We start from the raw sequence: 57,671 nt of genomic DNA, 5'->3' as shown, positions 1-57,671 counted from the left end.
GGTGTATGCCAACGCACAGGCCTACATCGGGGTGTACGCGGACGAGCAGCAGGTGCGTGCCGTGGTGCCCGACCTGGCGCAGATGCTGGCGTTGGCGCCACGCGATGTGGCCATTACCGCACCGGGAGCCACGCATGACCTGGTGTCGCGCTATTTCTGGCCGGCCAATGGCGGAGCGGAGGACCCTGTCACCGGTTCGATCCATGCAGCGCTGGCGCCGTTGTGGGCGCGCACGCTTGGAAAGACCGATCTGCGCGCGCTGCAGGCCTCGGCGCGTGGCGGTGAGCTGGCGTGTCGTGTCACACCGGCGCATGTCTACGTACGTGGCAGCGCCGTGCACTATCTGCGTGGGGAGATCACGCTATGAGCGTTGCGGCTGCACCACCGGAGGCGGCGTCGCGCCGCGCAATCTGGCAGCTGCTGTTGGCCGAGGTGTTGATCGGCTCGGTTGGCGTCTTCGTGCATGAAAGCGGCCAGGACCCGGTGACGGCGGTGTTCTACCGCTGCCTGTTTGGCGCACTGTTTCTTACTGTGTGCGGGGTGCTTGGTGGGCACCTGCGCGGGCTATGGCGCGAGCGCCGCCTGCTACGCGATGCGGCCATCAGCGGCGTGCTGCTGGTGTTGAACTGGGTAGCGCTGTTTGCCGGCATGGCGCGCTCGTCGATCGGTGTGGCCACCATGGTGTATCACGTGTTTCCGTTCGTGATGCTGATCCTGGCGGCGGTGGTGCAGGGCGAACGCACGCGTCGCGCCGATCTGGGCTGGACGCTGCTCGCCTTCATCGGCGTGGCGTGTTCGGCAGACCCCTTGCGATTGTGGCAGTCCGCCGACCGCAGCTATCTGCTGGGCATCGGGCTGACGCTGCTGGCGGCACTGCTCTGTGGCGCCTCATTGCTGATGTCCCGACGCATCGGCCGTGAGCGGCCGTTGGCGGTGGTCACCGTGCAGTGCTGGGTCGGGACGCTGCTGCTTATGGGATTTTCCAGCAGCGCTGCGCTGCATCCGGGCCTGCATTGGGCCTGGCTGGTGGGCCTGGGCGTGATCCACAGCGGTATTGTCTACGTGCTGTTCTATTCGTCGTACCGCCATCTGCACGTGGCCACCATCGCGGTGCTGGCCTTCGTGTATCCACTGGTGACGCTGCTGTTGGATTACCTGCTGTACGGTCACGCGCTGGCGCCGGTGCAATGGCTGGGCCTGGGCTTGATCGTCTGCGGTACGCTGGCGGTGAATCTGAAATGGCGCTGGCCACGGTGGGCAACTGGCAAGGCAGTGCTGCAGCGGTAACGCGCGCTACGATGACGAGTAGTCAGTCATTTCGCTCGCATGCTGGAGAGGAGTCAGCGCGGCAGTGTCTTGAAGCCGCACCGGTTTGCGCAACACGATCGTCCGCGCAAACCGGCACGTCATCTGCGCGTCAACGGACGTCGCGCAGTTCCCAGTGATGGCCGGCCAGGGCCTGCATACGCTGCTTGAGCAGGTCGCCGGGGATGCTGGTGGTGGCCACCAGGTCGATGCGCAGGTCGCCCTGCTTGCCGGTCACGGTGGCCGCCGGGTCGGTGACGCCCAGGCTGGGGTCCACCTCGTCCGGGTCGGCCTGCAGCTGGCGCCAGCGGTCGAACCAGGCCGGGTCGCGCAGGGCAGCCTGCAACTGTTCGGCAAAGGCCTCCGCACCATTGGCGCTGAAGCTCACCGCCGGCGCGCTGCCGCGGGCGAGCTTGGGGTCGGGCAGGCTGATCGAATAGCTGACAGGCATGGGCACACACTCGGATGACAGGTGCCGGGCACCTTATGCCAGCGGCGGTGAGCGCGTCGTCGAGGCCTGCTGCCGTGTGCTGGCATGCAGGCGCATGTTTATGCCGAGAAGCTGTGCGGCTCGGCGGCGAAGGCCACCGCCAACGCACCTTTGCCGACGTTGACCATGCCGGTCAGGCTCATCACGCTTTCGAACAGCTCCACGCCCTGCGTCTGGCAGGCGGCCTGCAACGCGGCATAGCCCGGCAACGCGTGCAGTTCGGCAAGTTCGCCGCCATAGCCCACGCATACGGTGGGTGTCATCAGCCCCTCGCGGAGCTTGCGCACGGTGAAGGCGAACAGCTTTTCGGCCGAGGGTTCGAAGCCCTTGAGCTTTGCCACCGGCTCGGTGACGCCACGGTAGGCGCGCAGCACCGGCTTGATGTCCAGCGCGCTGCCCAGCGCGGCGCCGATCAGGCCCACGCTGCGATCGCCCTTGGTGCGCGCACGCGCACGCAGGTAGTAGAGATCGCGCGGAATCATGTAGCCATAGGTGTGCTCGGCCAATTGCTCGAGCCGGGCGCGGATCGGCGCCACGCCCAGGCCTTGCGCACGCAGGCGTACCGCTTCCACCGCGGTGATGCCCTGGCCTGCGAACAGGTTCAGCGTGTCGATCACCCGCAGCGCGAACGGCGAGGTGTGCCCGGCCGCCTGCCGCACCGGCTTGTAGTCGTTGAGGATCGCAAAGCTCGCCTGGGTGGCGTTGTCGAATATCTGGCTGCGCAGCTTGGAGATAGTCAGGCAGAACACGTGGTCGTAATCGATGACCAGCCGCTGCAGGAATAGGTCGCGGATCTGGTTGACCGAAAACGGCGTCGTCTCCGCCTCATGGCCGCGCTCGGCCACGTGCGCGTGCAGGAAGCTCAAGGTGGCTTCCTCGTCGCGATGGTCGGCCAGCACGGCTTCGCCGATACGCACGCTGATCGGCAGCACGATGACGTTGTTGCGTTGGATGAAGTCCTGCGGCAAGTCGCACGCACTGTCCACCACGATTCCGATGCGCATCGTCGCCCCCTCCGGCTGTTGCGTCGTCTCTGGATGTGAACGCTATCGCAAATCGGGCGCGAGGCGAAGGGCATTGGTCGGAAGGCGCGCGGGGACGGGCTTGGCGGCAGCGTCGCCGGGGTCTGCCGGATGGCCCGGGCACGCTGCGCGCAGCACCTATCCAGGCAGGTCACTGCACGGCGCCAGTGCGCCGTCGCGCGATGTGGCAACGCAGCAATCGCGCTCACCAAGGCCGCCGCCACCTGACCGGGATGCAGTGGCGTGGCAGCACGCCGACGACGAACTGAGGACGGGCGCACGCCCCGATTGCCGGGTAGCGCCCGCTATCGTCTGGGCACCTGCAGGCCCCCAGGTTTCGCTATAGCTCCTGGCGACGCGGCGCTGCTAGGGTCCCGCTGCGATCGCTGCCAGGCAGCGGTCCCGACGCCGCAACGGTGGCGTCGCGCGCTGAATCCAAGGGAGACACCACATGCAGCAGACTCAACATCGCATCCTCGACCAGGCCACTGCGCAGGCGCCCACCACACGGCGGCGTGCCTCGCGCTGGTGGAAGGCCGCCCTGACCCTCGGGCTGGTGGCACTCGCGCCGGTCGCGCTGGCCGGGCCGTACAAGATCTTCGGCAACCACTACGCGTGGGTGAACAACTTCAACGATCCCAACAACATCATCCAGGGCACGTTCGGCACCGGCAGCACGCCGGAGCTCACCGTCACCTTCAACTTCGCCGACTACAACCTCTACGGATATCCGGCGATCGTGCGCGGCTGGCATTACGACTGGAACCCCACCAGCGACACGCTGTTTCCGAAGCAGATCTCCTCGATCAGCTCGATCCCGATGAAGTTCAGCTACAGCGCCGGCGGCACCAACCTGGCGGGCGATTTCGCCTACGACATCTTCTTCCGCTGGGATACCGCCAAAGGCAATCCGCAGCTGGAAGTGATGATCTGGGGCGACCACAACTCCTGGCCGATCGGCACGCTGACCGCCAGCAAGGTGATCACCGCTGGCGGGCGCACCTTTGATCTGTGGGAAGGCTTCAACTCCGGTGCGGGCTATTACGTCTACACCTTCATCCCGACCGGAACCGCGGGGCAGGCCACGCTGAAGACCAGCGGCAGCCTCAACGTGGATGCCAAGCCATTCCTCAACTGGTTGCAGACCAACCGCTCGAAGGATGGCCGCTACAACAACAGCATGTATCTGCATGCGGCCGAAGCCGGTTTCGAAGTGGTGCGCGGCAATGGCTGGGCCAAGGTCAGCGCCACGATGGACGCCAAGTAACCGCGGCGATCAGCGCGGCCACGGTTGGCGTTGTCGTTGCTGGCCCCCGGTCGGCCTTGATCACCTCCTAGCCGGCGCGATGATCAAAACGCGTTACACCAGTAAAGGTGTAACGCGTTTCTTCGTGCGCGCACATCTGGTGCTGAGCGCGAAATGCGAAGGGATGCGCGATGTTTTCTCTCGCTGCTGGCTTCGGATATTGCGTAACGGCTTCGTTAACCGGTGTATCGCCCAAGAGCGCATGTGCAGAAGTAGGCAAGTTGTCCGTCCATCACTGGAGTCCACATGCAAACGTCCACACACGCAGTGCGTTTCGCCCCCTCATGGCTTGCAGGCAGTGTCGTTGCCGCACTTCTGCTTACCGCCGGTACTGCCATCGCCTACACCGGGCAGACCAAGGTATACGGCACGCAATACGCCTATAACAACAATTTCAACGACAGCAATAACGCCATCACCGCGACATTCGGTAGCGGCAGCACGCCCAGCATGACGGTGTCCTACAGCCTGCCCAGTGGGCAGCTTTACGGCTACCCAGCCATCTGCCGCGGCTGGCATTACACGATGAACCCGGCCACCGACAGCTTCTTTCCGCATCAGGTATCGGCGATCAAGACATTGAGCGGCGCGGTGGCCTTCACCACCAAGGGCAGTGGGCAAACCGGGGATTTCGCCTATGACTTGTTCTTCCGCAAGGACGCAAGCAAGGGCACGCCGCAGCTGGAAGTGATGATCTGGGGTGCCAACAACTCCTATCCCCTGGGTACGTTGAGCGTGCCCAACGCGATCAGCTCCGGCGGTGTCAGCTACGACCTGTGGCAAGGCAATAACGATGCTGCGGGCTATTACGTCTACACCTTCATTCCGCATGGCACGGCAGGCAACAGTAATCCGCTGCCAACCAGTGGCCACCTCAACGCCAACATCAAGGCGTTTCTCGACAGGTTGCAGACCTTGCGCAGTGGCGATGGCCGCTACAGCAATGCCTTGTATCTGCAAGTGGTGGAGGGTGGCTTCGAGGTGACCGGTGGTACCGGAAGCGTGTCGTTGAGCGGTGGCATCACCGCCAATTGATGCTATGCACCGCACACCACGCGTTCTGCCGTGCGCTATGCGGGCACCCGCACGTGGCGTGATTACGGTGCGACCAGCTGCACGCTGTCGTAGACGATGGCCGGGCTGAGGAAGCCATTGTCCGGCGACCCCGAGGCCAGGCTGATGGCGATCCGGTTACTGCCGGCCTGCAGCGCCGTCGCCGGGATATCCACTTCACACAGCGTGTTGTTGCCGCGTGTGGTGCCACGGGTGATGCCGCGCGTCTTGGGTTGATTCGGTGCAGCGGGGACCGGGCCGTTCCATCGGGCGTTGACGGCGATCTGCGGGCGCGCGCTGACCTGCGCCAACGGCACGAAGATGCGCAGCCGATAGCTGCGCACTTCGCTGCTGCTCAAGCTAAACACGATTTGTGTGGGCGTGTTGATCCCGCGCCACTGCACCGCCGGAAAGCTGCCCACGCTGCTTGATCCCACTGTGTAGGTGACCGGTGCCCAGCGCATGCGCGCATCGGACGGATGCGCGCGCGGCAGCAGGTCTGCGTACTGGAAGCCGCCGGGCGTGCCATCGGGAACGCCGATCTACCACTTCACCGCGCCGGGCAAGCTCACCGCCTGCAGCGCGGCCTGTGCGGTGGCGCCGGCAAACACTTCGACATCGCGTTGCGCCACCTCCAGCTCGTGTTGATACAGCGTCATGCGGTAGCGGCCCGGGCGCACGCCGTTGATCTGGTAGTCGCCGCTGCCAGTGGCCGTGGCCCAGTATTGCGCCTGAGCGTTGCGCAAGCCGACCACCGCCGGCTGCCCTGCCAGCACCCCGCTCACGCGCCCGGCAAGCGTGCCGCGCCCGTCCGCTGCCAGGTAGCCGTTCACGCCCAGGCTGGCATCGATGAAGTCGGTGCTGGTCTGTGCGGAGGAGGGCGCACCGCCGTCGGTGAACAACAGGCCGTACACGCCGTGCAATTCACCGCGGAAGGCTTCGGTCTGGGTGTGGTCCGAATACATTTAGTTGTACAACTCATGGGTGACGCGGGTTTTCTGTGTGGCGATGTCCTTGAAGAACGGCCCGCCCGCACTGCGCTCGCGATTGCCCATCAGCATGAACACCGCCACGCCGTTGCCGCTGACGCCGTGCAGCGGGTCCTCGAACATGCGCCGGGCCGAGTAGAACTTGGAGCTGGTCCGTCCATCCGGCAGCAGGAACACGTCTTCGCCTTCAATCGCAGTGCCGACGCTGGAATCCGGTTCCTGCAACGCGTTCGGCAGCTTGGCCACGTTCAAGCGGGCGATGAAGCGCAGCTCGCCCACCGGCAGCAGGCTGGGCGCGGAGGTGGCCATGTAGATGGCATTACGGCCCTTGCGTGCGATGTAGTACTGGGTGAGGTCGCCGGCCTTGGCCGTGATCACGATGGCGCCGCCCACCACGCGCGCCTCCACGCTGGCGGTGCCTAGCCCGGAGGCGATATGCGAGCCCTTGGATTCGGTGGTCTGCAGTTCGTTGCCGCGGTAGCGAATCGACACGAGATCGCCGTTGCTGGCATTGACCGAAAACAGCAGCTCGGCGCCGGTATCCACCACGATGCGATCACCACTGCGGGTGATGCCGAAGGCGGCGAATGCGGGCGCGACGACGCCAGCGTAGAGCACAAGCGCACAGGCCAGCGTGCGCAGCGGGATGCGATGCATGTCGATCTCCGTAACGAGCAAGGCGCGGTGCGCCGATGCGCGATGCTAGGCGGGCGCGGCTGCAGCGGCGATAACCGCAGCCCAGGAGCGTGCGCTGGGTTCACGCCCGGTACGCGAAGCGCAGTGCAGGTCACGCTCGCGGTGCGACCGGCATGCATCGCCGCTTGGCGCGCAGGCCGCCGGTTGCGCGGAAGCGGCGGCGATGGCTATGGCAATGGCGGCGGTGTGGCGGCCTGGCGTTTGGCATCGCGGGCCGCCTGGATGGCGCGCATCCACTGCTCGCGTTTGCCAAGTACGAAGCGATGCTCGCTGCCATCGGCCAGCTGCACCGCCAGCGAATTGGGTGCCAGCGGCAGCAGGCCGAGCAGGCGCGTCCAGCACAACTGCAGCGATGCGATCTGCAGCAGCATGATGGTCAGCGACTGGGTCTGGATATTGAAGGCATGCGGTTGGAAGTGCAGCGCATCGGCGGTCAGGATCAGCCGCCCGCCCACCGTTTCCAGACCGCGTTGCAGATTGGCGGGCGCCTGCTGCAGGACACGCTGTTGAATCGACCCCGTCGTGCTGCCCTGGAACATGTCATTGCTCCGTGGGCGCGCTCGCGCAATCACGACGTGGCTGCCATTGCCAGCGGCCGGCCTGCTCGACCAGGCGCACCTGCCACTGCTGCGTCTCATCGCTCAGGCAGGTGGCAGTGGCCTGCAGCTGCTGCGCGGTGCTCCACTGCGGTGCATCCAGCGTGGCGATGATGCCGGGCTCGGCGGCGTCGTCGCTGAGCAGGGCATTGGTCGTGGACGCAAGCTGCTTTCCGTCGATGCTCAGCACCTGCCACTCCTCGCCATCCATGCCATCGGGCTGCGCGGTGGCCAGATAGCGGCTGTGGTCCGGCGCGATCACCACGCGCAGGCCGCCCGGCGTCTGCGTGCCGGTGCGTGCGTCGATCAAGGTACCGGCGAAGGTGCCGCCGTCGCGATGCTGCAGCAGCAGGTAGCCATCGCGCCGATCACAAAAGCGGTAGTCCTCGCCCTCCAGCGGTTCGTCGAAGGGCGCGGTGTCGGCAAAGATCTGTGCGCCGGCCGGCGTGGTGACCTGCAGGCGATGCGCGGACACCCGTTGCACCATGCCGCCACCGCGTGCGGCGATGGCACTGGCTTCCTGCGCGGGGTCGTCGCCTTCCGCGCAGCCCAGCGCGAGCGATGCGCCTTCGACTGGCGTTGCTGCTGCGGCGGGTGTTGCCGGCGCACTGGTCGCCGAGGTGGTCGGCGTCGCTGCCGACGGCGATGGTGCGGGAGCAGGCGCGGGCGCACGCGCACGCTCACAGCCGGCCAGCGCATGCGTGTCAGCGCCGTGGTCATCGAACCGGCCATTCGTGTCTCCAGAAAATGTGTCTCACTGCTGCGCTACATGCTGCGATGCACGCATGACACGGCGACGCAGCAATACGTCGCAGCAGTAGGCAAGCAGCCCGCCGATCAGATACATCACCAGGTCGTGCAGCGTGGCGGTGTTGCCAAGTGCGATGTAGGCGGCGCTGCCGGGGCGCAGACCGAGCCGGTCGGCCAGGTGCGCGGCCTGCAGCCCTTGGATCAGCAGGCCGATGGCAATCGCCAGCACGCAGGCCCACCGCGGCGGGCAGGCGAACACACCGCGCAGGCCGCAATACACCAACGCCACCGCCAACACATCGCCCAGGCTGCCGCGCACCCATGGCCCGCCGATCCAGCCGGCGGCGATGGCCACTTCGGTCAAGAAGATGGCCGCCGCGATGAGCAGGTACGCGGCGCGGGTCCGTCGCGGCATGCTGCTCATCGGGCGGTCGCTGCGGCGCGTTTGCGGCCAATGGTGAAGCTGGTGCTGAGCGGAATGCTGACCCCGCGCTGGCGGTCATTGACGGTGACCTGTACCTGCCAGCGGCCCGGCGGGTCGTCGGCTTCGGCCTCCACATGCAGGCTGGCCTGAGCCATGTACACATTGCGTGGGTCGCCGCTGAGTTCGCCCTGCAGGCAGGGCGTGTCGGTGGTGTCCTGCACGAGGTTCCCGGTCGGGTCGATGATGCGGATATTGCACACCACGTCGGTATGCCGCTGCGCATCCAGGCCCGGGTTGGAGAGCAGGATCAGCATGAACAACACCTCGCCGGTAGCGAGGTGATCGACCTCATTGAAGTGCGGCGTGGTGTCGCTGGGCGTATTCCATTTTTGCTGCCAGTCCGCATCGGGGGTCAGCAGCAGGCTGGCGCCCAGGTCCTGCACCGCCTTGCGGCTAGAGGAGTTGGGAATCGGTTGGCCTTGCGTATCGATCCAGCCGGATTGGGCGCCGGCCAGCAGCGGCAGCAGCAACAACGACAACAGCAGTGTGCGCATCAGGCGCATGGGCAGTCATTTGCGATGAGGTGTCGCAGGCGTGCTGCCTGCGACGGTGGAGTGCATTGCGATGCTTGCAGTGTGTTGCACTGCGCGGCGCCGCGATGCGGCGCTTACAGCGTGCTGCGACCACTGTCAGCGACGCAGCCGTGCGCGGCGCCGCGCCGCGCAGCTCAGCGTTGGTAGGCGCGTGGCAACGGGCCGGCCTGCTGCAGATAGCGGTCGCGCAGATCGGTCTGGCGCGAGCGCATCGGCATGTCGCGCCCGCCCATCCAGACCTGTTCGGCGTAATGCGCCACATCCAGCGGGTCGCCGTCCCACAGCACCAGGTCGGCCTGCTTGCCCACCGCAATGCTGCCGATGCGATCGCCCACGCCAAAGATTTCCGCCGGCACGCGGGTCAGCCCGGCCAGGCCGGATTCCCATGGCAGGCCATTGGCCACGGCATTACCGGCCAGCTGACGCAGCTTGCGTGCGTTGTGCGAGGCATCGCCGCTCTGGGTGAAGCTCACCTCCACGCCGGCCGCGCGCAGGCGTGCGGCGTTTTCCAGCGTGGCGCCGATCTGGTCGAAGGTGGAAGGCAGATCTGCCAACGCATCCACCAGCACCGGCACCTTGGCCTGCGCCAGCTGCGGGGCGAGCTTCCACGCTTCGGTGCCGCCGGCAATGGCAATGCGCACCTTCTCGCGCTGCGCCCAACGCAACAGCTGGCGGATGTCCGCAGCCCGTTCCACCTGCACCACGATGCGGCCCCGGCCGGCCAAATAGTTGGCCAGCACGCTGCGGCCAACCGGGGTCAGCAAGGCATGCGGCGAGTCTGCCGGCACGCGCCCGCGTGCTTCGGCCACCAGTTGATCGAGCAGCATCCACTGCGCGGCGCGCGAGCTGCCGGTCAGGTCCGACGCGGCCGCACCCAGACGAACGAACAGGGCATGCGGGCCGACCGGATCCGGGCCGCCATCCAGGCGCACGATGCCGCCTTGGCCGGCGATGAACGCGCCGCTGGTGGTCGCCCCGAGCGCGGTGAAGCCGATGCCTTCCACGCGTGCCACCGGGATCAGCACCGAGTCCGGGTTGTAGGCCAGGGTGACGTCGAATTCCGGGCGCATCGGCTGCTCGGTCAGCTTGACGCCGCTGTCCACCGTGGCGGCTTCGCCAGACACTTCTTCGATACCGATCTCGGTGATGCCGCCAAACAGGGCCGGCGTCAGCGGGCGGCCCTTGGCCTCGACCACGCGGCCGTGGGTGGGCACGGCAAGGCCAGTGCCGATGGCGCGAATCACGCCACCCTGCACCAGGACATCGGTATTGCGCAACGTGCCCTGGCTGGTGGCGGTATGCACGGTGGCGCCGCGAATCAGCACCTGCTGCGCAACTGCCGGCAATGTCAGCGCAGCCAGCACCAATGCGGACAACGCACGCAGGCGCGGGCGGCGGAACATGGCGCGGCTCATCGTGCCACCTCCTGGCCCAGCATGAAGTCGGAGACCGGTTGCAACCTGCGGTCGTGGCGGTCGTACACCTGCGCGCCGTCGATATACACCTGCTCGGCCAGTGCGTAGGAACTGAAGGGGTTGCCGTTCCACACCACCATATCGCCCATCTTGCCCGGCTCCAGCGCACCGGTCTGTTGCTCGATGCCCAGCGCCTTGGCGGCGTTGCTGGTGAGCCAGCGGATGGCGCGTTCGGGCGGAATCTCCATGCCGGCGCGGCGCGCGTTGGCAATCACCTTGGCCGCTTCCTGATTGAGCCGCTGAATGCCTTCTTCCGAATCCGAATGCACGATGGCGCAGCTGTTGGCCGGGCGATCGACGATGGCGATGTTTTCCTGGATGCCGTCGAAGGCTTCCATCTTGAAGCCCCACCAATCGGCCCACAGCGCGCCGCAGACGTTTTCCTGCGCCAACCGGTCGGCCAGCTTGTAGGCTTCCACGCCGTGGTGGAACGCGGCGATGTGGAAGCCGAACTCCTTGGCCAGATCCAGCATGGTGGCCATTTCATCGGCGCGGTAGCAGTGGATGTGCACGCGGATGTCGCCGTTGATGGCACCGGCCAGCGTGTCCAGCTTGAGATCGCGCTTGCCACCGGCATCGCCGCTGCTGTCGTTGTCGCCGCCGCCGCTCCACCAGTGGCGCTTCTTCTCGCTCTTCTTGGGCGCGTTCTTGTTCAAGTATTCGGCCGCGTCGATGAAGGCCGCGCGGTAACCGGCAACGTTGCCCATGCGCGTGGCCGGGCCGCCTTTTTCGCCATACACGCGCTTGGGGTTTTCGCCGCAGGCCATCTTCAGGCCCCACGGCGCACCGGGAAATTTCATGCCCTGGTAGGTGGTGGCCGCCACGTTCTTGAGGGTGACACCACGGCCACCAATCAGGTTGGCCGAGCCGGGCAGCACCTGCAGCGAGGTGATGCCGCCAGCCAGTGCCGTGCCGAAGCCCGGGTCCTGCGGCCACACCGAATGCTCGGCCCACACGTTGGGGGTGACCGGGGCGGTCATTTCGTTGCCGTCGCTGTGGGCGCTGACGCCCGGGCTGGGGTACACGCCCAGGTGCGAGTGCACGTCGATGATGCCCGGCGTCACCCACTTGCCGGTGCCGTCGATGCGGCGCGCGTCGGCGGGCACCTCCAGGCCACGGCCGACCGCAGCCACCTTGCCGTCGCGCAGCAGTACGTCGGCATCGTCCAGGCGCTGGCCGGTGCCGGTGAGCACGGTGGCATGCTGGATCAGCACTGGGCCAGAGGCGAGCGCGTGGTAGGTGCTGGGGTACGGGTCTTCGACGAAACGCGACGCGGCCGCGGCAGGCCCGCACAGCACAGCCGCGCCCAGCGCGGCGAACAGGATGGAACGCATGGATTTCCCCGGTGGAACGAAAGACGTCTGCGCAAACCTAGCGGCCGGCGGCGCGCTTGCCAAGTGCTGATGGTCGCGGCGCAGCGGGCTCATCACGCCTGCAGGCGCATGCTGTGCCGTATTCATTGGGGAGAATGTCGATGATTGCCAAAACCGAACGCAACAAACAGGCCGATGTGGTGCTGGCTTTCTGGGAACTGGCCGGCGAGGCGCGCTGGTTTACCCGCAACGACGCCTTCGACGCCAACGTGCGCCAGCATTTCAGCGAGCAGCATTTTGCCGCGGCACGGGGCGAGTACGCCGATTGGATGACCCGCGCCGAAGATGCGCTGGCCTTGTTGTTGCTGCTCGACCAGATTCCGCGCAATGCATTCCGGGGCAGTGCGCACGCCTATGCCACCGACGGCCTGGCGCTGTTCTACGCCAAGCAGGCCATTGCACGCGGCTTCGACCAGCAGGTGTCAGCGCAATTGCGTCTGTTCTTCTATCTGCCATTCGAGCATGCGGAGGAGTTGCAGGAGCAGGCACGCTCGGTGACATTGATCACCGCGCTCGGTGACGCCGAGACCACGCGCTATGCGCTGGAGCACCAGCAGATCATTCAGCGCTTCGGTCGTTTCCCGCATCGCAATGCCGTGCTGGGACGGGAAAACACCGTCGAAGAGCAACAGTTTCTCGACGAAGGTGGGTTTGCCGGTTAGGCGGTTGATGAGTGCGGCGTGCGCTGCCCCCACTTGGGTATGACGGCGAGCCTGGCATCTGCGCGCAGGCGCTGAAGCAGGCGCTGAAGACAGTGTTGACTGCCCGGATCGCGTGCGTCTGGATCTGAGAGCAGTCGCACGCGTGGGCGCACGCAGTGTTGATACGTGCGCGCCTAGCCGATTCTGAGAGATGCTGATGACTGAGCAGATCGCGTTGTCTGCACCTCAACGCAATCGCGTGGATGGACGCACGCAGGGCTGATCTGCGCGCGCCCAAGCCAATCACGCGTTTTCATGCATCGACAGAGGCCTCCCTGCACGCGTTCGATGCCTCAGCAGCCGCCCATCAAGGTCTCGCTCTGCCAGCGGTCGCCTTCGCCCAGCAGTAGATAGAACCCGTAGGTTTCATAACCGCTGTCAGACAGCACGAAGTCCAGCGTGCCGTTGCCGTCGATGTCGCCGAACTGCAGCAAGTGCGTGCTGCGTGGCAGGCCTTCGCAGTCGTCGCAGCCATTCTCGGCGTTGCCCTGGCGCAGCTGCCAGCGCTGGCCGGTGTGCTCCAGCAGGGCGAACACCGTGAGCACGCCGGTGGGGCTTTCGGTGTTGCCGGTCTGGGTGGGGTGGCTCTGGGTGAGCACGGCCACGCGGCGTTGCGGTGCGCGCGCATCGGTGAAGATCTGTAGCGACGCGGCGTCGTTGGCACGGTCTGCCGCAAATGCCGCCAACGCCTTGTTCAACGCCGCCGGCTTGACCTTCTGTCGCAGCTGCGCGCTCTCATCAAGCAGGCGGAGCAGCTCGGTCTGCTCGGTGGGCGTGGCCGCGCGCGTTGCAAAGCGCTGGCCCGGGTTGAGGTCTACCGACGACAGCAAGACCGGTCTGGTCGGCGATGTCGCGCCCTTGAAGCGCAGGCGCGCGGTGCCGCCGCACATGCTGTTGTCGTCCACGCTCAATGCGGTCAGGCGCACTGCGCCGGTGGAGGCGCCTGCATCGAACAGCTGCAGCGGCTGGCCGATCAGCGAGCGCGGCATGGTGGCTTCCTGCACCACACCGCGGCCCAACCACACCGGCACATATTCGAACGGCTCATCCGCCGGCTGGGTGTCGTAGGTCTGCACCAGCATCACCGCGCGCGGCGGTGCGGCGGCGTGGGCGGCCAGCGGCAGCAGGGCGGTGAGGGCGAGGGAAAGCAATCGGCAGTGCATGCGCATCGGTGTCCTTGTGATGGGAGGCATGAAAAAACGGACGCTCCATGGGAGCGCCCGTTTGGGTGTTACGGCGGCCGTGCGTGGCCACCCGGCGTGCTCAGTACTTGGGCACGCCGTTGTCCACCGCGTCCGACCAGGCATCGATGCCGCCGGTGACGTTGTAGACGTTGGTAAAGCCCAGGCCGCGGAAATGCTCGGCCGCCTGCAGGCTACGCCCGCCGCGGTGGCACAGGAACGCCAGCGGGGTGTCCTTGGGCAGTTGCTCGATCTCCAGGCGCTCGTGTGCGTCCAGGGTGCGGAACGGCGCTGCCACCGTAGCCAGCGCACGCTCATCGGCCGGGCGCACGTCCACCACAGTCAGCGTACCGGCCTTGAGACGGTCGTCGGCATCGCGCACCGCCAGCTCCTGCACCGGCTTGGGCGCGTTGGGGTTGTCGATGGCCAGGCCGCGGCCACGGATGTCGTCCACCCAGTCGATGGTGATGCCGTCGGCGCGGCGCGCGCTGGCCAGGTCGAACTGCACGCGCAGCCCGTTGGACTCGGCGGCGATAGCGTTCGGGTTGGTTGGCGCCAGCTGGAAGTTCGGCTGGAAATTGGCATCGATGGCCAGCGTCAGCGAGGCATCCGGTGCATCGGCCAACGCACCCTTGAGCATCTCGACCGCAGCCGGGGTGATGGTGATCTTGGGCGGGCTGCGGTCCGGTGCCTGCAGGCCGAGCATGCTGCTCAGCTCGCCGCTGTCGGCCATCTGCACGATGATGTCGCTGCCGCCGATCAGCTCGCCATCCACATACAGCTGCGGAATGGTCGGCCAGTCGCCGTAGGCCTTGATGCCTTCGCGGATTTCCTGGTCGGCCAGCACGTTGACGTGGGCATAGTCGATGCCCAGGCCGTCCAGCACGCCGATGGCCTTGGCCGAGAAGCCGCACTGCGGCATGCCGGGCTGGCCTTTCATGAAGAGGACCACGCGGTTGGATTGCAGCAGCGTATCGATGCGGGAACGCAGGGCGGGATCGAGGGACATGGCAGCACTTCGGTCAGATCGTGGAGGCCGACCATTCTACGCCCCGTGGCATCATGAGGCATGACCACGCTGGAAACGCTGTATCGCATCCCCTCGCGCCCGTACCGCTGGGTCGGCTGGCTGGCCGTCTCGCAGCTGGCCGTGGCGCTGCTGTGGTGGCGGTTGGGCTGGGCCTGGGGGCTGCCAGCGTTGCTGCTCTCGCATGCATTGTTCGTTGCGCCGGTGTTCTTGCCGCGCGCACGCCTGTACGCGCCGGTGGTGTCGCGTTTGCCCGGGCAGGGGCCGCAGGTGTGGCTGACCATCGACGATGGCCCTTCCGACGACACCGTGGCCATGCTCGACCTGCTCGATGCGCACCGCGCCAGCGCCACCTTCTTCGTGGTGGGCGAACGCGCCGCACAGCGGCCTGAACTGGTGCGCGAAATCGTGCGCCGCGGCCATGGCATCGGCAATCACAGCCACAGCCATCCGCAGGCCTGGTTCTGGGCGCTGGGCCCGCGCCGCATGGCGCGCGAGATCGGCGACGCGCAACAGGCGCTGGCGGACATCACCGGCCAGGCACCGCGGCTGTACCGCTCGGTGGTAGGCATGACCAACCCATTCGTTGCGGCCGCGCTGCGTGAGCACGGCCTGACACGCGTGGCCTGGAGTGCACGCGGCTTCGACGGCGTGCGCTGCGAACCCGACACCACGGTGGCGCGCATCGTGCGCAGCCTTGACCCGGGCGCCATCGTGCTGCTGCACGAAGGCGCCGCGCACGGCCACAACGTCACCATCCTGCGCGGCGTGCTCGAGGCGATGCAGGCGCGTGGGTTGGTCGCGCGGCGCCCGGATTGACGGCGCGGCTGTGTTGCAAATCCGTTCTCGCGGAACACGGCGACGCATGCGCAAGGCGTGCGCAGTGCCATTCATGACGGCGCTGTTCGGCCGACGTCTGATGGAGCTGAGTTTGCAGGTCACGTCATGGGGGAGGCGATCGCATGCTTCGGCAATGCATTTTCGGCGGCAGCTCCAAGGCCCTGGCCGATGGCATTTGAAAATGCATTCTTCCTTACGGAAGCCGTAGCAGGCCGACGTCCATCGCTACGTACTGCGTCAGCACGAAAGATGCGACGCAACCGGATACGCACAAGAGCGCACGATTTTCCATTGAGAACGTGCCGCTCGCCGATCCCCGCAACGCAGCGGGGGACCGGCAGCACGGCTCAGCGCGGCTCGGCCACGATCAGCCAGTTGTTGAATGGCGTGTTGCCGTAGAGCGGCGCAAACGTCGCGCGCAGGCCGGCGGCATCCAGTTGCGCCTGCAGGCTGTCGCGGGTGGGATAGCTGCGCGGCATGCGCTGCATCCAGCCGCTCAGGTGCGCCAGCACGTCGGTGACACGGCTGGTGCGGCCACGGCCGCTGTCATCGCCCAGCGCGCTGCGGATGACCAGTTTGGCGCCCGGCGTCAGCATCTGCGCCACGTTGTGCAGCAGGCTGGCCTGCATGTCGGCCTGCAGATACTGCAGCACGTCCAGGATGGTGACGCTGCCACTGTGTTGCGGCCACGCCACACTCAGATCGACCACGGCGAATTGCGTATTGCCCAACGCCGAGCGCTGCGCGATGTGCTGCGCGCGGCGGATCTTGGACGCATCCACATCCACGCCGTGATACCCCAGCGTCTGGCCATCGGCGCGCAATGCATGGGCCAGCAGCCCAAGCCCGCAGCCCAGGTCCAGCACCGGCGCGGTGGTGCTGCGTAGCTCTGCCAATACGCCGGGATACAGCGGGTCGGTGCGCAGCTTGGCCTGCGTGTAGTAGTAGTCGTAGCGGTTACCCAACGGATGCGGCGGCAGAAATGCGCGTGCGATCGCCAGCGCCTGCGGGCGGCTCATGGGTTGGGTGGCGGTGGTGTGCAATGTCGGTCCTTGGCAGTGAGGCGTCTAACGCGGCTAGCTGAGTGCGTCGCGCGCGGCGGGCAGCGCCAGCGCAGTCCAGCGCGCATACATCGCACCGGACGGATGCAGGCCATCATCGACGAGCATGTCCGGTGCATCGCCGCCGTCGCGGCTGGTGGCGGTGATGTCGATGAAGCGCACCGCGCGTGCCGCGCAGCGTTCGGCGGCCACCGTGTTGAATGCATCGATCTGTGCGGCGATCAGGGCCGCATCGCGTCCTTGTGCGCGCGCGAATGGGGTCAGCCCCCAATCGGGAATCGACAGCACCACCACGCGTTCGGGACGCGCATCGGCAAAGCCAATCGCGCGCAGCAATAAATCGTCGAACTCGGCGCGGTAGGCGTCCAGCGTGCGCTCGCGGTACTGATTGTTGACCCCGATCAACAGGCTCACCAGATCGAACGGGCCCTGCGGCGCGGCCGCGTCGATCCCGGCCTGCAACTCGTCGGTGGTCCAGCCGGTGGTGGCGATCAGTTGCGGCGCTGCCACCGGCCAGCCATAGGCCCGCAGGCCTTCGGCCAGTTGCTCCGGCCAGCGCTGCTCGGCGGCGACGCCCTCGCCGATGGTGTAGGAGTCGCCCAGCGCCAGATAGCGCCGCGGCAGGCCGACCGCCGCCATCACGCCACGCTGCGCGACTTGAGCGGCACGACCTTGGTCACCGCCTCTGCACGTCGCGTCAGGGCGCGATCGATGCGCGCAAACACATCGCGCATCACCGCAGCTTCGGGCATCAGCGTCACGCGGAAATGGTGGCGATACGGCACGTTGAAGCTGGAGCCCGGCACCACCAGCACGCCTTCGTCGTTCATCAGATCCAGCGCGAAGGTGTGGTCGTCGAAAGCACGCGCCGCCGGCCCCACCACTGCCGGGAACGCATACAGCGCGCCGGCCGGTGCAACCAACGACAGATGTGAGCTGGCCGCGCATGCTTCGATCACCGCGCGGCGGGTCTCGTACAGGCGTCCACCCGGCGCGCACAGCGCCGAGATGGTGTCCGGCCCGTTGACTGCCGCGTCGATTGCATACTGGCCCGGCACATTCGCGCACAGGCGCAGCGCGCCGAGCAGGTCCATGGCGTTGCGCAGATCGTTGATGCGCGATTGCTCACCGGACAACAGCGCCCAACCCACCCGCCAGCCGCAGGCGCGGTGCACCTTGCTCAGCCCGCTGAAGGTGATGCACGGGTGCTCGCCAGCCAGCGGTGCCACCGGCACAAACGCCGCACCGTCATACAGCACCTGGTCGTAGATCTCGTCCACCATCAACAGCAGGTTGTGCTTGACCGCGATGGCGACGATGCGCTCCAGCAACTCGCGCGAATAACTGGCGCCGCTGGGGTTGTTCGGATTGATCAGCACGATGGCGCGCGTGCGCGACGACACCAGTGTCTCGATTTCCACCGGGTCCGGCTGGAAGCCATTCTCCGGCGCGCAGCGGTAATACACCGGGCGGCCGTCGTTGAGGATGGTGGCCGCCGACCACAGCGGGTAATCGGGCGAGGGCACCAGCACTTCGTCGCCGGGGTTCAGCAGGGCGCGCAGTGACAGGTCGATCAGTTCGCTGACGCCGTTGCCGATAAAGATCCGGTCCGGATGTGCATCCGGATGCTGGCGGCGCGCATACGCGGCCGCGATCGCCTCGCGTGCTTCCGGCAGGCCCTGCTGATGCGTATAGGGATCGGTGCGGCCCATGTCGTCGGCAATCGCACGCTGCAGATGCTCCGGCGCACGGAACCCGAATGCACCGGGGTTGCCGATGTTGAGCTTGATCAGCTTGCGGCCCTGCGCCTCCAACTCCCGCGCTCGCCGCGCCAGTTCGCCCCGGATCTCGTAGCGGACTTCGGACAGGCGCTCGCGGATGGCGAGCGGCTTTTGCGGGGCGGTGGACATACGGCAGGCCGGTTGTAGGCGTGAGGCTTGGCATGGTAGCGGAAATATGACAGGCGGACATGCTTGCATTGGCAACAATGTCAAGGCCGGTCACCGGCCGGCGGTGAGAGCCAGGGGCAGCCCTCCTGGCCGTAATAAAAAAGTGACATGCCTCACTAGGCCCTCAGTGTCTTTATTCAGGCCGACCAGGCGCGCGCGCGATCCGCCTGTCGTGGCTGATGGATTGATGCCATGGCTCTACGTCAGAATGCCCTGCGGGCCGCTGGCGCACTTGTCGGGTCTGCGCCAATGCATGGGGATTTCAATGGAAGTGAAAATGAGTTGGCTGGAAAGATGGAGTGGATCATTTCCCTGGATCTTTTTTCTTGTCCCATTCTTCTTCAGCAAAACCGCAATCGCATTAGGGATGCCTGATTTTTGTATTTCCCCTGGATGGAAGCTTTTCTACGATGCGGCCGTAGGGCAGTCTGAAGGTTATGGTTTGACAATGTCGGCTTCGCTGCTGTTATCGCCGCTTATTATGCTGTGGCAGTATTCAACATCGGATGCTCCTGAGGTGTACAACAGGCCAAAGGCTTTGCTGGTCGCGATTTCCGGAATGGTCGTCTTCCTGGGATTTGTGGGTGCTCTTATATTGGGCCTTCCAATTGAGTCGATCGAAACGCCAGGCAGGGGTGTTTGGGCAATGATCATGCTGGGACAATTTCATCTGGTGTTTAGCCTTGGATACGGAGTGTTCGTTGCGGCCGGCGCCGTTATTGGCTACAGCTCGTGCATGATCGCTTGGGCTGCACTGAATCGATTTAATCCGGATGGTGCCGGCGGCTAATTGCTCATCCCTACGTAAGCTGGTTGGGACGCTTTGCTGCTGGCGACGCGGCGGTTGACGCGGGTAGGGATGTTGAACTCAGGGGCTGATCGCGCAACGGCTGGCGCTAGCACTCTGGCGGAGTGTCTTCTGTCCTGTCCGGAGCATTGATCCCGGGCGCTGGCCTTGAGCCGAATGTGGCAAAAGCCGTTGCAGCGCCTAGAATCCGCACATGAGCGACACATCCCCCAACTACCACACCCTCCAATCCATTGGCTGGCCCTGGCCTGGCCCTCCCGAGGACCCGGCTTGGCAGGCGATCTTTGCGGCGCATCCGCAGGCGTTGCCAGCGCGGGTGGTGGAGCAGCACCGCACCGGGTATGTGGTGGCCGATACGCCGGAGGCCAGCCTGAAAGCCGAGTCGTTGCCGGAATGGCAGCGGCCGCGGTTTCCCAGCCATGAGCGGGCGGCGGTGGGCGATTGGGTGTTGATGGAGGGCAAGCGCATCGTGGCCTTGCTGCCGCGGCGCACCTCGATCAAGCGCGGCGCGGCTGGCGAGCATTACCACCAGCAGGTGATCGCGGCCAATATCGATACGGTGTTCATCGTGTGCGGGCTGGATGCGGACTTCAATCCGCGCCGCATCGAGCGCTATCTGCTGCTGGTTGGCGGTGGCGGTGCCGAGCCGGTGGTGGTGCTGACCAAGGCCGATCAGACCGAATACGCCGAGGATGCGTTAGCGGTGCTGGAGGAGTTGGAAGCGCAGAACATCGCGTTGCGTGCAGTCAATGCCAAGGATCCCGAGAGTGTGGCGGCGCTGCGGCCGTGGCTGGGCGATGGCCGCACCGCGGTGCTGGTGGGCTCGTCCGGCGCGGGCAAGTCGACGTTGACCAACACCTTGCTCGGCACGCAGAAGATGAAGACCAACGCGGTGCGCGAGAACGATTCGCGCGGCCGCCACACCACCACGCATCGGGCGTTGATTCCGCTGCCGTCGGGTGCGTGTCTGATCGATACGCCCGGCATGCGCGAGCTCAAGCCCACCGGTGAGGAGGATCTGGCCGAAGGCGGCTTTTCCGATGTGGAAGCGTTGGCCGCGCAATGCCGTTTCAACGATTGCGCGCATATCGCCGAACCCGGTTGCGCGGTGCGTGCGGCGATCGAGGCCGATCAGCTGGACCCGGAGCGCGTGGCCAACTACATGAAGCTGCGCGTGGAAGTGGCCAGCGCGGCCGAAAAACTCGCCACCCGTGTTGCGCAGAACAATCGCGGCAAGGGCTCGGGCAAGCGGCCTGCCAGCGTCGATCGTCCCGGACGGCGCTGATGCCATTGCGCAAGGGGCCGCCGGACATCGTCCATCACGCGGCGCTGGATGCGCGCTTGGTCAAGGCCGTGCGCGGGGTCAAATTGCTCGCGTTGGCGAGCTGGCCTCGGGCCTTGCAGGAGCCCTTCCTGCAGAGCGTGGCGCGCGGGCAGCCAGAGCTGCCGCAGGTGGAGTACCCGGTACTGGATTTTGGCGATACCCGGCGCGAGCTGGCCGTCATTGCGAAGGCCGCCGACCCGCAGCATCCGCTCGGTGCGTATTTGATCGATTCGGCGCATAGCTGGGGGCTGGCGGCCGGGTTGCTGGAATCGCTGGGCACCGCAGCGGTGAGTGATTACTCGGCACAGCTGTTTGGTGTGCCGGACGACCCGATGCCGGGCAATGGGCCGAGCACGCGCGAGGCTGCGCGGCACTTCATTCAGATCGCGCAGGAGCTGGACCGTGAATTGCTGGCGCCGGAAGAACAGGTGCCGGTGTCGGCCACCGCGTTGCGGATGCAGTTGCAGAACGATCTGGATGCGTTTTTCGAAGGCCGCGTGATCACCGTGACGCTGGACCCGGACCTGCTGGCCAAGGCCGCGGCCGGTGCGCACCGCATCCGGCTGCGCAGCGGCGCGACCTTCAGCGATTACGATCGCGCGCAGTTGTTCCATCACGAAGCATTGGTGCACTCGCTCACGGCGCTCAACGGGCGTGCGCAGCTGCACCTGCCCAGCCTGGGGATTTCTTCGCCACGCACCACCGCCACGCAGGAAGGCCTGGCGACGTTTGCCGAGCAGATCACCGGCAGCATCGACATCGAACGCATGAAGCGCATCAGCCTGCGCATCGAAGCGATTGCGATGGCGCGCTCCGGTGCCGATTTCATCGAGATCTTTCGCTATTTCACCGAGAGCGGGCAAAGCCCGCTGGAAAGTTTTTCCTCTGCGCAGCGCGTGTTCCGCGGCGTGCCGACCAGCGGTGGCGGTGCCTTCACCAAGGACACGGTGTACCTGCGCGGGCTGGTGGCGGTGCATACGTTCTTCCGGCATGCGTTGCAGCGCGATCAGTTGCAGCGCTGCCGGTATTTGTTCGCGGGCAAGATGGCGCTGGGCGATGTGGCGCGCTTTGCACCGCTGTTCGAAAGCGGTGTACTGGTGGCGCCACGCTGGCTGCCGCCGTGGGTGAGCCGTGTCAGCGGGCTGGCCGGCATGCTGGCGTTCTCGCTATTTGCCAACCGCATCCGCATGGATCAGCTGCAGCCGCCGGCGATGAATGTCTGAACCGTGCGCGCGGCGCCCACGCACTCTACACGGCGCTGCAACGGGCTGAATCGCAGACTGGCCGCCTTGCCCGAGTCCGGGGCGATAACCCAAGGCAATCCAATGAATGTTCTGATGGTGCTCACCTCCCACGACCAGCTGGGCGATACCGGCAAGAAGACCGGCTTCTGGCTGGAAGAATTCGCCGCGCCCTACTACGTGTTCAAGGACGCAGGCGCGCAGATCACCCTGGTCTCGCCGAAGGGCGGCCAGCCGCCGCTGGACCCGAAGAGTGACGAGCCCGACGCGCAGACCGAGGCGACCAAGCGCTTCAAGCAGGATCCCGATGCGCAGCAGGCGCTGGCAACTACGCACCGCCTGGCCGACATCCAGGCAGACACGTTCGATGTGCTGTTTTATCCGGGTGGTCATGGCCCGCTGTGGGATCTGGCCGAAGACGCGCACTCGATCGCGCTGATCGAAGCGTTCGCCACTGCCAACAAGCCACATGGTCTGGTCTGCCACGCACCGGGCGCGCTGCGTCGGGTCAAGGGCGCAGGCGGCAAGCCGCTGGTCAATGGTCGCCGCGTCACTGGCTTCACCAACGGCGAAGAAGAGGGCGTGGGTCTGACCAAGATCGTGCCGTTCCTGGTGGAAGACGTGCTGATCGAGCTTGGTGGCCAGTATGAAAAGGGCGCCGACTGGGGCGTGCATGTGGTTACCGACGGCATGCTGGTGACTGGCCAGAACCCGGCTTCGTCCGAGAAGACTGCGGAAACGCTGTTGAGCCTGGGCAAGCGCTGAGATGCAGCTGCTGGCGCGGAAACGCGCCAGCGCAGCAACTCATCTGTGCGGCGGCGCGGCCTTCGTGGTCGTCAGGTCGAGCAGATGCGATGAGAAAAAGCACGCCCTGACCGGCGTGCTTTTTTATTGCCGATGTACACGCTGCAATGCAGCGTTGCTGAGTGCGAAACCGCGTCGTATGACGAAGCGCGGGCGTCGAGTCGGCGAGGCACTCCAGTACCTCGCGCATCAAGCATCGACACGCGACGCGCACCACGGCAGCTTTGCCGAGTGCGGTCTAGATCAACCCATGATTCAACGACGCTGCAACCAGCGCACGCCATAGGCCGGAAGCAACAGCTCCGTATGCGGTTCGGGCGCATCGCCAGTGCCGTCGGTGTCCAGCACAGCCCATAGGGCATGTCCGGTCTGGGTGAGATCCACCGGCAGTGGCACGTCGCTGAAATTGTGCACCGCCAGGAAACTGTCGCCACGCGTCAGTGCAAACAGCCGGGCATCACCGAGGGCGACGCTGCCCAGCGATTGCGTGGCAGCCAGCGCAGGCAGGCCCGCACGCAGCCGGATCAATGCACGCAAGCGCGTGTACACCGTACCTGCCAACGTGGAGGCGTCATGCCGCTGCGCGGCCAGCTCCCACGCCATCGCCGGGCGATGCAGCCAGCGTCCTTCGTGGCGTCGCTGCGCATCGTCCAGGTAGGCGGTGTCGTTGGGTAGCGCGAGTTCATCGCCCATGTAGATCAGCGGAACACCCGGCATCGCCAGCGACACGGCGTAGAGCAACACCAGGCGATCCACCGCACGGGCGGCCGCCGCCGCATCGGCGTGTTCGTGCGCAGCCTGCACGCCCACCAATGCCGCGCTCATGCCATTGGTGCCATGCACGCCATCGCCGCTGCTCTGGAAACTTTCGCCGCGCGCGTAACTGCCGGGCACGGCGTTGGCGTAGAACTGCGCCACTTCGCGCAGCGAGAACGGCGGTTGCGCGGCAGTGCCGGCGGCCTCGTGCTGCAACACGTTCCAGCCGATGTCGTCATGGCAGCGCACGTAGCTGAGCCAGGCGCAGTTGGGCGGCAGCGGTGGGCTGTGCGCGATCACGTCCTGCAGGATGTCGCCGCGTTGCAGGGCCAGTGCCGACCAGCCAGCCGCCATCAGCGTGCTGTGATAGGCCAGGTGACACTCGTGCCCGCGCTGCACGCCGCTGCCGAAGTAGGGCGGCAGCTCCGCCATCGGCACGATGGCTTCGGCCTTCATCACCACCGAGGGCGCCACGATGTCGGCCACGGCACGCAATGCCACCAAGATGGTGTGCGCCTCGGGCTGGTTCATGCAGTTGGTGCCCGGGCGTTTCCACAGGTACGCCGTGGAATCGAGTCGGAACGCTTCCACGCCCAGATTGGCCAGCTCCAGCATCGCCAATGCCATCTCGCCGAACACCGCCGGGTTGCTCCAGTTCAAATCCCACTGATAGGGATAGAACGTGGTCCACATCCACTGCCGGGTCTCGTCCACCCAGGTGAAGTTGCCGGGCGCAGTCTGCGGGAACACCTGCACCAGGGTGGTGTCGTACTGGTCAGGTGCGTTGCGGTCGGCGAAGTGATGGTAGTAGTCGAGATAACGCGTATCGCCAGCGCGTGCGGCCTGTGCCCAGGCGTGGTCGTCGGCGGTGTGGTTGAGCACGAAATCTGCGCACAGGCTGATGTTGGCCGCGCGTAGGCGTGCGGTGAGTGCGACCAGATCGTCGTTGCTGCCCAGGGCCGGTTCCACCTGGCCGTAATCGCTGACCGCAAAACCGCCGTCGTTGTCGCCGGCGCGTGCGCGCAGGAATGGCAGCAGGTGCAGATACCGCACGCCCAGTTCCTGCAGATACGGAACGCGCTCGGCAACACCGCGCAGCGTGCCGGCAAAACGGTCCACGTAGGCGCTGTAGCCCAGCATGTCCTGCTGGCCGAACCAGCCCGGTGCGCGGCTGTCGTCGAGGTGCCGCAAGGCCGCTGGCCGTGCCTGTGCGACCACGCCCAGTGCGCTCAGCCACTGTGGCAACCAGGTGACGTAGTCGGCATGGTCGCCGTAGAGCGTGGACAGCGCGTCGAGCAGGCGCGGGGCATGCGTATCGAAACGCGCCAGTGTTGCTACGGCAGTGGACGGATCCAGTGCGGCGGCAACGCTGGCGCGCAGTGCAGCGGCATCGATGGGGGAGGAAGCGATCATGGGGAAAGCCGGGCAGGGCCCGGCGCGGGTCCTTTAGAAGTCGTAGCGCAGGCTGAGGCTGGTGGTGCGGCCGGCGATCGAACGTGCGCGGATGATGCCGTTGGCCGGAATGGTGGCTTCCTCGGCTTCGGTCAGCCCGAACGTATTGAACAGGTTGTTGACGTTCAACGCGACGGTGAGCGCATCGGTGATGCGGTAGTCGCCGAACAGGTTCACCTGCGTGTAGCCCGGCATCTTCAGCTGGTTGGAATCCTGCGTGTAGGCCTCGGTGGTGCCGATCAGGTTCACGCCGAACTGGTAGCCGTCGCCGCGGTAGCTCGGGGTGAGCTGCCACACGAAGTCGGCTTGGCGGCGCGGCACGTTGCCGGTGTTCTCCGGAGTGATCTGGTCCCTGGCGATTTCTGCATCGGTCCAGGTCACGCCGCCGTTGACGGTGAAGCCCTCGTAGCGGTAGCTGGCTTCCAGCTCGATCCCGTGCGCCTTGTAGCTACGGTTGAAGAAGCGCTGGCTGGTGACTTCGAAGTTCTGCTCCTGGGTGCGCGCGGCAAACGCGGTGGCAAACAGGCTCAGGCCGTCGCGGCGCCACTTCAGGCCGGCTTCGGTCTGTCGCACCACGTTGACCGCTTCATCGGAGGTCACCGAGCCATCGTCGCGGATCACGCCGAACAGCAGGCGGTCGGCATTGGCGCGTGCGCCACGGCTGACGCGTGCGAATGCGCCCAGGTCGTCGTTGATCAGGTAATTGCCGCCCAATGAGTACGACAGGTAGTTCCAGTCGTAGTCCACTGGCCGCGCATTGGCGGTGTCCACGGTGGCCACGCGCTGCTCCACCGGCTGGATCACGCCATCGCCGTTGACGTCCAGGTTCTGCGCGATGGCGGTGCCGGAATAGTTGCCGCGCGCATCGCCCATGTCGTAGCGCAGGCTGCCGTCGATGCTGAGCTTGCCGCTGTCGAAGGTGAGCGACACGTACGGTGCGTTGACGTCGTAGCGCACGTCGTAGCTGCGGGTGATGCAGCAATCGCCCCAGAACGGCGTGCCGTAGGCGTACAGGCCGTTCTGCGAGCGCGACACGCCTGCGGCGTCGACCACGTTGAGCAGGCGCGAGTCGCGGCCCAGGCTCTGCACGTAGGAGTTCCAGGTCCAGTCCATGTCGATGGTCTGGCGCGAGGTGTAGTAGCCCATGCGCAGGTTGAGGGTGCGGCCGTCACCGCCGAACTCACGCGAGAGGCTGAGGTCGTTGGTGACATTGCCCAGATCGTTGATGGCGACATTGAACAGATGCGTGCGGATGGCCGTGCCGGTGTAGGCCTGGCCAGCATTGGCGCCACCGGCTTCCACCAGCTGCGCGCCGGCGCCGCCGATGGACGATGCCAGCGCGGCGGCATCGGTGACTTCGGCCGGGAACGGGCTGACGAAGCGGCCGCTGTTGTCGGCGATACGGAATTTATCGCTCAGGTTCCAGCCATTGCCCAGGTCGAACCAGGCTTCGGCGCCGATGGTGCGGGAGATCGGGTGCATGCCGTCGCCAAGGTCGGTGCGGCGCGGCTGGTTGTTGCCATCCAGGCCAACATCGGTGCGGAAATTACGGCTGTACAAGGTGTCGTTGCCGGGATCGAACCCGGGGAAGCCGCCCAGGTCCGGCGAGCCGTCGCGGCCACGCACCGAGGTGGGCACCGGCAAATAGCCGGCGGCACGGTCGTTGAGGTATTTGCCGTACACACGCACGTAGCCGTTCTCGAACAGGCGGGTGAGGTTGGCCTTGAGTTGGCCGCCCTTGTCGGTGGTGTAGCCGGCATCGCGCACACCGTCGCCCTGGCGGAAGAAGCCGCCGATGTTGAACTGCCAGTGCTCGGCAAACGGCGCGCCGTAATTGAAGTCGATACGGGTGTTGTCGTAGTCCAGGCCGCGACTGACGCCGACGCTGCCGCCTTCGGTGTCGCCGGTCTTGCTGATGAAGTTGATGATGCCGCCGGGCGCATTGCTGGTAAACGTGGAGGCCGAACCGCCGCGGATCGCTTCGATGCGATCCATCGTGAAATCCGAGCGCAGGAAGATATCGGCGTTGCCGAAGGCGATATCGCCGAACTCCATCACCGGCAGGCCGTCTTCCTGCAGCTGCAGGAACTTGGCGCCGCCGGAAGCCACGGGGAGGCCGCGCACGGCGATATTGGCATTGCCTTCGCCGCCGCTGGACTCGGAGCGGATACCGGGAATGTTGCGGAAGATTTCTGCAGTGCTGCGCGGGGCCGATTGCTCGATCGCCTCCGCACCCACGGTGCTGACCGACACGCTGGACTTGAGCTTGGTGGTGGCGGTGGAGGTGCCGGTGACGAACACCGAGTCCAGGTTGACCGCGGCGCTGTCGGCGGCCGGCGGGGTGGCGGGTGCGGGCGGGGTGGCGTCCTGGGCCAGCGCGAGCGGCGCGCACAGGCAGGTGGTGACCGCGCAGGCCAAAGCGTGCAGGCGCAGGGTGTGCAAGGTGGACATCGCGATTCTCTCTCTCACGGGTGGTGGTGTGTCGACGCCCTGCGTCGTCCCCTCCCAGGGATGGCCGGGTGGCCTGCAGTGCGAGCGGAGTGATACGCCCTAATGCAATCGATTGCAATCCTGCGTTGCAGCATTTTTTGCGATAACCAAAGATGGACAAGCGGGCGAGCGTCCGTGCTGCGGCGCAGCGTTACAATCGATTGCAAAGCGACCAGGGTAGAGTGCGCTGCGGCCACTGGGAGCCGCACCGATGCCTGGACCCTGTATGTCGTCGACCGCTCCTCCGCTTTCCTTCGCACGCATCCTGGCCCTCAATGCCGGGTTCTTCGGTGTGCAATACAGCTTCGGGCTGCAACAGAGCAACATGAGCCCGATCTACAACTACCTGGGTGCCGACCACGCCAGCCTGCCGTACCTGTGGCTGGCCGGGCCGATCACCGGCCTGGTGCTGCAGCCGTTCGTCGGCGCCTTGAGCGATCGCTCGGTGACGCGCTGGGGTCGGCGCATGCCCTACATGGTGCTCGGCGCGCTGGTGTGCAGCCTGTGCCTGCTGGCGATGCCCTTCAGTACCGCATTGTGGATGGCGGTCTGCCTGCTGTGGGTGCTGGACGCCGCAAACAACGTCGCGATGGAGCCGTACCGCGCTCTGGTCAGCGACGTGCTGGCGCCACCGCAGCGGCCGTTGGGGTATCTCACACAGAGCGCCTTTACCGGGCTGGCGCAGACGCTGGCCTATCTCACCCCGCCCTTGCTGGTGTGGTTCGGCATGAGCCAGGACGCGGCCAATGCGCACCACATCCCGTACGTGACCATTGCCGCGTTCGTGATCGGCGCCGGCTTTTCGGCCGCCTCGATCCTGCTCACCGCGCGCAGCGTGCGCGAGCCGGTGGTGCCCGCGGCGGAGATCGCGCGCATGCGCAAGGCCGGCACCGGGCTGGGCGCCACGCTGCGCGAAATCGGCAGCGCCCTGCGCGACATGCCGCCGACCATGCGCCAGCTGGCGCCGGTGATGCTGTTTCAGTGGTATGCGATCTTCAGCTACTGGCAGTACATCGTGCTTTCGCTGTCGACCACCTTGTTCGGCACCACCGAGGCGAACTCGCACGGCTTCCGCGAGGCCGGGCTGGTCAACGGGCAGATCGGCGGTTTCTACAATTTCATCGCGTTTCTGGCGGCCTTTGCGATGGTGCCGGTGGTGCGGCGCGTTGGCCCCAAGTACACGCACGCGGCCTGCCTGCTGGCGGCTGGCGTGGGCATGTGGGTATTGCCGGGCATCGAGAACCGTTGGTTGTTGCTGCTGCCTATGATCGGTATTGGCCTGGCCTGGGCCAGCATGATGGGCAACCCCTACCTGATGCTGGCCGACAGCATTCCGCCCGAGCGCACCGGCGTGTACATGGGCCTGTTCAACCTGTTCATCGTGCTGCCGATGCTGATCCAGATCGTGACCCTGCCGCTGTATTACGAACCGCTGTTGCACGGCGACCCGCGCAACGTGATCCGCCTGGCCGGCGCACTGATGTTGGCTGCAGCGGTGGCGATGTTGTGCGTACGCATCCGCAAACCCAAGGCCGTGGCGGCCTAGTTGCCAGCAAGGTGTCGCAACGTTTTGCCGCTAAAAAGCGGATTGCAGCATCAAGTGATTGCGCGCAATCCGTCCAGGACGCACGCTCTTACGATTCCCGATTCCCGATTCCCGATTCCCGATTCCCGATTCCCGATTCCCGATTCCCGATTCCCGATTCCCGATTCCCGATCCCGAATCCCGAATCCCGAATCCCGAATCCCGAATCCCGAATCCCGAATCCCGAATCAAGCCGACTCGCGCACCACCAGCTTCACCGGCATCTCCACCGAGTCCACTGCTTCGCCGGCGATCAATGCCAGCAGCCGGTCCACCAGCAGGCGCGCGGCCAGGCCCAGGTCCTGCTGCACGGTGGTCAGCGGCGGCTGGCTGTAGGCGGCCAGCGGAATATCGTCGAAGCCCACCAGCGAAATGTCCTGCGGCACGCGGTGGCCGGCTTCGACCAGGGCGCGGATCGCGCCGACCGCAATCACGTCGGAAGCGGCAAACAGGCCATCGGGTGCGTCGGTCTTCTTGAGCATGGCGCGGGTCAGCCGGTAGGCGTCCTCGCTGAGGAAGTGGCTGCGCGCGTGCAGGCGCGTGTCGAACTCCAGGCCATGCTGCTCCAGCGCCTGCCGGTAGCCGGCAAAGCGCGGCGCCACTTCGGGAAGCTGGTCATCGCCCAGGAAGGCGATGCGCCGGCGGCCGCTGGCGATCAGGTGCTCGGTGGCCAGTGCGCCGCCCTGGAAATTGTCGCTGCCCACGCTGATGTAGGACTGCCCGTCGATCCGGCTGCCCCACACCGCCATCGGCAGGCCATCGCGTGCGGCCGCATCCAGCGCGGCATGTTCGGAGCTTTGCCCGAGCACGATCACGCCATCGGAGCGGCTACCGCGTGCGAGTTGTTCCACCCAGCCGTCCTGATGCCGATTGAGCTTGGACAACAGCATGCTGTAACCACGGCCGGTGAGTTCTTCGGCCAGCAGCGCGAGCATGGTCATCAGGAACGGGTCCGACAGCGGCTGGTCCAGCGCATGCATCATCGGCACCGCCACGCTCACCGTGTTGGAGCGCTTGGCGCGCAGGCTGCGTGCCACCGGATCGACCTGATACCCCGCATCGGCGGCGATCTGCTTGATGTAGGCACGGGTGCGCTCGGCTACCACCGGGCTGCCGGCCAGCGCACGCGACACGGTGGACTCGGACACGCCCGCCATGCGCGCGATGTCGGCCATCTGCGGGCGTGCAGCAGGAGTGGCGCGTTCGGGATGTTTGGCCATGGCACCGCACTGCGGAAAAGCCAGAGTGTAATCAGTTCGTGCACGCCACGTGTCGGGCAGGCCTTGCGGTGGCGGTCGCTTGCAGGGCATTTGCCGGTGCCACGCGGGCGCACAACGGTCGGCAAACAGCGGCTTGCTCAGGCATTGCGGCGGGTTGGCGCGGTGCCTGTGGGGAGTGATGCAGGGCATGAAACGGAGCGCGTTGGGCTGTGGCGTGCAAGGGGAAGGGGTGCCAAACGTTGCTGCATGCGCGGGAGGCGGCCGCAGCACGGGCGGCTATACGCACTGCTGCGTCGCCAGGTGCATCGCTGCGCTGCGCGTGATGGATGCCAGCCTCCACGCAGCAGCGCAGCACGTGCATGGCGCACTAGCCCATGTACAAACCGCCGTTGACCGCATAGTCCGCGCCGGTCACATACGCGGCGTCGTCGGAGGCCAGCCATGCGCACAGGCCGGCCACTTCGGCCGGCTTGCCGAGCCGGCGCACCGGCACCGAGGTGGCCAGGCGGTCCAGCACATCCGGTGGGAAATTGCTGATGGAAGCGCTGGCGATATAGCCGGGCGAAATGGTGTTGACGGTGACACCGCGCGAGGCCACTTCCTGCGCCAGCGCACGGCTGAACCCATGCATGGCCGCCTTGGCGGTGGCGAAGTTGATCTGCCCGATCTGGCCCTTGTGCGCGCTGACCGACCCAATGTTGACGATGCGCCCCCAGCCGCGCGAGGTCATGCCGTCCACCACCTGCTTGGTGATGTTGAACAGCGAATGCAGGTTGCTGGCAATCACCGCATTCCAGTCGTCGCGGCTCATCTGGCGGAACAGCGTGTCGCGGCTGCCACCGGCGTTGTTGACCAGCACATCGATCTCGCCGACCTCCGCCTTGACCTTGGCAAACGCAGCCATGGTGGAATCCCAATCGGCGGCGTTGCCTTCGGAGGCAACGAAGTCGAACCCGAGCTCGCGTTGCTCACGCAGCCACGCCGATTTGCGCGGCGAATTAGGACCACACCCGGCCACCACCGTGTGCCCGGTGCGCGCCAGTTTCTGGCAGATCGCAGTACCCACACTGCCCATGCCACTGGTGACGTATGCGATGCGAAGCGTCATTGCTTGAACTCCTTCGGAGTTGGGAATGGGGAATCGGGAGTGGGGAATCGGTGGAGCAGGGGCCGCGGTTTCTATTTTTTATGTGGAAGTCAGGAATCGAAACGGCAGCGCAGCGCCGCTTTTGCGATTCCCCATTCCCGATTCCCCATTCCCGGCGCGCGATCAGCGCGCCAACGGAAACAAGCCAAACAGCAGCCCGCCCGCCAGCATCAGCATCGAAATCAGCACCGCCCATTTCAGGGTGAAGCGCTGGTGGTCGGCGAAATCGACCTTGGCCAGGCCGACCAGCAGATAGGTCGAGGGCACCAGGGGGCTGAGTAGATGCACGGGCTGGCCGGCCAGCGAGGCGCGCGCCATTTCCACGGGCGTGATGCCGTAATGGCCGGCGGCTTCGGACAGGATTGGCAGCACGCCGAAGTAGAACGCGTCGTTGGACATGAAGAACGTAAACGGCATGCTGACGATGGCGGTGATCACCGCCAGGTACGGACCCCAGCTGTCGGGAATGACCGCCAGGAAGCTGCGCGACATCGCTTCGACCATGCCGGTGTTGGACAGGATGCCGGTGAAGATGCCGGCAGCGAAGATCAGCGACACTACCGACAACACATTGCCGGCGTGGTTGACCAGGCGGCGGCGCTGCTCGGCCAGGTTGGGGTAGTTGATCATCAGCGCCAGCGCGAAGCCGATCATGAACAACACCGGCATCGGCAGGATGCCCACCACCAGCGCGGCCATCAGCGCCAGGGTGAGCACCAGGTTCACCCACAGCAGCTTGGGCCGCTTCATGTCTTCGGTGTCTTCCACGCGCGGCAGGGCGTCGTTGTCGTCGGGCAGGCTGGTTTCCAGCCAGTTGCCATCGGCCGGCAGGCGCACCACGCCCAGGCGGCGACGCTCGCGCATGCCGAGCAGCCAGGCCAGCGCGATGATGCCGGCGATCGCCATCGCCATGGCCGGTACCAGCGGCACGAACACATCGGCCGGATCCACATGCAATGCGGTGGCGGCACGCGCGGTGGGGCCGCCCCACGGGGTGAGATTCATCACGCCGCTGGCCAGGATGGTCACGCAGGTGAGGTTGAGCGCGTTCATGCCCAGCCGCTGGTACAGCGGCAGCATCGCCGAGACGGTGATCATGTAGGTGGTGGAGCCGTCGCCATCGAGCGAGATCAGCATCGCCAGGATCGCCGTGCCCATGACGATCTTCAGCGGGTCGCCCTTGACCAGGCGCAGGATGCGGCCGACCAGCGGGTCGAACAGACCGGCGTCGATCATCACCCCGAAATAGAGGATGGCGAACATCAGCATCACGCCGGTGGGCGCGATCTTCTTGATGCCGTCGAGCATCATCTCGTTGATGCCGGTGCCGAAGCCGCCGAGTAATGCGAACACGATCGGCACCGTGATCAGAGCCACCAGCGGCGACAGCCGCTTGCTCATGATCAGGTACATGAAGGTGATCACCATTCCGAAACCGAGCGCGGTCAGCATGCGGGCAAATCCTTTGAGGCGTGCAGCAGGGGATAAGTGGAGCGCGCCACCGCGCCGGGCGCGCAGCAGCGAGGGTGGTGCACGCCAGCGCTGGTGGCGGCTAACGTAACGGCGGTGTGGCTGTCATGCAGCAAGGTACAGGCCACCGCATTGGCGGACGGCAGCGCGCCGCTGCAGTGGCGGGGCACAGACGCGGGATGACGCAGGGCGAAGATGCAGGCCACTTAGAAGTCGTACTGGAAGCGGCCGGTGACGGCCAACGTATGATCGACCACTGCATTCATCGTGCGGTCGCGGTTGCGGCTGTCGATGACGTTGAGCATCACGCGCAGGTTCGGCTTGAAATACCAGTTGCCGCCCAGCGTCCAGGACTGCGTGCTGGCGTTGATGAAATCGGGCTGGCCATCCAGATGCTGGTCGCCGCGCATGTAGTCGTAACGCAGTGCCAGCTCGAATGCGCCGGACGGGCGGTTGGGCGTCTTGATGCGGCTGAAGCGGCCGGTCTTGCGGTCGTAGCCGCGCGACTCGCCGGTCACGAACCAGCTGACCAGGCCATAGCTGGCCAGCACCTTGGCATGCTGCGCGCCATCGTCGAGCAGGCCGCCGCTGAACTCGGTCTGCCACGACCACGGGCCGACTACTTCGGCATATTCCAACGACCATTTGTCGAAGTCGGTGTCGCGGCCATCGGCGAAGCGTGCCAGCGTGATGCGGCTGTTGTTGGCGAGATCGTTCTCCGGGCGCGGGCGGATCAGCAGCGGTGAGGCGCCGCCACTGCCGGGATGCGAATAGCGCTCATGCGCCAGCGACACGCCCAGATGGCGTAGCCGCGCGTCGCCCATTTCCGGTGCGAAGGTCAGACGCGTGCCCAGCGCACCGCCCTTGGTGGCCGAATTGTCGATGCTTTCCAGGCTGTAGGCGGCCGTGGACCAGGTGGCATCCGGGCGGCTGGTCTGCCAGGAAATCGCCTTGCGGTAGATCGGTGCCAGCGTGGTCGAGGCGTAGCCGCGTTCCAGGAACGGGCCATAGTTGGAGCCGGTCCGGTCGTCCAGCGAGAAGTACTGCTTGAACTGGCCCACGGTCAGCGTGCCGGCGGAGAACTTCTTGGCAATGTAGACATCGCGTGCCAGGATGCCGCGGCTGCCGGGTTCGTACTGCAGGCCGGCGAACTCCGCCTCGGCCTTGTAGTTGAACCCGTAGAACTTGCCGGCCACGTCCAGCCAGACACGGCGGAATTGGGTGTCGTTACGCTCGGGTGTGCCGCGTTCATCGTTGTCGAAGACGGTGAAGTCCCAATGCACGCGCCCGCCCACTTCGGCGGTCACCGGGCCTTCGTCATCGGCCGCGTGTGCCGCCGGCGCCAGACAGATGGCCGCACAGGCGGTAATGGCGCGCAAGCGCAAGGTGTCGTTGATCACAGACCCTCCCAGGTACATGTGTGCAGCACAGGCAGTCAATCGGCCGCAACCGCGTCACGGCGAGCTGGCTGCAGCCTAGTCCCGCGAAGCTGTCATGGACCTGTCGCGAGACGGGATTGGGGAGTCGGGATTGGGGAATCGCAACAGCGACGGACTGCAGCACATGGTTTGGATGGGAGAGCTTTTGTTGGCGAGGCCTGTTACCTTCCGGCCGCGGTGACGTGCTGTTGCGATTCCCCATTCCCTATTCACGATTCCCTGCCCTAATGCGCCTGTTGCTCGTCGAAGACAACGCCGACCTTGCCGATGCCATCGTGCGGCGCATGCGCCGTAGCGGGCACGCAGTGGATTGGCAGCAGGACGGGTTGGCTGCGGCCAGCGTGTTGCGCTACCAGAGCTTTGATCTGGTGGTGCTGGATATCGGTCTGCCCAAGCTGGATGGATTGCGCGTGCTGGCCGGGATGCGCGAGCGCGGCGACACCACGCCGGTGCTGATGCTGACCGCGCGTGATGGCATCGAAGACCGCGTGCAGGCGCTGGATGTGGGGGCCGACGATTACCTGGGCAAGCCGTTCGACTTTCGTGAGTTCGAAGCGCGCTGCCGGGTGCTGCTGCGGCGCAATCGCGGCCAGGCCAGTGAGGTAGTGCAGCTCGGCGCGTTCGTGTTCGACAACGCTGCGCACACCGTGAGCCTGGACGGGGTGGCGATCGAGTTGCCCAATCGTGAGTACCGTCTGCTGGAAATCCTGATCGGACGGCTGGGCCAGGTGGTGGGCAAGGACGAGATCGGCAACGGGTTGTTCGGTTTCGATGACGATGCCGGCCCCAATGCGATCGAGCTGTATGTGGGCCGGCTGCGCCGCAAGTTGATCGATGCGCCGCTGCGCATCGTCACCGTGCGTGGCGCCGGCTACAAGCTGGAAGAAGCCGACCCGCAGGCCGTCACCGAGGCCGGCAGCGATGGCTGAAGCCCACGCGGTGGCGCCGTCGATCCGGCGCACGCTGCTGCTGTATCTGAGCAGCCTGTCGCTGCTGGGCGCGGTGGTGCTGTTCTTTGCCGCGCGCGATTACGGCGAGCGTGCGGCCAATCGCTCCTACGACCACCTGCTGGTGTCGTCGGCGTTGTCGATCATCGACAGCGTGGCGTTGGTGGGCGGCGATTGGCAGGTGGATCTGCCGTATGCCTCGCTCGACCTGCTGGGCATGGCGCCGGAAGACCGCGTGTTCTACCGCGTATTCGATGCGCAGGGCCGCACCATCACCGGCGAAGACACCTTGCCGCTGCCGCCGCGCGCGCCCGATGGCGAGCGGCCGTTGTTGTTCGACGCCACCTACAGCGGCGAGCCGGTGCGCTTTGCGGTGGTGATGCACCGGGTGGCCTCGGACTCCGGGCAGGGCGAGGTGCGCGTGCAGGTGGGACAGACCCGCCGCGCGCGCGACGCGGTGGCGCGCGATGTGGTGCTCAACGCATTGGTGGCGATTGCAGTGCTGTCGCTGCTGGCGCTGGCGCTGGTGTGGATTGGCGTGTATCGCGCCTTGCGCCCGCTGCAACGCATCGAGCGCGATCTTTCGCGACGCGAGCCCTCCGATCTGAAACCGCTCACCGTGCCCGCACCGCAGGAAATGCAGTTGATGGTCGCCGCGCTCAACCGCTTCATGGCGCGGTTGTCGTCCAGCAACGAAACCCTGCGCGCGTTCATGGCCGAGGCCGCACACCAGATGCGCACGCCGCTGGCCGCGTTGCGTGCGCAGGCACAGCTGGCGATGGACGACGATGACCCGCGCGACATGCAGCGCAGCCTGGTGGCGATCGAGCGCAACGCCAGCCATATGAGCCGCCTGCTCAACCAGTTGCTCAGCGATGCCAGCGTGATCCATCGCGCCAATCTGCAGCGGTTTGCCACGGTCGACCTGGTGGAACTGCTGCACCAGGCGCTGCATGACGCGCTGCCACGTGGCGAGGAGGCACCGCGCGTGCATCTGGCGATCGACCCGCAGCCGGCGCTGTTGCGCGGCGATGCCTTGCTGCTGCGCGAGGCCTTGAAGAATCTCATCGACAACGCCTGCAAATACGGCGCGGGCGCGCCATTGCAGGTTGCGCTGACCAGCGACGGCCACCAGCATGTGCTGACCATCGCCGATCACGGCCCGGGCATTCCCCCGGCCGAGGCCGAGCGGGTGTTCGAGCGTTTTGTGCGCGGCCCGGATGCGCCGGCCGGTGGGGCGGGCCTGGGCCTGGCGATCGTCAAGCGCGTGGTCGAGGCGCACGGTGGCCGCATCGATCTGTCCAATCGCATCGGCGGCGGGCTGATTGCGTCATTGCATTTTCCCGGAGGCATGGCGTGATGCGCGTGGTGTGTGGTGTGGTGTTGCTGCTGCTGTGCGGCCTGGCCTGGGCAGCGCCCGGCGATGTGCGGCGATTTCCGGCCCAGGGCGCGGTGCAGGCGCAGCTGCGCGTGCAGGGCTCGACCGATCTGGAAGTGTTTGGCGCGGTGATCCAGGACTACCAGCGCCTGCATCCCGGCACCGAGGTGATCTACGAAGACGTGATCGCCTGGGACATCTACGAGCAGTATCTGCATCCGGCGGCCAATGCGCCGCAGGCGGATCTGCTGATCAGCGCCAGCATGGATCTGCAGACCAAGCTGGTGAACGATGGCCACGCGCTGACGCATCGCTCGGCGCAGACCGAAGCGCTGCCGGCCTGGGCGCAATGGCGGCACGAAGTCTTCGGCATCAGCTACGAGCCGGTGGCCATCGTCTACAACACGCGCAAGCTCGCCGCCGCGCGGGTGCCGCGTACGCGCCGGCAGCTGCTCGCGTTATTGCGTGCACCCGATGCGCCGTTGCGCGGCAAGGTGGGTACCTACGATGCCGAGCGCAGCGGCGTGGGCTATCTGTTCGCCACCCAGGACGGGCAGGTGGGCAGCATTGCCGGCGCGTTGCTGGCCGCGCTGGGGGCAAACCAGGTGCGTCTGGAAGAACGTACCGGCACCTTGCTGGACCGTGTCAGCCGCGGCGAGTTGTTGCTGGCCTATAACGTGCTCGGCTCCTACGCACAGGCGCGCATCGATGCCGGCGCGCCGCTGGGCATCGTGCAGCCGCAGGACTACACCTTGGTGGCGCTGCGCACCGCGGTGATTCCCAAGACCGCGCCGCACGCGCCCGAGGCGCGCCGGTTCCTGGATTACCTGCTGTCGCCGCGCGGCCAGCAGGTGCTCTCGCGCGAGGCGCGACTGATGCCGATCCTGCCGTCGGCCGGTGGTCGCGGTGGCTCGGCGCAGCCGCCGTTCCGCCCGATTCCACTTGGTCCCGGCCTGCTGGTCTATCTGGACAAACTCAAGCGCCGGCAGTTCCTTGAAGCCTGGCGCGCCAGCACCCAGCCGCCGCGCTGAGCGGTCGCGGAGTGGGCCGACCCGTGTTTCATGGTGAAAACACGCATTGAATGGGCCGCTTGATCGCGGCGAAATTGAGCAGCGCATGCACGCCATGCAGGCGTTCGATGGATGCATTGTCTGCGTGTCTGCCATCCGAGGCGTGCGCGGAGTTCAGTGCATCGAGCGCATCGGCAGCGCGCCTGCCGCATGCCCGGGCCGTCCAGCTCCACGCACCACCCACCTACCGCGCAGCGCAGCGGGAAAGCGACGCAGCCATGTGCCAGACTTGGCGCATGGCCGATCTCACCATCCTCGTCGCCGACGACCACCCGTTGTTCCGTGCTGCCGTGATCCACGTGCTGCACCAGACCCTGCCCACTGCCGAAGTGGTGGAGGCCTCCAGCGCCACCACCTTGAGCGCGATGCTGCGCTCGCATCCGCAGGCCGAGCTGGTGCTGCTGGACCTGGCCATGCCGGGCGCACGCGGCTTCTCGGCGCTGTTGCACGTGCGTGGCGAGCATCCGGACATTCCGGTGGTGGTGATTTCATCCAACGACCACCCACGCGTGATCCGGCGCGCGCAGCAGTTCGGCGCGGCCGGCTTCATTCCCAAGTCCACCCCGGCCGAATCGATTGGCACTGCGGTGGCCAGCGTGCTCGATGGTGGCACCTGGTTCCCGCCTATGACCGCCGAGCGCTCGGAAGCCGATGCGCAATTGGCGGCCAAGCTCGCCCAGCTCACGCCGCAGCAATTTCGCGTGTTGCTGTGCCTGGCCGATGGCCTGTTGAACAAGCAGATTGCGCACGAACTGGGCCTGGCCGAGAACACCGTCAAGGTGCATGTCACCGCCATCCTGAAAAAGCTGGACTGCTATAGCCGCACCCAGGCTGCGGTGCTGGTCAAGGCGTTGGAGCCGGAAGGCGAGGGATGAGCGCACTGCGCGTGTTGCAGGGCACGTGGGCGCTCCGGATACAAGGCCTAAGCGGCTGCGTAGCTAGCTAGTCGCAAAGTGGCGCATCCACCGCTGCAACCGGCTATTACGCGGCAGCCAAGCTCATGCAGCCTGCGGATGCCACATCCTCTGCCGGCGCAAAGCGCGCATCACTGATTCGCCCTGTAGACAATACGGCGTTGCCAAAAATTACGCGGACACCACATCGATCATGTGGCCGGTGCTGAGATGGCGGTGGCGTGCGACCTGATCCAGCACGGTGATCAGTTTGCCTGTCGTGTAGGGATCCATCTGCACGCGTGCTGATGACCCGGGCTGCGCAGCGGCCGGAGCGTCCTGCGCGTGCGCCGTGAATCCGCCTGCGCAGCTGACAATCAACAAGGACGTCAAAAGAAACAGCGTCGTCTTCATCATCGGGCGTCCACCTTGCAGGTGCGGAAGCACGATGATTCAGGCTAACGGCCAGTGCCTGACGTTGAAACGCGAAGTGGTGGTGCACGATCCGACCCCGCCAGGCAGCGGTGCCTGCGCCTGTGCGTTGCCGCACAGACTTACCCGCGCCGCAACAACATCTGCGTGACCAACGCGCGCAGCGCCGGCGGCCGGACCGGTTTGGACAGGAAGCCCCAGCCCGCTTCCAGCGCATGCTCGCGCAGGGCGGGGCTGGGTTCGGCGGTGACCAGGATGACGCGCGGTTCGCGCTGCCATTGCGCCACCAGTTGCGGCAGCAGCATCGGGCCGTAATGGTTGCCCATGCGTACGTCCAGCAGCAGCAGTTCCGGTGCATCGTCGGGGCTGGCCGCGGCCAGCGCGTCGTCGGGGCCGCCGGCAAAATCGACCCGGCATTCCCAGCGCTCCAGCAGTGCACGCGTGGCCTCGCACACGCGCGGATCATCGTCCACGCACCACACCCGACAGCCGTGCAGGATGGGGTCGTTGCCGTGTTCGTGCTGCAGCTGCGGCGTGGGCAATGGCTGCACGATGGCCGCACGTTCGCCCAGCGGCACGCTGACCGAAAACACGCTGCCGCCGCCCAGCGTGGAGCGCAGGCCGATGCGATGCCCGAGCAGGCGGCCGATGCGCTCGACAATCGCCAGGCCCAGGCCTGCGCCACGGTCGTTGGCCACGCCGTCGTCGAGGCGGCGGAATTCTTCGAAGATTTCGTGCTGTAGCGCTTCGGGAATGCCCGGGCCCTGGTCATGCACTTCGATGCGCAGCCAGCCGCCACGCCGGCGGCACCCGAGCAGCACGCGGCCGCGCGGGGTGTAGCGGATCGCATTGGACAGGAAGTTCTGCAGGATGCGGCGCAACAGGGTTTCGTCGCTCAACACCACCGCCGAGGTGGGCACCCAGTCGAGCGCCAGGCCGCGGTCTTCGGCCAGGATGCCGAACTCGCGCGCCAGGGTGTCCAGCAGCGGGCCGATCGCAAAATCGCGGACCTGGGTTTTCAGGCTGCCGGCTTCCAGGCGCGAGATGTCGAGCAGGCTGTTGAGGATGGCGTCCTGCGCCGCCAGTGCGCCGTCGATGTTGTCCACCAGTTGCGCACTGCCGGTGGCGTGCACCTGCCCACGCAACACCGAGACGAACATGCGCGCGGCATTGAGCGGCTGCAGCAGGTCGTGCACTGCCGATGCGACGAAGCGGGTCTTGTAGCGGTTGGCGCTTTCGGCCTCGCGCTTGGCTGCGGCCAGATCGCGCGTGCGCTCGGCTACGCGGTGTTCCAGCGCATCGGCCAGCGAGCGCAGTTCGCGCGCGGCGTTCTTGTAGGTGGTGATGTCGGCGTAGCTGGTGACAAAACCGCCATCGGGCAGCGGGTTGCCGCGGATTTCCAGCACCGTGCCGTCTTCCTTCTCGCTCTCGCGCATGTGCGGTTTGCCGCTGCGCAGATGGTTGAGGCGGCGTTCGATGGCGGCCTCGATCGGGCCGGGCCCGAGCAGGCCGCGGCGCGCGTTGAAGCGGAACAGGTCTTCGATCGGCCGGCCGACCTGCAGCAGCTCGGCGGGAAAGCGGAACAGCTCCACGTAGCGCGAATTCCACGCCACCAGGTTCAGCGCCGCGTCGATGACCACAACGCCTTGCGGCAGATGTTCCAGGCTGCGGCTCAGGCCAGTGTTGGCCTGTTGCGCCGCTGCCACCACGCCATCCTGGGCGGTGCGCAGTTCTTCGGCGTGTTGCTGCAGCAGCGTTTCCAGTTCATGCCGGCTGCGCTGGCGCAAGGCCGACAGCCGGCTACGCTGCTGCACGAACAACCACAGCAGCGCCAGCGCCAGCCACGCACCGGCCGCCGCGATGGCCGCCGCGCGGCCGGCGGCCGCACTGGCGCGGGTGTCGTGCAGCAGGTGCAGGCGCCAGCCGCTCTCGGGCACCTGCAGGGTCTGCCACAGCACCTGGCCACTCAGGGGCGGCATCTGCATCTCCGCCAGCACACCGCCACTGCCGGTGGGTTCGATCACGCGGCGCTGCAGCGGCAGCAGGCGTTGGCTGGCGTACTGGCGGGTGGCCTGCAGTTCGCGCCGGTCACGTTCGCTGAGCGGGGCGAGCATGCGATAGCGCCACTGCGGGCGGCTGGCCAGGAACACCACATCGTGCGCGTCGGAGGCCAGCACGATGTCCGGGGTCTGCAGCCATTCGCGCTCCAGTGCCGCCAGCGCGATCTTGATCACCACCACGCCCTGCACCTGCCCGGCAGGGTCGCGGATGGCCTGGGACAGGAAGTAGCCCGGCTCGCCGGTGGTCAGGCCGATGCCGTAGAAGCTGCCGCTGCCACTGGCCAAGGCCTGTTGGTAGTACGGGCGGAACGCATAATCCACGCCCACATTGCTGCGCGCGCCGCGCCAGTTGCTGGCGGCCAGCGCGATGCCGTCGCGGTTGATCAGGGTCAGCGTGGAAGACTGGGTGACGTTGTTGGCGCGTTCGAGTTTGCGGTTGAGGCGTTCGACCTGGTCGGCCGACAACGGCGCGTCGACGGCCGCGCGCAGGTCCGGGTCCAGCGTCAGGATCTGCGGCAGGGTGCGGTAACGGTCGATGCGTTGCTGCAGCGCCTGCGCATACAGGCGCAGCTGGCGTTGCACGGAGGCGCTTTCCTCGCGCAGTGCGTTCTGTTCGACAAAGTAACCGGCCGCGAACATGGCCACCAGCATCCCGCCCAGCACAATCGACAAGGTGAACAGCAGGCGGCGGCGTTGCGAGGGATACATCGCGCAAGTATGGCGGCGGCGGGCGCTGGGCGCAGCCACCGCACACACGACTGCGGCCGCGTCCCGAAGGAGGCGGCCGCAGGGTGATGCGGGATGAGGCGTTAGCCGTGGGCGCTTAGAACATCACCTGCGCGCGCAGTTCCATCACGTGCGGGGTTTCATGCACGCCGTTGCGCGAGGAATCCACCCAGCTGTAGTTGGCCTGCATCTTGAAGTGGCTGGTGAGGTACCAGTTGGCACCGATGGTGGTGTCGTGCTGACGGCCGCCGTGGACGTTGTTGTCTTCCAGATTCAGGCGGCTGTAGCGTGCAGTCAGTTCGACCGCGCCGTAATCGTGGGCGGGCTTGATGTTGCCTGGCACGCCGCCGGCATAGCTACGCGACTCGCCGGTCAGCGACCAGGTGCCATACACGTACTGGCCCTGGGCGATGAAGTGCGGCTGGCCGGCATTACGCGCCACTTCGGCACGCAGCGCTTCGCTCTGCAGCGAGAACGGGCCGTGGATCCACACCGCTTCCACGCCGGTGCGGATCACGTGATCCACATCGAGGATGGTGCCGGTGTCGATCAGGCGCACATCGGTCAACCCGGCTTCCGGGCGGGCGCGCAGCCGCACGCGCGGGCTGAACGACACGCCACGGCCGTCGCTGAAGCCGCGCGGGTTTTCCACCGAGCCGGCGATGCCCAGGTGCAGCACGTTGCCTTCGGCCTTGAACGGGGTCCAGGCCGCATGCACAGCCTGGGTGGTGCCGGGGTTGTCCCCCTGCAGGTCCTGGCCGCCGTATGCGCCGGCCTGCAGCAGGTACTGCGGGCGTTCCAGGGTCCATTCCACGCCGGTCCGGCGACCCTGGAACACCGCCTGCACCGGCAGGCCCAGTTCCATGAAGCTGCCCGCACGCGAACTCTGCACCGCTTCCAGGCCCACCGGCACCTTCATGTAGCCCAGGCGTACCCGGCCGTAGTCCTGGCCCAGCAGCGCCTTGGTTTCGAAGCGGAAGAACACGTCAAGCCACAGCTTGGCTTCGAAGTCGAAATACACCATGGCGTCGTAGACGCCCTTCTTCTTCAAGGTGGCGCCGAATTCCTTGCGGCGGAAATCGGTGCGGTCTTCCAGGCGGTCGTCGCCGGAGAAATTGTTGTCGTCGTAGGCGTAGTTGCCGGTCAGGCCGACTTCAGTGCCGTCACCGAAGGTGTACTTGGTGGGCCAGTTCTCGATCGAGGTGGCGGCATGGGCGGCGGGCGCGGCGGCGATGGCCAGCGCAAGAACGAGCGGATTGAGGCGCATAGGAATGATCTTCGGCGAGGAAAAGTAGGGGCCGGGCGTCCTGCCATGGCGAGCGCAATGAACAGCTTCATGAACCGCGCAGGGTCCGGGACGGCCAACAGCACAGAAAGTCGGTGTCTGCGTTAAACGGAATTAACGGCCGAGGGGCGCGTGGCTGAAGTGTAAGACCAGGTTCACGCAACGCCCAGCGCGTAGTACCAATGGGTTATCGGCCCGGGCTGTGACGTGCGGCCAGAATGCCTGCACCGGGTGCCTGGCTCAGGCGCCCTCCAAGTTCCCTCGGAGTGGTGTCATGCACATCAGCAAGCCTGCCGGCCCCCTGCCGGCGCCTGTCCCCTTCTACCGCCAGTTGTATTTCCAGGTGGTGGTGGCGATCGTTCTTGGCGCCCTGCTGGGCCATTTCGAGCCGGCCTTCGCCGAAAGCCTCAAGCCACTCGGCGATGCCTTCATCAAGCTGGTGAAGATGATCATCGCGCCGGTGATCTTCCTGACCATCGTCACCGGCATCGCCGGCATGACCCACCTCAAGACGGTGGGCCGGGTCTTCGCCAAGTCGATGACCTATTTCCTGTTCTTCTCCACGCTGGCGTTGATCGTCGGCATGGTGGTGGCGCACGTGGTGCAGCCGGGCGCCGGCATGAACATCAACCCGGCCGAGCTGGACCAGAGCGCGGTCAACACCTACGTGCAGAAATCGCACGAGCTGAGCCTGGTCGGCTTTTTGATGGACATCATCCCGGCCACGCTGATCAGCGCATTCGTCGATGGCAACATCCTGCAGGTGCTGTTCGTGGCGGTGCTGTTCGGCATCGCGCTGGCCCTGGTGGGCGAGCGTGGCCGCCCGGTGCTGAGCTTCCTGGAAGCGCTCACCGCCCCGGTGTTCCGCCTGGTGCACATGCTGATGAAGGCCGCGCCGATCGGTGCATTCGGTGCAATCGCTTTCACCATCGGCAAGTACGGCGTGGAATCGCTGGTCAACCTGGCCTGGCTGGTGGGCTCGTTTTACCTGACCTCGCTGTTCTTCGTGCTGGTGATCCTGGGCATCGTGTGCCGGTTGTGCGGCTTTTCGGTGCTCAAGCTGATCCGCTACCTCAAGGCCGAGCTGCTGCTGGTGCTGGGCACCTCCTCGTCGGAATCGGCATTGCCGTCGCTGATGGAGAAGATGGAAAAGGCCGGCTGCGAGAAGTCGGTGGTGGGCCTGGTCGTGCCGACCGGCTACTCGTTCAACCTGGACGGCACCAACATCTACATGACCCTGGCGGCGCTGTTCATCGCCCAGGCCACCAATGTCGACCTCACCCTCGGCCAGCAGATCACCTTGCTGGCGGTGGCGATGCTCAGCTCCAAGGGCGCGGCCGGCGTGACCGGCGCCGGCTTCATTACGCTTGCGGCCACGCTGTCGGTGGTGCCGGATGTGCCGGTGGCGGGCATGGCGCTGATCCTGGGCGTGGACCGCTTCATGAGCGAGTGCCGCTCGCTGACCAACTTCATCGGCAATGCGGTGGCCACGGTGGTGGTGTCGCGTTGGGAAAATGCGCTGGACCGTGACCAGTTGAGCCTGGCCTTGGACGGCCGTGCGCCGCCGCTGCAGGCACCGGTGCCGCCGCCGGACGCAGTCGCGCCGGTCAGCGCACGCTGATGCTTCCTACGGCCCTGTATTCCGCTGATATCCCGGCGGGATGCAGGGCCGTTTTCGCGTTGCAGCAACCGATCTTCCTGCCGCGCTGACAGCTGCGCGACAGGCCCTTGTTCAGGCAGGAGGGTAGAATTCAGCTCTTCTGCGCCCTTGAGACCTACACAGCCGATGTCTAACGACGACTTCAAACAGGCCGCCCTCGACTATCACCGCCAGCAGCCGGCCGGCAAGATCAAGGTCACTGCGACCAAGCCGATGCTGACCCAGCGCGATCTGTCGCTGGCGTATTCGCCTGGCGTGGCCTTCGCCTGCGAGGCCATCGTCGAGGACGCCACCCAGGCCAGCGAGCTCACCGCGCGCGGCAATCTGGTGGCGGTGATCACCAACGGCACCGCGGTGCTGGGCCTGGGCAACATCGGTCCGCTGGCCTCCAAGCCGGTGATGGAAGGCAAGGGCGTGCTGTTCCAGAAGTTCGCCGGCATCGACGTGTTCGACATCGAGATCAACGAGAACGATCCGGACAAGCTGGTGGACATCATCGCCAGCCTGGAGCCGACCTTCGGCGGCATCAACCTGGAAGACATCAAGGCGCCGGAGTGCTTCATCGTCGAGCGCAAGCTGCGCGAGCGCATGAACATCCCGGTGTTCCATGACGACCAGCACGGCACTGCCATCATCGTCGGCGCGGCGGTACTCAATGCGCTGGTGGTCACCGGCAAGAAGATCGAAGACGTCAAGCTGGCCACCACCGGCATGGGCGCGGCAGGGATCTCGTGCGTCAACATGCTGGTCTCGCTGGGCCTGAAGTCGGAGAACATCCTGGCGCTGGACCGCGATGGCGTGATCCACACCGGCCGCACCGATCTGGACCCGGACAAGCAGCGCTACGCGCGCGACACCGACAAGCGCACCCTGGCCGAAATCGTCGAAGGTGCCGACATCTTCCTGGGCCTGTCGGCGGCCGGCATCCTCAAGCCGGAAATGGTCGCCACCATGGCGCGCCAGCCGGTGATCTTCGCGCTGGCCAACCCCAACCCGGAAATCACCCCGGAAGCGGCCAAGGCGGTGCGGCCGGATTGCATCATCGGCACCGGCCGTTCGGACTACCCGAACCAGATCAACAACGTGCTGTGCTTCCCCTACCTGTTCCGCGGCGCGCTGGACGTGGGCGCTACCGGCATCAACGAAGACATGAAAATCGCCTGCGTCAAGGCGATTGCGGCGATGGCGCGGCGCGAGGCCTCCGACCTGGGCGCGGCCTATGGTGGCGAAACCCCGAGCTTCGGCCCGGAATACCTGATTCCGCGTCCGTTGGACCCGCGCCTGCTGGTGGAGCTGTCCTCGGCGGTGGCGCAGGCGGCGATGGATTCGGGCGTGGCCACGCGCCCGATCGCCGACATGGCGGCCTACCGCGACCGGCTCAGCCAGTTCGTCTACCGCACCAGCTTGATGATGAAGCCGGTCTACGACCGCGCGCGCGCCGACAAGCAGCGCGTGGTGTATGCCGAAGGCGAAGAAGAAGTGGTGCTGCGTGCGGTGCAGAACGTCATCGACGAAGGCCTGGCGCTGCCGATCCTGATCGGCCGCCCGGACGTCATCGAGGCGCGTATCCAGCGCATGGGGCTGCGCATCCGTGCCGGTGAAGATTTCGAGATCACCAACATCCACGACGACCCGCGCTTCAACGATTACTGGCAGTACTACTACGCGCTCACCGAGCGCCGTGGCGTGACCGTGACCGCGGCCAAGGAACTGATGCGCTCGCGGCCGACCCTGATTGCCGCAGTGATGGTGGCGCGCGGCGAAGCCGACGCGATGCTGTCGGGCGTGGTGGGGCGCTTCCACAAGAAACTGGGCTACGCGCGCAGCGTGATTCCGCTGGAACCGCGCGTGAGTTCCACCTCGGCCATGACCGGCGTGATCAACCAGCAGGGCATGTTCTTCTTCCTGGATACGCACGTGCAGGAAGACCCCACCGTGGAGCAGGTGGTCGAAGCCACCTTGCAGGCCGCGTACCGCCTGAAATTGTTCGGCATCGAGCCCAACATCGCGCTGCTGTCGCATTCCAACTTCGGTAGCCACGATTCGCGTGACGCCCTGAAGATGCGCGAAGTGCGCGAAGCCCTGCTCAAGCGCAAGCCCGAGCTCAACATCGACGGCGAAATGCAGGGCGACACCGCCTGGGACGAAGCGCTGCGCAAGCAGATCATGCCCAACAGCACGCTCAAGGGCCGCGCCAACCTGTTCGTGCTGCCCAACCTGGAAGCGGCCAACATCGCCTACAACCTGGTGCGCGTGTTCACCGACGGCGTGGCGATCGGCCCGATCCTGATGGGCATCTCCAAGCCGGTGCACATCCTCACCACCAGCGCCACTTCGCGCCGGGTGATGAACATGACCGCGATTGCTGCGGTGGATGCGCAGATCCGCAAGCAGCGTGATGCCGAGAAGCACAACGCCGAGAAGAACGGCGGCTGATGCTGTAGCGTTGGTGACCGAGGCGTTGAGTGACGCCTCGGTTATCGATAACGCCAATTGCGGGTGCAGGTTCGAACGTTGTGGATGCAAGGGCGTCTACAGGCGAAGGCGCTGGCAGCAAAGCGGTGGAAGCAAGTCTTTACGGCAAGCCGCTAACGCAGACCATTCGAGCAAACAGCTTGAGCAATTAGGCTGGAATAAATCGTTAGAGCATCTGTTCGACAAAAAATTTGAGTGTTATTGGTAGAGCCCTATCGCGCGCAAGCGCGCTCCTACGGGACTATCGCGCTGAAGCACTTGCCGATGCGAAAAGCTGGCGCAACTGTTATTTGAGTAAGGCGATCACGAACAACGGCCTTTGATGCGCTATCCGCTGCGCATCAGTGGTGGCCAGTCACTCGTTATCGTAAGCCTGCCGACTTGGCTGAAAGCCCTCTCCCGGCGAGAGAAGGGTTCGGGTTAGGGCACGCACGTAAAGCAATGAGCGAGCATTCGGACGAGTTGCAGAGCGACCGCGGTCTGCCTGCACGTGCGCAAGCTCAAACAGTCAGCGCAACATTTCAAGCACGCGACAACGCGGCACCCGCCCGGCACGCCTGGTCGTCGCTATCAGGCCAGCATGTCAGTACGCACTGCGCCGCCCGCACGCGCGCTTCGTCAAACCCTCACGGCGAGGCCGGCGCCGCACGCAGCAATTCGATCTCCGCCAACTGCACCGGCTTGAGTGTGCTCACACGCAGCCGGTAGTCCGTGTACGCACCCGGCGCGGCAATCCGGAAGGGCCGCGTCTGCAGGGGCCAGCGGAACATCTCATCGCGACGTTGATCAATCACCGTCCAGTGACCACTCCCGGTACGCGCCTCCAGGGTCCACCCGCCGTTGGTAATCGCCGCGTTGCCGCTGGTGAGGGTATATAGTCGCCCCTGAAAAACCCCCAATCACCCAACGCCCGCAAGGCCTTGATGTCTGCAGTGGCGTGCCAGAACTACCAGTTTTCGCTACGCTGAAGGCTGGTTTCTGGCAATTTCCACTCATGCATACACGCCGTCCTGCTGCCGAGCACATGCCTGCCGAGGAGTTGTTTCGTTCGCGCCTGGAGAACCAGATCGATCTGCGGCATCCGCTGGCGCAGCTGAGCCAACGGATGCCGTGGACGGCGTTGGAGCAAGCACTTTCATCGCGCTTGCCGGCCACCCAGGCTGGTGGCGGTCGGCCGGCATTGCCGGTGCGGCTGATCGCCGGTTTGCTCTACCTCAAACACGCCTACGACCTGTCCGATGAGGCGGTGTGCGAGCGTTGGCTGGAAAATCCGTATTGGCAGTTTTTCACTGGCGAGGTCGTGTTCCAGACGCGCTTGCCGTGCGATGCCAGCTCGCTGACGCGCTGGCGTCAGCGGCTTGACGAAGCGGGGATGGAAGAGTTGCTGGCACACACCATCAACGCTGCACATGCCATGCAGGCGGTGGACGCACGCGAGTTGTCGCGGGTGATCGTGGACACCACGGTGCAGGAAAAGGCGATTGCCTATCCGACCGATAGTCGGTTGCTGGAGGTGGCACGCAAGAAACTGGTGCTGCTGGCCAAGCGTTACGGCATCGGGTTGCGGCAGAGCTACGCACGGCAAGGTCCGGCCCTGAGCCGCAAGGCGGGCCGCTATGCGCATGCACGCCAGTTCAAGCGCATGCAGCGCGTGCTGCGACGTCAACGCACGGTCTTGGGGCGGGTGTTGCGCGATATCGCGCGCAAGCTGGACCAGGTGGAACCCGGCGTGCGCGAGCGCATCGCGGTCTGGCTGGAACGTGCGCAACGGCTGTACACGCAGCGTCCGAAGGACAAACAAAAACTGTACGCATTGCATGCCCCGGAAGTGGAATGCATCGGTAAGGGCAAGGCGCGTCAAGCGTACGAATTCGGCGTCAAGGTCGGCATTGCGGTCACCGCCTGCAAGGGATTGGTCGTGGGTGCGCGTAGCTTCCCGGGCAACCCGTACGACGGCGACACCTTGGCCGAGCAGCTGGAGCAGACACGCGGGTTGCTGCAGGATCTGAGCGTAGAACCGACGGTGGCGATCGTGGACCTGGGCTATCGCGGGCGCGAGGTCGATGGCGTGCAGGTGCTCCATCGTGGCAAGGCCAAGACGCTGACGCGACGGCAATGGCGCTGGATCAAACGACGGCAGGCGGTGGAACCGGTGATCGGACATCTGAAAGACGACTGCAGGTTGCGTCGCTGCAGGCTGAAAGGTGCACAAGGCGATGCGCTGCACGTACTCGGCTGCGCCGCCGGCTACAACCTGCGCTGGCTGCTGCGCTGGATCGCGTTTTTGCGTGCCTGGATGCGGGCGATGGGATGGCCATCCTTTAGCGCCGTGCCGCTGTCGCCGATGACACTTGGTGCTTGAAGGGGGTTTTTCAGGGGCGACTATATAGCGTCGGCGTGCCGGCGTCGATGCCGCTCACCGTGACCGCAGACGTGGACGACAGCGTGGCCATCGTTGCCGCATCGTCGTCGTGCAATGCGTCCACCGCGCCGCCATCGTCCCGCGTGATGCGCGCGCGCGTGCCCAGCAGATCCTGCAACGGCGCAGGGTGCTGGCCCGGTGGCGTCAGTGACGGTGGCGCCGCATCCCCATCCGTGCCCCAGCGTGACGGGCGCGGGCCCATGACGAAGTCCAGCGTTGCGCCCTCGGCGATGTCGGCATGCGGCAACCAGGTCTTGCGCCACGGCTTGCCGTTGACCTTGAGCGATTGCACATACACGTTGCGCGGCGAATTCTGCGGCGCGTTGACCGTGAGCGTGCGGCCATTGGGCAGCTGCACGCTGGCATGCGTGAACAGCGGCGAGCCGATCACATACTCCGGCGCACCCATGCGCAACGGATACATCCCGAGCGCGGCGAACAGATACCATGCCGACATCTCGCCGTTGTCTTCGTCGCCGGCATAGCCCTGGCCGATCTCGCCGCCCAGATACAGCCGTGCCAGGATCTCGCGCGTCAGCTGCTGGGTCTTCCACGGCTGGCCGGCGTACAGATACATCCACGGGATGTGGTGCGCGGTCTGATTGCTATGCGCGTACATGCCCATGCGCACATCGCGCGCTTCGGTCATCTCATGGATCACGCCGCGATACGAGCCGGAAAGCGCGGCCTGTGCCGTTTCCGGCGTCGCAAAGAACGTATCCAGCTTGGTCGCCAGCGCATCGCGTCCGCCATACAGCGCGGCCAGGCCCTCGCCATCGTGTGGTGCGGTGAAGGCAAAGGTCCAGCCGCTGGATTCGGTGTAATCGTTGCCCCATTCGCGTGGATCGTAGTGCGCGGCATCCAGGCGCCAGCCGCCATCGGGCGTACGGCCCTGGAAGAAGCCGATTGCCGGGTCGAACAGCGCCGCGTAGCCAGCGGCGCGGTGGCGGAAATACAGCGCCTCGGTGGCATAGCGCTCACGCGCTACGGCGTCCGGCGTCTGTTGTGCGAGCGCATCGGCCATGCCCGCAATCCCGAAGTCGTTGAGCGCGCCTTCCATCGACCACGACATGCCCTCGTGCGTGTCGGTATCGGCATAGCCGCGGAAGGTGGAACGGGCCATGCCCTTGCGCCCCACGTGCCGGTCGGGCGGCACCACGGTGGCGTTCTTCAACGCGGCGGCGTAGGCCTCGGCCGGATCGAACCCTTGCACGCCCTTGCGCCAGGCATCGGCAAAGGCCACATCCGAACTGGTGCCCACCATCAGGTCGGCGTAACCCGGCGAGGACCAGCGCGCCACCCAGCCGCCGGCACGCGCCTGCTCCAGAAATCCTTGCACCAGCGCGCCGGCCTCGGGTGCAAACAGCGCATAGGCAGGCCACGCGGTGCGGAACGTATCCCACAGCCCGTTGTTGACGTAGACACGGCCGTCGCGGATCGGCGCAAAGCTGCGCACGGCGCTGCCATCGGTGGCTTCGTCGGACCAGCTGTTCTGGCTGGCATAGCGCCAGTCCGGCGCGCTGGCGCTGCCGGCATTCTCGTGCGCGGAGTTCGGGTACAGATGCAGCCGGTACAGATTGGAATACAGCGTGGTGCGCTGATCGTCGCTGGCGTCCGCCACTTCGACCCGCCCAAGCAGCGCATCCCATGCGTCCTGCGCACGCGCAGCCACGCGCTCCAGCGAGTCCTGTGGCGCGATCTCCAGGGCCAGGTTGTGCTTGGCCTGTTCCAGCGAGATCAGCGACGTGGCGATGCGCATCTGCACTTCGCGCGTGCTGCCTGCAGCGAACTTGATCCAGCCCGTCGGCCGGCCGGTGTCGCTGCGGCCGCTCGCCTTCCATGGCGTATCGAAGCGGGCGTACACGTACATGCGCGTCGCGCCGGTGGACAGGCCGCTGCGCACATCGGTATAGCCCGAGAGCGTTTGCGTGGCCGCATCCAGGGTCAGCCCACCGCGTGCATCCACGTTGTCGAACAGCAGGTTGGCATCGCCTCCGGGTGGAAAGCGGAAGCGGAACAGCGCCGCGTGATCGGTGGGGGCGATCTCGGCCTGGATGCCGTTGTCCAGCTGCACTGCGTAGCGATACGGCCTGGCCACTTCGTTGGCGTGCGAAAACGCCAGCGCGCGTTTGACGCGGTCCGCTTCCGGCGCGCCGCTGTGTTTGGACGGCATCACCTGGAAGGTCTGGCGGTCGCCCATCCACGGGCTGGGCTGGTGACTGAGCGACAACGCCTGCAGGCGCGGGCGGTTGTCGGCACCGTTGTGTTCGTTCCAGCGATACAGCCAACCCAACGTGCCGGCGTCAGTTGCCGGGGTCCAGAAGTTGAACCCATGCGGCACCGCCGTGGCGGGGAAATTATTGCCGCGCGAAAACGTGCCATTGGACTGCGTACCGCGGGTGGTCAGCACCCAGTCCGACGGCCGTGCGGGCGCCACGCGCGGGATTTCGGCAATGGCGATATCGTCGAGCCAGCCACTCACCGGCGCGCCGCCCTGTGGCGCCACTTCCAGCGCGATGGCGGTGATGCGTCGCCCGCGCAACCCGGCAACATCGCTCAGCCTTACCGCCTTGCGTGCCCACTGCTGCGGGTACAAGGTCTTGGAAGCGCCGTGCGCGGCTGCGCCGATCGCCACACCGTGCTGGTCCAGCGCGTTGCTGGCCGACAGCCGGCTCCCGTCGTCCAGCAGCAGATCCAGCGACACATACGTAGAGCTGACATGGTCATCACCCACGCTTTCGGGCAAGACCATCCACGACAGCGTGGTGTCGGCATCGATCAAGTGATCGGTCGTAAACAACGTCCGCCGCCCCGCGCCTCCCTGGCTGCTGTAATGCAGTGCGTGCGCGCCGCTGTAGCCGGCATGATGTTTGGCGGCATACGGCGCGTCCGGGCCGCTGCCGATCGCGACCTGCAGCGCATTGGCACGATCAGCGACAAGGTCGCGCTCGTGCGTATCGAAGGAGGCGAAGAACCCATCGGCGGCAGCAGCCGGGAGCGCGGTCGCGACCGCCAGGGCAAGCGCAACAGGGCGCAACAGGTGCAGCGGGCGCGGCACAACAGCAGAGGAACGCACGTGATGATGTCTCCCGGAAGGCGGATGCAGCAGAGCGCCGGGGCGGGTGTGCTGACGCATGGGCAGCCATGCGGCGTGCGCGCACGTGCACCCCAGGCAACGTGTCAGCCGATGATACGGCGCATGCGTCGCCGCTCGCGTCACACCGACCGGCACCAGATTCGGGACCGTGCCGCAACAAAGCCGGGGACGCCGATAGCGCAGGCAATGGTCATGGTGAACACGCTTGGCAGCCCGCTGGCAAACGTCGGCACCGCGCGCTGGGCGCGTCACTGGGCCGTGCCGGGCGCGAGGCTGCTAGAATCCGCGCTCTGTCTTCGCCTTCCGATCGTGCCGCCATGAGCCAGACCGCCACCGCGCCCGCCAATGCCGAAAAGCGCTACACCGTGCACCGCGGTGACCTGCCGCTGAGCTGCCCGACGCCTGCGATGGCGCTGTGGAATTCGCATCCGCGGGTGTACCTGCCGATCGAAGACGAGCCCAACTGCGAAGCCAAGTGCCCGTACTGCGGTGCACTGTTCGTGCTCGCCGACTGATCCTGGCGGCATGCACCGCCTGACCGTGGTGCAACTGCTGCCGGCGCTGCAGTCCGGCGGCGTCGAGCGCTCCACCCTGGAAATCGCCGCTGCGCTGGTGCGCGCCGGCCATCGCGCCGTGGTCGTCTCCGCGGGCGGGCGCCTGGTCCAGCCGTTGCTGGAGGTCGGCGCCGAACATCTCACGCTGGATATCGGGCGCAAGTCGTTGCTGACCTTGCGCCACGTGGTGGGGCTGCGCCGGCTGTTCACCGAACTGGGCGCCGATATCGTGCACGCGCGCTCGCGCCTGCCGGCCTGGCTGGGCTGGTACGCCTTGCGCGGGATGCCGCCGGCCATGCGGCCACGCTTCGTCACCACCGTGCACGGGCTCAATTCGCCCAGCCGCTACAGCGCGGTGATGACCTACGGCGAGCGCGTTATCTGCGTCTCGCAGACAGTGCGCAACTACGTGTGCACGCATTACCCGCACACCGATACCGCGCGCCTGCGGGTGATCCCGCGCGGCGTGGAGATCGCGCAGTTCCCACGCCGTCCGCAGCCAGACCGGCGCGCACGCACGTGGGCGCAGACGCTGGTGCCCGGCTTACCAGCCGATGCACCGTTGCTGTTGCTGCCCGGTCGCGGCACGCGCCTGAAAGGGCATGCCGATGGCCTGCAGCTGCTCGCCGCTGTGCGCGCCGCCGGTCTGCCGGCCTGGTTGTGGCTGCCCGGCGCGCGCGAGCCGGGGCGTGAGGCCTATATCCGCGAACTGGAAGCCGAGGCGGCCAGGCTGGGTGTGGCCGATGCCGTGGCCTTCACCGAACCCACTGCCCGCATCGCCGAGGCCTATGCCGCCAGCGACCTGGTGCTGCAACTCTCGCGCAAGCCCGAAGCCTTCGGCCGCACCGTGATCGAAGCGCTGGCCGTGGGCCGGCCGGTGTTGGGCTGGGCGCACGGCGGCGCTGGTGAACTGCTCGCCGAGCTGCAGCCCGCCGGCGCGGTGCCGCCATTCGATGCCCAGGCATTGGCGCAGCAGGCGCTTGCGTTACTGCACCACCGCCCGGCACCGCCGGCGCGGCTTCCCTACACGCTGCAGGCCATGCAAACGGCCACCTTGAAGGTCTATGACGAACTCCGCCGCTGAGCCCGCGCCGCGCGCGCCCGTGCTGACGCCCGATGCTGGCCGCTGGGCGCCGGTGTGGGTGCTGCTGTTTGTGGCCTTGTGGCCCACCCCGGGTCTGGCCGAAACGGTGCTGTCGCTGGGCGCCGTGTTCGCGGCCTACCGGCTGCTGCACGCGCGCTTTCGCGGCGGCACCAGGCTCTTGAGCGGCGCGGCCTGGGCGCTGACCAGTGTGTTGTTCTTCGCCTACTGGTTGCCGCAGATGCTCTCGGCCGTGGATGCGGTGGACGTGGGCCGCGCGCTGCGCAAGTCCGCTACCGATCTGCGTTACCTGCCTTTCATGTGGCTGTGCGCCATCGCGGTGGCCAACGCGCAACGGCGGCGGCGCACCTTTATCGGCCTGGCGGTGATCGCCGGGGTGTGGACGCTGGACGCATTGCTGCAGGTCGCGCTGGGCAGTAGTCCGCTGTTCTTCGCGCTGGATCAGGTCAAACAGCTGATCAGCGGGCACGGCCTCTGCACCGCGCAGGAACTGGCGGTGGTCGACCGGCTCAGCGGCGTGCTGGGGCCGTGCAATCTCAAGTTCGGCCAGACCCTGGCCAGCCTGTCACCGTTCCTGCTGCTGGCGCTGGGCCGGCGCAGCGCCTGGGCGTGGGCCGGCGCGGCGGCGTCGGTAGGCGTGGTGCTGGTGCTGGCGGGCTCGCGCGCCTCGTGGATCACCTACGGGGTGATCGTGCTGCTGTCCGGTTGGCAGTTGCTGGGCGGCCGCAAGGTGATCGCAGTGGCGGCGCTGGGCGCGGTGTTGGCCGCAGGCGTGGTTGCCGTGGCACCGCAGGCCCGAGAGCGCCTGCAACGCACCACCTTGGCCTTTACCGATGGCGAGCAGGGCGTGGATCAGGCCTTGTCCGGGCGTGCGCAGATCTGGGGCGCGGCGCTATGCATGATTCGCGAGCATCCGCTCAATGGCGTGGGCGCGCGCGGCTTTCGCCAGGCGTACCCGGCCTGCAATCCTGCACCTGACCAGGCCCCGGCCTGGGGCGATGGCCCGGCCTTCCACGCGCATCAGATCTTGCTGGAAATCCTGGCTGAAACCGGGGTGATCGGCCTGCTGCTGTGGCTGGCCGGCGCGGCGCAGGCGTGGCGCGCATGGCGCTATTCGAGCCCGGCAGCCCGCGCGCAGGCACGCCCGGCGATGATCGCCCTGGTGGCCACGGTGTTCCCGCTTAACACGCATCTGGCGTTCTATTCGAGCTTCTGGGGCGGTCTCAGCCTGATGCTGGCCGGCCTGTATGCCGGTGCGTTGCTCAATGACGATGGGGATCGTTCGCCGCCTGCCTGAGTGGATGTTTGGTTCTGGCGAGGTGTGTGGTTTACGTCGGGGTTCAACCGGCTGAATGACTCTGCAGCTGTATGCGGCACTTATGTGGTGGCGCGGATGCCTGGCAAGAGCGCCGTATCCGTTTGACGCGCCATCGCTGCCTGCAATGCGCGTTCAACTACGTACGTCAGCGGCCCGCCTGGCTAGACGCTCGCCGCACTCAAGCACTCAAGCACCTCAAGCACTCAAGCACGTAGTGCCAGCGCCAGCGCCCTCAGCGATAGAAGTCGCTCCGCCCACCGGGCTGCCGCTTGAAGCGGCGATGGATCCACAGGTATTGATCGGGCGCTTCGCGCACCATGTCCTCGATCGCCGCATTGACCTGCGTGGTATCGGCAATCACATCGTCGGAGGGGATGTCCGCCAGCGGCGGTGCGATCTTCAGCACGTAGCTGCCGCCTTCGCGACGATGGAAGTACGGCACCACCGCGCAGCCGGTGAGCCGCGCCAGCTGATGGGTCGCGGTAATGGTGGAAGCCGGATGCCCGAAGAACGGCACAAAGACCGTGTCCTTGCCGCGCATGTCCTGGTCCGGCGCGTACCACAGGAAACCACCGCGCTTGAGATGCTTGATGGTGGCGCGCAGGTCCTCGTTGGCGAACATGTGCGTGGCGTAGCGCAGCCGGCCGCGCTTGACCGCCCACTCGAACACCGGATTGCGGTGTTTGCGGTACATGCCGGCCAGCGGCACGTGGTCGCACAACAGGCGCCCGCACATTTCCAGGGTCATGAAGTGTCCGGACACCAACAGCACGCCGCGCTTTTGTTCCTGCAGCCGCTGCAGATGTTCCAGGCCTTCGATCTGCATGCGTGGGCGGATGGTGGCGATGCTGCCCCACCAGGCGCGTGCGAATTCGAACAGGCCCACGCCCAGTGCGTCGAAGCTGTCGCGTAACAGCCGTGCCCGCCACGCATCGTCCTGCTCGGGGAAGCACAGTTTCAGGTTGACCTCGGCCGCGCGGCGGCGCGTGCCCGCCAGGCGCATCGCCACCCAACCAACGCCGCGGCCAAGCGCGCGTTGCAGCAGCCACGGCAGGCGCCCGGCGAGCACCATCACCGCCAGGCCCAGGTACATCGGCCAGTGCTTGGGGTTGCGCAGGGAAGGGCGGACGGCGACGTTGGCGGACTCGGACATGGCGTAATTCTAGAGCGTGCTCCGGGCTTTGAGGTGAGTGGGCGGTGGGCGGTACAGCCAACGTGTCGCGCGTACCGTGTTGTGAGCGCTACTGGCAGGGATTGTTCGCGCTCATGGTCTTTGCGCATGCGGCGGCGCCACGTCACGCGCAGCCTTCGCCGCACACCTGCCTCATGCGGGTAGGACGGGACCTTTGTGTCCAACGTGTCGGCGGACTACTGGGCACCCGCGGTGTGTCTGAGGCGGATGGACTACAGGTCGCGATGCAGGGGTAGCAAGGCGATCGCGCGCACAGCCGCACTTGTGGGCTGCACTGCGAACGACCGCACCAGTGTCTGCGTCCAGGCCGGGCCAGGCAGGCCAGGCCAATCACCAAGCAGGCAGGACGGCCACACATGCGCGCGCGCAACGCCTCCCGTATCCTGCACGCATGCGGAAAGACCCGATCGAATGGCTGTTGCGCGGGCTGTACTCGGCGCTGCTCTACCTGTTGCTGCCGGTGACGGTGTACCACCTGGTGTGGCGCGGCTTC

45 protein-coding genes and 3 pseudogenes (2 of these 48 only partly in view) are annotated in these 57,671 nt (G+C 66.2%); 22 read left to right on the top strand and 26 right to left on the bottom strand.

What is annotated here, in order from left to right; all coding sequences use genetic code 11:
- Positions 1–367: the final stretch of a PhzF family phenazine biosynthesis protein gene (locus tag XCC_RS17535; RefSeq protein WP_011038483.1), read on the top strand. 425 nt of this gene lie to the left of the window's left edge; the window shows 367 of its 792 coding nt (coding positions 426–792); its start codon lies off the left edge, out of view; it ends in the stop codon at positions 365–367.
- Entirely contained in the window at positions 364–1,287 is a 924-nt protein-coding gene (locus XCC_RS17530) for a DMT family transporter (protein WP_011038482.1), read from the top strand. Before XCC_RS17535 ends, XCC_RS17530 begins: the two co-directional genes overlap by 4 nt.
- Before the next feature lie 130 nt (positions 1,288–1,417).
- Here the strand turns inward: XCC_RS17530 and XCC_RS17525 are convergent, their stop codons facing one another.
- The gene (locus tag XCC_RS17525; RefSeq protein ID WP_016944410.1) at positions 1,418–1,756 is read right to left on the bottom strand and encodes a hypothetical protein; all 339 of its coding nucleotides are present in this window, start codon (positions 1,754–1,756) and stop codon (positions 1,418–1,420) included.
- A 98-nt stretch (positions 1,757–1,854) separates the two neighbouring features.
- Positions 1,855–2,799: a DegV family protein gene (locus tag XCC_RS17520; RefSeq protein ID WP_011038480.1), complete on the bottom strand. Its 945-nt coding sequence runs from the start codon at positions 2,797–2,799 to the stop codon at positions 1,855–1,857.
- Positions 2,800–3,268: 469 nt separating this feature from the next.
- Between XCC_RS17520 and XCC_RS17515 the strand changes: the two genes are divergently transcribed.
- Together XCC_RS17515 and XCC_RS17510 are read left to right on the top strand one after the other, a co-directional pair.
- Positions 3,269–4,084, top strand: coding sequence for a GH12 family glycosyl hydrolase domain-containing protein (locus XCC_RS17515; RefSeq protein WP_011038479.1), 816 nt, complete (start codon positions 3,269–3,271; stop codon positions 4,082–4,084).
- A 285-nt stretch (positions 4,085–4,369) separates the two neighbouring features.
- Positions 4,370–5,158 (top strand): GH12 family glycosyl hydrolase domain-containing protein, encoded by a 789-nt coding sequence (locus tag XCC_RS17510; RefSeq protein WP_011038478.1) that lies wholly within the window; start codon positions 4,370–4,372, stop codon positions 5,156–5,158.
- Positions 5,159–5,220: 62 nt separating this feature from the next.
- Here the strand turns inward: XCC_RS17510 and XCC_RS17505 are convergent.
- The 7 genes and pseudogenes from XCC_RS17505 to XCC_RS17475 all read right to left on the bottom strand — a co-directional run bounded on the left by XCC_RS17505 (position 5,221) and on the right by XCC_RS17475 (position 12,033).
- A pseudogene (locus tag XCC_RS17505) lies at positions 5,221–6,822 on the bottom strand (rhamnogalacturonan lyase B N-terminal domain-containing protein).
- Positions 6,823–7,028: 206 nt separating this feature from the next.
- Positions 7,029–7,400 carry a hypothetical protein gene (locus XCC_RS17500; RefSeq protein WP_019237274.1) on the bottom strand — a complete coding sequence of 124 codons (372 nt, stop codon included), beginning with the start codon at positions 7,398–7,400 and terminating at the stop codon, positions 7,029–7,031.
- A gap of 1 nt (position 7,401) precedes the next feature.
- Positions 7,402–7,932 (bottom strand): hypothetical protein, encoded by a 531-nt coding sequence (locus XCC_RS17495; protein ID WP_228422460.1) that lies wholly within the window; start codon positions 7,930–7,932, stop codon positions 7,402–7,404.
- A gap of 279 nt (positions 7,933–8,211) precedes the next feature.
- Positions 8,212–8,631: a DUF2809 domain-containing protein gene (locus XCC_RS17490; RefSeq protein WP_011038472.1), complete on the bottom strand. Its 420-nt coding sequence runs from the start codon at positions 8,629–8,631 to the stop codon at positions 8,212–8,214.
- A complete protein-coding gene (locus XCC_RS17485) occupies positions 8,628–9,194 on the bottom strand; it encodes a hypothetical protein (protein WP_011038471.1) in 567 nt (188 codons plus the stop codon). The genes XCC_RS17490 and XCC_RS17485 overlap by 4 nt, the downstream gene beginning before the upstream one ends.
- Before the next feature lie 164 nt (positions 9,195–9,358).
- Positions 9,359–10,639 (bottom strand): amidohydrolase family protein, encoded by a 1,281-nt coding sequence (locus XCC_RS17480; RefSeq protein WP_019237273.1) that lies wholly within the window; start codon positions 10,637–10,639, stop codon positions 9,359–9,361.
- Positions 10,636–12,033 carry an amidohydrolase gene (locus tag XCC_RS17475; RefSeq protein WP_012437413.1) on the bottom strand — a complete coding sequence of 466 codons (1,398 nt, stop codon included), beginning with the start codon at positions 12,031–12,033 and terminating at the stop codon, positions 10,636–10,638. The genes XCC_RS17480 and XCC_RS17475 overlap by 4 nt, the downstream gene beginning before the upstream one ends.
- A gap of 134 nt (positions 12,034–12,167) precedes the next feature.
- On the opposite strand from XCC_RS17475, the gene XCC_RS17470 reads away from it, so the two are divergent.
- Entirely contained in the window at positions 12,168–12,734 is a 567-nt protein-coding gene (locus XCC_RS17470; RefSeq protein ID WP_019237272.1) for a DUF924 family protein, read from the top strand.
- 332 nt (positions 12,735–13,066) lie between these two features.
- Here XCC_RS17470 and XCC_RS17465 read toward each other — a convergent pair whose 3' ends face one another.
- Complete coding sequence (locus XCC_RS17465) at positions 13,067–13,936, bottom strand: hypothetical protein (RefSeq protein ID WP_011038467.1); 870 nt, start codon at positions 13,934–13,936, stop codon at positions 13,067–13,069.
- A gap of 100 nt (positions 13,937–14,036) precedes the next feature.
- A complete protein-coding gene (gene grxD / locus XCC_RS17460; protein ID WP_011038466.1) occupies positions 14,037–14,963 on the bottom strand; it encodes a Grx4 family monothiol glutaredoxin in 927 nt (308 codons plus the stop codon).
- 60 nt (positions 14,964–15,023) lie between these two features.
- Between grxD and XCC_RS17455 the strand changes: the two genes are divergently transcribed.
- Positions 15,024–15,800 carry a polysaccharide deacetylase family protein gene (locus tag XCC_RS17455; RefSeq protein WP_011038465.1) on the top strand — a complete coding sequence of 259 codons (777 nt, stop codon included), beginning with the start codon at positions 15,024–15,026 and terminating at the stop codon, positions 15,798–15,800.
- Positions 15,801–16,168: 368 nt separating this feature from the next.
- Here the strand turns inward: XCC_RS17455 and XCC_RS17450 are convergent, their stop codons facing one another.
- The 3 genes from XCC_RS17450 to XCC_RS17440 are packed head-to-tail and all read right to left on the bottom strand — an operon-like array spanning position 16,169 to position 18,792.
- Positions 16,169–16,840 (bottom strand): class I SAM-dependent methyltransferase, encoded by a 672-nt coding sequence (locus tag XCC_RS17450; protein ID WP_011038464.1) that lies wholly within the window; start codon positions 16,838–16,840, stop codon positions 16,169–16,171.
- A gap of 57 nt (positions 16,841–16,897) precedes the next feature.
- Complete coding sequence (locus XCC_RS17445; RefSeq protein WP_011038463.1) at positions 16,898–17,521, bottom strand: SGNH/GDSL hydrolase family protein; 624 nt, start codon at positions 17,519–17,521, stop codon at positions 16,898–16,900.
- The gene (locus tag XCC_RS17440; protein WP_011038462.1) at positions 17,521–18,792 is read right to left on the bottom strand and encodes a pyridoxal phosphate-dependent aminotransferase; all 1,272 of its coding nucleotides are present in this window, start codon (positions 18,790–18,792) and stop codon (positions 17,521–17,523) included. Before XCC_RS17440 ends, XCC_RS17445 begins: the two co-directional genes overlap by 1 nt.
- Positions 18,793–19,003: 211 nt before the next feature.
- Between XCC_RS17440 and XCC_RS17435 the strand changes: the two genes are divergently transcribed.
- The 4 genes from XCC_RS17435 to XCC_RS17420 all read left to right on the top strand — a co-directional run bounded on the left by XCC_RS17435 (position 19,004) and on the right by XCC_RS17420 (position 22,969).
- Positions 19,004–19,621 (top strand): hypothetical protein, encoded by a 618-nt coding sequence (locus tag XCC_RS17435; RefSeq protein WP_228422459.1) that lies wholly within the window; start codon positions 19,004–19,006, stop codon positions 19,619–19,621.
- A 211-nt stretch (positions 19,622–19,832) separates the two neighbouring features.
- Positions 19,833–20,924 (top strand): ribosome small subunit-dependent GTPase A, encoded by a 1,092-nt coding sequence (gene rsgA / locus XCC_RS17430; RefSeq protein ID WP_011038460.1) that lies wholly within the window; start codon positions 19,833–19,835, stop codon positions 20,922–20,924.
- On the top strand, positions 20,924–22,186 hold the full coding sequence (locus XCC_RS17425) for a flavohemoglobin expression-modulating QEGLA motif protein (protein ID WP_011038459.1): 1,263 nt from the start codon (positions 20,924–20,926) through the stop codon (positions 22,184–22,186). Before rsgA ends, XCC_RS17425 begins: the two co-directional genes overlap by 1 nt.
- Positions 22,187–22,288: 102 nt before the next feature.
- Positions 22,289–22,969 carry a type 1 glutamine amidotransferase domain-containing protein gene (locus tag XCC_RS17420; RefSeq protein ID WP_011038458.1) on the top strand — a complete coding sequence of 227 codons (681 nt, stop codon included), beginning with the start codon at positions 22,289–22,291 and terminating at the stop codon, positions 22,967–22,969.
- A 294-nt stretch (positions 22,970–23,263) separates the two neighbouring features.
- On the opposite strand, the gene XCC_RS17415 is transcribed toward XCC_RS17420, so the two are convergent.
- Both XCC_RS17415 and XCC_RS17410 read right to left on the bottom strand, forming a co-directional pair.
- Positions 23,264–25,174: an amylosucrase gene (locus XCC_RS17415; protein ID WP_029216948.1), complete on the bottom strand. Its 1,911-nt coding sequence runs from the start codon at positions 25,172–25,174 to the stop codon at positions 23,264–23,266.
- Positions 25,175–25,210: 36 nt separating this feature from the next.
- Positions 25,211–27,667, bottom strand: a complete 2,457-nt coding sequence (locus tag XCC_RS17410) for a TonB-dependent receptor (protein WP_016944417.1) — start codon at positions 27,665–27,667, stop codon at positions 25,211–25,213.
- Between the two features lie 265 nt (positions 27,668–27,932).
- Here XCC_RS17410 and XCC_RS17405 point away from each other — a divergent pair, with 265 nt between their 5' ends.
- Entirely contained in the window at positions 27,933–29,252 is a 1,320-nt protein-coding gene (locus XCC_RS17405) for an MFS transporter (RefSeq protein WP_011038455.1), read from the top strand.
- 227 nt (positions 29,253–29,479) lie between these two features.
- On the opposite strand, the gene XCC_RS17400 is transcribed toward XCC_RS17405, so the two are convergent.
- The 4 genes from XCC_RS17400 to XCC_RS17385 form a co-directional block, all read right to left on the bottom strand.
- Entirely contained in the window at positions 29,480–30,511 is a 1,032-nt protein-coding gene (locus XCC_RS17400) for a LacI family DNA-binding transcriptional regulator (protein ID WP_011038454.1), read from the bottom strand.
- A gap of 367 nt (positions 30,512–30,878) precedes the next feature.
- Positions 30,879–31,619 (bottom strand): acetoacetyl-CoA reductase, encoded by a 741-nt coding sequence (phbB, locus tag XCC_RS17395; protein ID WP_011038453.1) that lies wholly within the window; start codon positions 31,617–31,619, stop codon positions 30,879–30,881.
- Between the two features lie 162 nt (positions 31,620–31,781).
- The gene (locus XCC_RS17390) at positions 31,782–33,110 is read right to left on the bottom strand and encodes a CitMHS family transporter (RefSeq protein WP_011038452.1); all 1,329 of its coding nucleotides are present in this window, start codon (positions 33,108–33,110) and stop codon (positions 31,782–31,784) included.
- Between the two features lie 224 nt (positions 33,111–33,334).
- On the bottom strand, positions 33,335–34,528 hold the full coding sequence (locus tag XCC_RS17385) for an OprO/OprP family phosphate-selective porin (RefSeq protein ID WP_011038451.1): 1,194 nt from the start codon (positions 34,526–34,528) through the stop codon (positions 33,335–33,337).
- A gap of 266 nt (positions 34,529–34,794) precedes the next feature.
- Here XCC_RS17385 and XCC_RS17380 point away from each other — a divergent pair, with 266 nt between their 5' ends.
- The 4 genes from XCC_RS17380 to XCC_RS17365 all read left to right on the top strand — a co-directional run bounded on the left by XCC_RS17380 (position 34,795) and on the right by XCC_RS17365 (position 38,837).
- A complete protein-coding gene (locus tag XCC_RS17380) occupies positions 34,795–35,496 on the top strand; it encodes a response regulator transcription factor (protein WP_011038450.1) in 702 nt (233 codons plus the stop codon).
- Entirely contained in the window at positions 35,489–36,874 is a 1,386-nt protein-coding gene (locus XCC_RS17375) for a sensor histidine kinase (protein ID WP_011038449.1), read from the top strand. The genes XCC_RS17380 and XCC_RS17375 overlap by 8 nt, the downstream gene beginning before the upstream one ends.
- Complete coding sequence (locus XCC_RS17370) at positions 36,874–37,923, top strand: ABC transporter substrate-binding protein (RefSeq protein ID WP_011038448.1); 1,050 nt, start codon at positions 36,874–36,876, stop codon at positions 37,921–37,923. Before XCC_RS17375 ends, XCC_RS17370 begins: the two co-directional genes overlap by 1 nt.
- A 275-nt stretch (positions 37,924–38,198) precedes the next feature.
- Positions 38,199–38,837 (top strand): response regulator, encoded by a 639-nt coding sequence (locus XCC_RS17365; protein WP_011038447.1) that lies wholly within the window; start codon positions 38,199–38,201, stop codon positions 38,835–38,837.
- Between the two features lie 210 nt (positions 38,838–39,047).
- On the opposite strand, the gene XCC_RS17360 is transcribed toward XCC_RS17365, so the two are convergent.
- From XCC_RS17360 to XCC_RS17350, 3 genes are all read right to left on the bottom strand, one after another.
- A complete protein-coding gene (locus tag XCC_RS17360) occupies positions 39,048–39,269 on the bottom strand; it encodes a hypothetical protein (protein WP_228442214.1) in 222 nt (73 codons plus the stop codon).
- A gap of 140 nt (positions 39,270–39,409) precedes the next feature.
- Entirely contained in the window at positions 39,410–42,055 is a 2,646-nt protein-coding gene (locus XCC_RS17355; RefSeq protein WP_011038446.1) for a hybrid sensor histidine kinase/response regulator, read from the bottom strand.
- A 115-nt stretch (positions 42,056–42,170) separates the two neighbouring features.
- Positions 42,171–43,340: an OprO/OprP family phosphate-selective porin gene (locus tag XCC_RS17350; protein WP_011038445.1), complete on the bottom strand. Its 1,170-nt coding sequence runs from the start codon at positions 43,338–43,340 to the stop codon at positions 42,171–42,173.
- Positions 43,341–43,632: 292 nt separating this feature from the next.
- On the opposite strand from XCC_RS17350, the gene XCC_RS17345 reads away from it, so the two are divergent.
- Positions 43,633–44,979 (top strand): dicarboxylate/amino acid:cation symporter, encoded by a 1,347-nt coding sequence (locus tag XCC_RS17345; RefSeq protein ID WP_011038444.1) that lies wholly within the window; start codon positions 43,633–43,635, stop codon positions 44,977–44,979.
- A 165-nt stretch (positions 44,980–45,144) separates the two neighbouring features.
- The gene (locus tag XCC_RS17340) at positions 45,145–47,454 is read left to right on the top strand and encodes an NADP-dependent malic enzyme (protein WP_011038443.1); all 2,310 of its coding nucleotides are present in this window, start codon (positions 45,145–45,147) and stop codon (positions 47,452–47,454) included.
- A gap of 665 nt (positions 47,455–48,119) precedes the next feature.
- Here the strand turns inward: XCC_RS17340 and XCC_RS22825 are convergent.
- Positions 48,120–48,371 (bottom strand): annotated as a pseudogene (locus XCC_RS22825) (alpha-1,2-mannosidase); the annotation flags it as partial.
- 116 nt (positions 48,372–48,487) lie between these two features.
- Here XCC_RS22825 and XCC_RS17330 point away from each other — a divergent pair.
- Positions 48,488–49,855 (top strand): IS5-like element IS1478 family transposase, encoded by a 1,368-nt coding sequence (locus XCC_RS17330; protein WP_011035783.1) that lies wholly within the window; start codon positions 48,488–48,490, stop codon positions 49,853–49,855.
- Between the two features lie 19 nt (positions 49,856–49,874).
- Here XCC_RS17330 and XCC_RS17325 read toward each other — a convergent pair.
- Positions 49,875–52,991, bottom strand: a pseudogene (locus XCC_RS17325) (GH92 family glycosyl hydrolase); the annotation flags it as partial.
- A gap of 338 nt (positions 52,992–53,329) precedes the next feature.
- Between XCC_RS17325 and XCC_RS17320 the strand changes: the two are divergent.
- From XCC_RS17320 to XCC_RS17310, 3 genes are read left to right on the top strand one after another with little or no spacing between them, the layout of a single operon-like run.
- Positions 53,330–53,527 (top strand): zinc-finger domain-containing protein, encoded by a 198-nt coding sequence (locus tag XCC_RS17320; protein WP_011038440.1) that lies wholly within the window; start codon positions 53,330–53,332, stop codon positions 53,525–53,527.
- Positions 53,528–53,537: 10 nt separating this feature from the next.
- Positions 53,538–54,650: a glycosyltransferase gene (locus XCC_RS17315; protein WP_011038439.1), complete on the top strand. Its 1,113-nt coding sequence runs from the start codon at positions 53,538–53,540 to the stop codon at positions 54,648–54,650.
- Entirely contained in the window at positions 54,631–55,965 is a 1,335-nt protein-coding gene (locus XCC_RS17310; protein WP_011038438.1) for an O-antigen ligase family protein, read from the top strand. Before XCC_RS17315 ends, XCC_RS17310 begins: the two co-directional genes overlap by 20 nt.
- A gap of 253 nt (positions 55,966–56,218) precedes the next feature.
- On the opposite strand, the gene XCC_RS17305 is transcribed toward XCC_RS17310, so the two are convergent.
- Positions 56,219–57,139, bottom strand: a complete 921-nt coding sequence (locus XCC_RS17305) for an LpxL/LpxP family Kdo(2)-lipid IV(A) lauroyl/palmitoleoyl acyltransferase (protein ID WP_011038437.1) — start codon at positions 57,137–57,139, stop codon at positions 56,219–56,221.
- A 430-nt stretch (positions 57,140–57,569) separates the two neighbouring features.
- Here XCC_RS17305 and waaA point away from each other — a divergent pair, with 430 nt between their 5' ends.
- A protein-coding gene (waaA, locus tag XCC_RS17300; RefSeq protein ID WP_011038436.1) for a lipid IV(A) 3-deoxy-D-manno-octulosonic acid transferase crosses the window boundary here: on the top strand, positions 57,570–57,671 show its 5' portion. It continues 1,218 nt past the right edge of the window; 102 of the gene's 1,320 nt are visible here — the first part of the coding sequence; its start codon is at positions 57,570–57,572; its stop codon lies off the right edge, out of view.

Source organism: Xanthomonas campestris pv. campestris str. ATCC 33913, assembly GCF_000007145.1.
Taxonomy (GTDB): Bacteria; Pseudomonadota; Gammaproteobacteria; order Xanthomonadales; family Xanthomonadaceae; genus Xanthomonas; species Xanthomonas campestris.
Note: the sequence above shows the minus strand (reverse complement) of the source record. Positions and strands in the feature narration are given on the sequence as shown.

Coding starts and splice junctions, on each gene's coding strand:
- XCC_RS17530 (WP_011038482.1), top strand. CDS start 364: ATGAGCGTTGCGGCTGCACCACCGGAGGCGGCGTCGCGCCGCGCAATC.
- XCC_RS17525 (WP_016944410.1), bottom strand. CDS start 1,756: ATGCCTGTCAGCTATTCGATCAGCCTGCCCGACCCCAAGCTCGCCCGC.
- XCC_RS17520 (WP_011038480.1), bottom strand. CDS start 2,799: ATGCGCATCGGAATCGTGGTGGACAGTGCGTGCGACTTGCCGCAGGAC.
- XCC_RS17515 (WP_011038479.1), top strand. CDS start 3,269: ATGCAGCAGACTCAACATCGCATCCTCGACCAGGCCACTGCGCAGGCG.
- XCC_RS17510 (WP_011038478.1), top strand. CDS start 4,370: ATGCAAACGTCCACACACGCAGTGCGTTTCGCCCCCTCATGGCTTGCA.
- XCC_RS17500 (WP_019237274.1), bottom strand. CDS start 7,400: ATGTTCCAGGGCAGCACGACGGGGTCGATTCAACAGCGTGTCCTGCAG.
- XCC_RS17490 (WP_011038472.1), bottom strand. CDS start 8,631: ATGAGCAGCATGCCGCGACGGACCCGCGCCGCGTACCTGCTCATCGCG.
- XCC_RS17485 (WP_011038471.1), bottom strand. CDS start 9,194: ATGCGCCTGATGCGCACACTGCTGTTGTCGTTGTTGCTGCTGCCGCTG.
- XCC_RS17480 (WP_019237273.1), bottom strand. CDS start 10,639: ATGAGCCGCGCCATGTTCCGCCGCCCGCGCCTGCGTGCGTTGTCCGCA.
- XCC_RS17475 (WP_012437413.1), bottom strand. CDS start 12,033: ATGCGTTCCATCCTGTTCGCCGCGCTGGGCGCGGCTGTGCTGTGCGGG.
- XCC_RS17470 (WP_019237272.1), top strand. CDS start 12,168: ATGTCGATGATTGCCAAAACCGAACGCAACAAACAGGCCGATGTGGTG.
- XCC_RS17465 (WP_011038467.1), bottom strand. CDS start 13,936: ATGCACTGCCGATTGCTTTCCCTCGCCCTCACCGCCCTGCTGCCGCTG.
- grxD (WP_011038466.1), bottom strand. CDS start 14,963: ATGTCCCTCGATCCCGCCCTGCGTTCCCGCATCGATACGCTGCTGCAA.
- XCC_RS17455 (WP_011038465.1), top strand. CDS start 15,024: ATGACCACGCTGGAAACGCTGTATCGCATCCCCTCGCGCCCGTACCGC.
- XCC_RS17450 (WP_011038464.1), bottom strand. CDS start 16,840: ATGAGCCGCCCGCAGGCGCTGGCGATCGCACGCGCATTTCTGCCGCCG.
- XCC_RS17445 (WP_011038463.1), bottom strand. CDS start 17,521: ATGGCGGCGGTCGGCCTGCCGCGGCGCTATCTGGCGCTGGGCGACTCC.
- XCC_RS17440 (WP_011038462.1), bottom strand. CDS start 18,792: ATGTCCACCGCCCCGCAAAAGCCGCTCGCCATCCGCGAGCGCCTGTCC.
- rsgA (WP_011038460.1), top strand. CDS start 19,833: ATGAGCGACACATCCCCCAACTACCACACCCTCCAATCCATTGGCTGG.
- XCC_RS17425 (WP_011038459.1), top strand. CDS start 20,924: ATGCCATTGCGCAAGGGGCCGCCGGACATCGTCCATCACGCGGCGCTG.
- XCC_RS17420 (WP_011038458.1), top strand. CDS start 22,289: ATGAATGTTCTGATGGTGCTCACCTCCCACGACCAGCTGGGCGATACC.
- XCC_RS17410 (WP_016944417.1), bottom strand. CDS start 27,667: ATGTCCACCTTGCACACCCTGCGCCTGCACGCTTTGGCCTGCGCGGTC.
- XCC_RS17405 (WP_011038455.1), top strand. CDS start 27,933: ATGTCGTCGACCGCTCCTCCGCTTTCCTTCGCACGCATCCTGGCCCTC.
- XCC_RS17400 (WP_011038454.1), bottom strand. CDS start 30,511: ATGGCCAAACATCCCGAACGCGCCACTCCTGCTGCACGCCCGCAGATG.
- phbB (WP_011038453.1), bottom strand. CDS start 31,619: ATGACGCTTCGCATCGCATACGTCACCAGTGGCATGGGCAGTGTGGGT.
- XCC_RS17390 (WP_011038452.1), bottom strand. CDS start 33,110: ATGCTGACCGCGCTCGGTTTCGGAATGGTGATCACCTTCATGTACCTG.
- XCC_RS17380 (WP_011038450.1), top strand. CDS start 34,795: ATGCGCCTGTTGCTCGTCGAAGACAACGCCGACCTTGCCGATGCCATC.
- XCC_RS17375 (WP_011038449.1), top strand. CDS start 35,489: ATGGCTGAAGCCCACGCGGTGGCGCCGTCGATCCGGCGCACGCTGCTG.
- XCC_RS17370 (WP_011038448.1), top strand. CDS start 36,874: ATGCGCGTGGTGTGTGGTGTGGTGTTGCTGCTGCTGTGCGGCCTGGCC.
- XCC_RS17365 (WP_011038447.1), top strand. CDS start 38,199: ATGGCCGATCTCACCATCCTCGTCGCCGACGACCACCCGTTGTTCCGT.
- XCC_RS17360 (WP_228442214.1), bottom strand. CDS start 39,269: ATGAAGACGACGCTGTTTCTTTTGACGTCCTTGTTGATTGTCAGCTGC.
- XCC_RS17355 (WP_011038446.1), bottom strand. CDS start 42,055: ATGTATCCCTCGCAACGCCGCCGCCTGCTGTTCACCTTGTCGATTGTG.
- XCC_RS17350 (WP_011038445.1), bottom strand. CDS start 43,340: ATGCGCCTCAATCCGCTCGTTCTTGCGCTGGCCATCGCCGCCGCGCCC.
- XCC_RS17345 (WP_011038444.1), top strand. CDS start 43,633: ATGCACATCAGCAAGCCTGCCGGCCCCCTGCCGGCGCCTGTCCCCTTC.
- XCC_RS17340 (WP_011038443.1), top strand. CDS start 45,145: ATGTCTAACGACGACTTCAAACAGGCCGCCCTCGACTATCACCGCCAG.
- XCC_RS17330 (WP_011035783.1), top strand. CDS start 48,488: ATGCATACACGCCGTCCTGCTGCCGAGCACATGCCTGCCGAGGAGTTG.
- XCC_RS17320 (WP_011038440.1), top strand. CDS start 53,330: ATGAGCCAGACCGCCACCGCGCCCGCCAATGCCGAAAAGCGCTACACC.
- XCC_RS17315 (WP_011038439.1), top strand. CDS start 53,538: ATGCACCGCCTGACCGTGGTGCAACTGCTGCCGGCGCTGCAGTCCGGC.
- XCC_RS17310 (WP_011038438.1), top strand. CDS start 54,631: ATGACGAACTCCGCCGCTGAGCCCGCGCCGCGCGCGCCCGTGCTGACG.
- XCC_RS17305 (WP_011038437.1), bottom strand. CDS start 57,139: ATGTCCGAGTCCGCCAACGTCGCCGTCCGCCCTTCCCTGCGCAACCCC.